The sequence below is a fragment of the Vibrio sp. 99-8-1 genome (assembly GCF_013114595.1).
In the GTDB taxonomy this organism is placed as follows: Bacteria; Pseudomonadota; Gammaproteobacteria; order Enterobacterales; family Vibrionaceae; genus Vibrio.
Genome location: NZ_VTXE01000003.1, coordinates 115,344 through 173,014, shown reverse-complemented (window position 1 = coordinate 173,014; position 57,671 = coordinate 115,344). Strand labels below are relative to the sequence as shown.

Annotated in this window: 55 protein-coding genes and 1 pseudogene (2 of these 56 cut by a window edge); 30 read left to right on the top strand and 26 right to left on the bottom strand. The window is 42.7% G+C overall.

Going from position 1 to position 57,671, the window contains the following annotated elements; translation table 11 throughout:
• Positions 1–329 carry the end of a polysaccharide lyase family 7 protein gene (locus F0227_RS02635; RefSeq protein ID WP_171751604.1) on the top strand. Its footprint begins 733 nt before the window's first position, so the window shows 329 of its 1,062 coding nt (coding positions 734–1,062); its start codon lies off the left edge, out of view; the stop codon is at positions 327–329.
• A gap of 142 nt (positions 330–471) precedes the next feature.
• Here F0227_RS02635 and F0227_RS02630 read toward each other — a convergent pair whose 3' ends face one another.
• Positions 472–1,068 carry a short chain dehydrogenase gene (locus tag F0227_RS02630; RefSeq protein ID WP_171751603.1) on the bottom strand — a complete coding sequence of 199 codons (597 nt, stop codon included), beginning with the start codon at positions 1,066–1,068 and terminating at the stop codon, positions 472–474.
• Positions 1,069–1,364: 296 nt separating this feature from the next.
• Here F0227_RS02630 and F0227_RS02625 point away from each other — a divergent pair, with 296 nt between their 5' ends.
• Positions 1,365–2,318: an NAD(P)H-dependent oxidoreductase gene (locus tag F0227_RS02625; protein ID WP_171751602.1), complete on the top strand. Its 954-nt coding sequence runs from the start codon at positions 1,365–1,367 to the stop codon at positions 2,316–2,318.
• 126 nt (positions 2,319–2,444) lie between these two features.
• Here F0227_RS02625 and F0227_RS02620 read toward each other — a convergent pair whose 3' ends face one another.
• Together F0227_RS02620 and F0227_RS02615 are read right to left on the bottom strand one after the other, a co-directional pair.
• Positions 2,445–3,347 (bottom strand): LysR family transcriptional regulator, encoded by a 903-nt coding sequence (locus F0227_RS02620; RefSeq protein WP_171751601.1) that lies wholly within the window; start codon positions 3,345–3,347, stop codon positions 2,445–2,447.
• A 120-nt stretch (positions 3,348–3,467) separates the two neighbouring features.
• Positions 3,468–4,028 (bottom strand): TetR/AcrR family transcriptional regulator, encoded by a 561-nt coding sequence (locus F0227_RS02615; RefSeq protein ID WP_171751600.1) that lies wholly within the window; start codon positions 4,026–4,028, stop codon positions 3,468–3,470.
• A gap of 83 nt (positions 4,029–4,111) precedes the next feature.
• On the opposite strand from F0227_RS02615, the gene F0227_RS02610 reads away from it, so the two are divergent.
• The 6 genes from F0227_RS02610 to F0227_RS02585 all read left to right on the top strand — a co-directional run bounded on the left by F0227_RS02610 (position 4,112) and on the right by F0227_RS02585 (position 8,259).
• Positions 4,112–4,675 (top strand): dihydrofolate reductase family protein, encoded by a 564-nt coding sequence (locus F0227_RS02610; protein WP_171751599.1) that lies wholly within the window; start codon positions 4,112–4,114, stop codon positions 4,673–4,675.
• 131 nt (positions 4,676–4,806) lie between these two features.
• Entirely contained in the window at positions 4,807–5,367 is a 561-nt protein-coding gene (locus F0227_RS02605) for a hypothetical protein (protein ID WP_171751598.1), read from the top strand.
• Positions 5,364–6,122 carry an ABC transporter permease gene (locus F0227_RS02600; RefSeq protein ID WP_171751597.1) on the top strand — a complete coding sequence of 253 codons (759 nt, stop codon included), beginning with the start codon at positions 5,364–5,366 and terminating at the stop codon, positions 6,120–6,122. The genes F0227_RS02605 and F0227_RS02600 overlap by 4 nt, the downstream gene beginning before the upstream one ends.
• A complete protein-coding gene (locus tag F0227_RS02595) occupies positions 6,122–6,793 on the top strand; it encodes an ATP-binding cassette domain-containing protein (protein WP_171751596.1) in 672 nt (223 codons plus the stop codon). Before F0227_RS02600 ends, F0227_RS02595 begins: the two co-directional genes overlap by 1 nt.
• A 3-nt stretch (positions 6,794–6,796) precedes the next feature.
• Entirely contained in the window at positions 6,797–7,732 is a 936-nt protein-coding gene (locus F0227_RS02590; RefSeq protein ID WP_171751595.1) for an NrtA/SsuA/CpmA family ABC transporter substrate-binding protein, read from the top strand.
• Positions 7,732–8,259, top strand: a complete 528-nt coding sequence (locus F0227_RS02585; protein WP_216613305.1) for a hypothetical protein — start codon at positions 7,732–7,734, stop codon at positions 8,257–8,259. Before F0227_RS02590 ends, F0227_RS02585 begins: the two co-directional genes overlap by 1 nt.
• 77 nt (positions 8,260–8,336) lie before the next feature.
• Here the strand turns inward: F0227_RS02585 and F0227_RS02580 are convergent, their stop codons facing one another.
• On the bottom strand, positions 8,337–8,843 hold the full coding sequence (locus tag F0227_RS02580) for a YgjV family protein (protein ID WP_171751594.1): 507 nt from the start codon (positions 8,841–8,843) through the stop codon (positions 8,337–8,339).
• A 140-nt stretch (positions 8,844–8,983) separates the two neighbouring features.
• On the opposite strand from F0227_RS02580, the gene F0227_RS02575 reads away from it, so the two are divergent.
• Entirely contained in the window at positions 8,984–9,868 is an 885-nt protein-coding gene (locus F0227_RS02575; RefSeq protein WP_171751593.1) for a LysR family transcriptional regulator, read from the top strand.
• Between the two features lie 19 nt (positions 9,869–9,887).
• Here F0227_RS02575 and F0227_RS02570 read toward each other — a convergent pair.
• The 4 genes and pseudogenes from F0227_RS02570 to F0227_RS02555 form a co-directional block, all read right to left on the bottom strand.
• A pseudogene (locus F0227_RS02570) lies at positions 9,888–10,154 on the bottom strand (DUF1801 domain-containing protein); the annotation flags it as partial.
• A 248-nt stretch (positions 10,155–10,402) separates the two neighbouring features.
• Positions 10,403–10,558, bottom strand: a complete 156-nt coding sequence (locus tag F0227_RS02565; protein ID WP_171751592.1) for a hypothetical protein — start codon at positions 10,556–10,558, stop codon at positions 10,403–10,405.
• Between the two features lie 10 nt (positions 10,559–10,568).
• Positions 10,569–11,840: a HAMP domain-containing sensor histidine kinase gene (locus F0227_RS02560; protein WP_345775789.1), complete on the bottom strand. Its 1,272-nt coding sequence runs from the start codon at positions 11,838–11,840 to the stop codon at positions 10,569–10,571.
• Complete coding sequence (locus F0227_RS02555; RefSeq protein ID WP_171751591.1) at positions 11,837–12,520, bottom strand: response regulator transcription factor; 684 nt, start codon at positions 12,518–12,520, stop codon at positions 11,837–11,839. Before F0227_RS02555 ends, F0227_RS02560 begins: the two co-directional genes overlap by 4 nt.
• Positions 12,521–12,681: 161 nt before the next feature.
• Here F0227_RS02555 and F0227_RS02550 point away from each other — a divergent pair, with 161 nt between their 5' ends.
• Together F0227_RS02550 and F0227_RS02545 are read left to right on the top strand one after the other, a co-directional pair.
• Positions 12,682–13,473, top strand: a complete 792-nt coding sequence (locus F0227_RS02550) for an efflux RND transporter periplasmic adaptor subunit (protein WP_171751590.1) — start codon at positions 12,682–12,684, stop codon at positions 13,471–13,473.
• Between the two features lie 12 nt (positions 13,474–13,485).
• Positions 13,486–16,503: an efflux RND transporter permease subunit gene (locus F0227_RS02545; RefSeq protein WP_171751589.1), complete on the top strand. Its 3,018-nt coding sequence runs from the start codon at positions 13,486–13,488 to the stop codon at positions 16,501–16,503.
• 121 nt (positions 16,504–16,624) lie between these two features.
• On the opposite strand, the gene F0227_RS02540 is transcribed toward F0227_RS02545, so the two are convergent.
• From F0227_RS02540 to F0227_RS02525, 4 genes are read right to left on the bottom strand one after another with little or no spacing between them, the layout of a single operon-like run.
• Complete coding sequence (locus F0227_RS02540; protein ID WP_171751588.1) at positions 16,625–18,184, bottom strand: BCCT family transporter; 1,560 nt, start codon at positions 18,182–18,184, stop codon at positions 16,625–16,627.
• 44 nt (positions 18,185–18,228) lie between these two features.
• Positions 18,229–19,350: a mandelate racemase/muconate lactonizing enzyme family protein gene (locus tag F0227_RS02535; RefSeq protein ID WP_171751587.1), complete on the bottom strand. Its 1,122-nt coding sequence runs from the start codon at positions 19,348–19,350 to the stop codon at positions 18,229–18,231.
• 55 nt (positions 19,351–19,405) lie between these two features.
• Complete coding sequence (locus F0227_RS02530) at positions 19,406–20,581, bottom strand: UxaA family hydrolase (protein WP_171751586.1); 1,176 nt, start codon at positions 20,579–20,581, stop codon at positions 19,406–19,408.
• A 2-nt stretch (positions 20,582–20,583) separates the two neighbouring features.
• On the bottom strand, positions 20,584–20,937 hold the full coding sequence (locus F0227_RS02525) for a UxaA family hydrolase (RefSeq protein ID WP_171751585.1): 354 nt from the start codon (positions 20,935–20,937) through the stop codon (positions 20,584–20,586).
• 222 nt (positions 20,938–21,159) lie between these two features.
• Between F0227_RS02525 and F0227_RS02520 the strand changes: the two genes are divergently transcribed.
• Positions 21,160–21,822 carry a GntR family transcriptional regulator gene (locus tag F0227_RS02520; RefSeq protein ID WP_171751584.1) on the top strand — a complete coding sequence of 221 codons (663 nt, stop codon included), beginning with the start codon at positions 21,160–21,162 and terminating at the stop codon, positions 21,820–21,822.
• A 131-nt stretch (positions 21,823–21,953) separates the two neighbouring features.
• Here F0227_RS02520 and F0227_RS02515 read toward each other — a convergent pair whose 3' ends face one another.
• The 8 genes from F0227_RS02515 to F0227_RS02480 all read right to left on the bottom strand — a co-directional run bounded on the left by F0227_RS02515 (position 21,954) and on the right by F0227_RS02480 (position 32,272).
• Positions 21,954–22,127 carry a hypothetical protein gene (locus F0227_RS02515; protein WP_171751583.1) on the bottom strand — a complete coding sequence of 58 codons (174 nt, stop codon included), beginning with the start codon at positions 22,125–22,127 and terminating at the stop codon, positions 21,954–21,956.
• A gap of 141 nt (positions 22,128–22,268) precedes the next feature.
• Positions 22,269–25,184, bottom strand: a complete 2,916-nt coding sequence (locus F0227_RS02510; RefSeq protein WP_171751582.1) for a cytochrome D1 domain-containing protein — start codon at positions 25,182–25,184, stop codon at positions 22,269–22,271.
• Between the two features lie 92 nt (positions 25,185–25,276).
• Positions 25,277–26,758: a hypothetical protein gene (locus F0227_RS02505; protein ID WP_171751581.1), complete on the bottom strand. Its 1,482-nt coding sequence runs from the start codon at positions 26,756–26,758 to the stop codon at positions 25,277–25,279.
• Positions 26,758–27,351 carry a hypothetical protein gene (locus F0227_RS02500; protein WP_216613304.1) on the bottom strand — a complete coding sequence of 198 codons (594 nt, stop codon included), beginning with the start codon at positions 27,349–27,351 and terminating at the stop codon, positions 26,758–26,760. Before F0227_RS02500 ends, F0227_RS02505 begins: the two co-directional genes overlap by 1 nt.
• A gap of 34 nt (positions 27,352–27,385) precedes the next feature.
• The gene (locus F0227_RS02495) at positions 27,386–28,807 is read right to left on the bottom strand and encodes an FAD-dependent oxidoreductase (protein WP_171751580.1); all 1,422 of its coding nucleotides are present in this window, start codon (positions 28,805–28,807) and stop codon (positions 27,386–27,388) included.
• Complete coding sequence (locus F0227_RS02490; RefSeq protein ID WP_171751579.1) at positions 28,804–29,622, bottom strand: FTR1 family protein; 819 nt, start codon at positions 29,620–29,622, stop codon at positions 28,804–28,806. The genes F0227_RS02495 and F0227_RS02490 overlap by 4 nt, the downstream gene beginning before the upstream one ends.
• Positions 29,623–29,653: 31 nt before the next feature.
• Positions 29,654–30,145, bottom strand: coding sequence for a hypothetical protein (locus tag F0227_RS02485; protein WP_171751578.1), 492 nt, complete (start codon positions 30,143–30,145; stop codon positions 29,654–29,656).
• Between the two features lie 111 nt (positions 30,146–30,256).
• Positions 30,257–32,272, bottom strand: coding sequence for a hypothetical protein (locus tag F0227_RS02480; protein WP_171751577.1), 2,016 nt, complete (start codon positions 32,270–32,272; stop codon positions 30,257–30,259).
• Between the two features lie 351 nt (positions 32,273–32,623).
• On the opposite strand from F0227_RS02480, the gene F0227_RS02475 reads away from it, so the two are divergent.
• The 7 genes from F0227_RS02475 to F0227_RS02445 all read left to right on the top strand — a co-directional run bounded on the left by F0227_RS02475 (position 32,624) and on the right by F0227_RS02445 (position 39,747).
• Positions 32,624–33,754, top strand: coding sequence for an S-(hydroxymethyl)glutathione dehydrogenase/class III alcohol dehydrogenase (locus F0227_RS02475; RefSeq protein WP_171751576.1), 1,131 nt, complete (start codon positions 32,624–32,626; stop codon positions 33,752–33,754).
• Positions 33,755–33,862: 108 nt separating this feature from the next.
• Entirely contained in the window at positions 33,863–34,711 is an 849-nt protein-coding gene (gene fghA / locus F0227_RS02470; protein ID WP_171751575.1) for an S-formylglutathione hydrolase, read from the top strand.
• Positions 34,712–34,999: 288 nt separating this feature from the next.
• Complete coding sequence (locus F0227_RS02465) at positions 35,000–36,829, top strand: ABC transporter ATP-binding protein (protein WP_171751626.1); 1,830 nt, start codon at positions 35,000–35,002, stop codon at positions 36,827–36,829.
• Positions 36,830–37,139: 310 nt separating this feature from the next.
• Positions 37,140–37,484: a type II toxin-antitoxin system RelE/ParE family toxin gene (locus F0227_RS02460; protein WP_171751574.1), complete on the top strand. Its 345-nt coding sequence runs from the start codon at positions 37,140–37,142 to the stop codon at positions 37,482–37,484.
• Between the two features lies 1 nt (position 37,485).
• Positions 37,486–37,797 carry a helix-turn-helix transcriptional regulator gene (locus F0227_RS02455; protein WP_171751573.1) on the top strand — a complete coding sequence of 104 codons (312 nt, stop codon included), beginning with the start codon at positions 37,486–37,488 and terminating at the stop codon, positions 37,795–37,797.
• An 82-nt stretch (positions 37,798–37,879) separates the two neighbouring features.
• On the top strand, positions 37,880–38,788 hold the full coding sequence (locus tag F0227_RS02450) for a dienelactone hydrolase family protein (protein ID WP_171751572.1): 909 nt from the start codon (positions 37,880–37,882) through the stop codon (positions 38,786–38,788).
• A gap of 272 nt (positions 38,789–39,060) precedes the next feature.
• Positions 39,061–39,747 (top strand): SDR family oxidoreductase, encoded by a 687-nt coding sequence (locus tag F0227_RS02445; RefSeq protein ID WP_171751571.1) that lies wholly within the window; start codon positions 39,061–39,063, stop codon positions 39,745–39,747.
• A gap of 156 nt (positions 39,748–39,903) precedes the next feature.
• Here F0227_RS02445 and F0227_RS02440 read toward each other — a convergent pair whose 3' ends face one another.
• Genes F0227_RS02440 through F0227_RS02425 form a run of 4 tightly spaced genes read right to left on the bottom strand, consistent with a single transcriptional unit; the run spans position 39,904 to position 42,769 of the window.
• A complete protein-coding gene (locus F0227_RS02440; RefSeq protein WP_171751570.1) occupies positions 39,904–40,113 on the bottom strand; it encodes a hypothetical protein in 210 nt (69 codons plus the stop codon).
• Entirely contained in the window at positions 40,114–40,443 is a 330-nt protein-coding gene (gspS2, locus tag F0227_RS02435; protein ID WP_301338342.1) for a type II secretion system pilot lipoprotein GspS-beta, read from the bottom strand.
• Positions 40,444–40,478: 35 nt separating this feature from the next.
• The gene (locus F0227_RS02430; RefSeq protein ID WP_171751568.1) at positions 40,479–41,573 is read right to left on the bottom strand and encodes an alanine/ornithine racemase family PLP-dependent enzyme; all 1,095 of its coding nucleotides are present in this window, start codon (positions 41,571–41,573) and stop codon (positions 40,479–40,481) included.
• Positions 41,570–42,769, bottom strand: a complete 1,200-nt coding sequence (locus F0227_RS02425) for a DUF1611 domain-containing protein (protein WP_171751567.1) — start codon at positions 42,767–42,769, stop codon at positions 41,570–41,572. The genes F0227_RS02430 and F0227_RS02425 overlap by 4 nt, the downstream gene beginning before the upstream one ends.
• A 371-nt stretch (positions 42,770–43,140) precedes the next feature.
• Between F0227_RS02425 and F0227_RS02420 the strand changes: the two genes are divergently transcribed.
• The 7 genes from F0227_RS02420 (at position 43,141) to F0227_RS02390 (ending at position 49,563) form a co-directional block, all read left to right on the top strand.
• A complete protein-coding gene (locus F0227_RS02420; RefSeq protein ID WP_171751566.1) occupies positions 43,141–43,572 on the top strand; it encodes a GNAT family N-acetyltransferase in 432 nt (143 codons plus the stop codon).
• A 519-nt stretch (positions 43,573–44,091) separates the two neighbouring features.
• Positions 44,092–44,256, top strand: a complete 165-nt coding sequence (locus tag F0227_RS02415) for a hypothetical protein (RefSeq protein ID WP_171751565.1) — start codon at positions 44,092–44,094, stop codon at positions 44,254–44,256.
• Positions 44,257–44,388: 132 nt separating this feature from the next.
• Complete coding sequence (locus F0227_RS02410) at positions 44,389–44,739, top strand: antibiotic biosynthesis monooxygenase (protein ID WP_171751564.1); 351 nt, start codon at positions 44,389–44,391, stop codon at positions 44,737–44,739.
• Positions 44,740–45,165: 426 nt separating this feature from the next.
• Positions 45,166–45,522 (top strand): MerR family transcriptional regulator, encoded by a 357-nt coding sequence (locus F0227_RS02405; protein ID WP_171751563.1) that lies wholly within the window; start codon positions 45,166–45,168, stop codon positions 45,520–45,522.
• A gap of 57 nt (positions 45,523–45,579) precedes the next feature.
• Positions 45,580–45,969: a carboxymuconolactone decarboxylase family protein gene (locus F0227_RS02400; RefSeq protein WP_171751562.1), complete on the top strand. Its 390-nt coding sequence runs from the start codon at positions 45,580–45,582 to the stop codon at positions 45,967–45,969.
• A gap of 423 nt (positions 45,970–46,392) precedes the next feature.
• Positions 46,393–47,124 (top strand): transporter substrate-binding domain-containing protein, encoded by a 732-nt coding sequence (locus F0227_RS02395; protein WP_171751561.1) that lies wholly within the window; start codon positions 46,393–46,395, stop codon positions 47,122–47,124.
• Between the two features lie 24 nt (positions 47,125–47,148).
• The gene (locus F0227_RS02390; RefSeq protein WP_171751560.1) at positions 47,149–49,563 is read left to right on the top strand and encodes an EAL domain-containing protein; all 2,415 of its coding nucleotides are present in this window, start codon (positions 47,149–47,151) and stop codon (positions 49,561–49,563) included.
• A 96-nt stretch (positions 49,564–49,659) separates the two neighbouring features.
• On the opposite strand, the gene F0227_RS02385 is transcribed toward F0227_RS02390, so the two are convergent.
• Positions 49,660–50,502, bottom strand: a complete 843-nt coding sequence (locus F0227_RS02385; RefSeq protein ID WP_171751625.1) for a LysR family transcriptional regulator — start codon at positions 50,500–50,502, stop codon at positions 49,660–49,662.
• Positions 50,503–50,662: 160 nt separating this feature from the next.
• On the opposite strand from F0227_RS02385, the gene F0227_RS02380 reads away from it, so the two are divergent.
• Together F0227_RS02380 and F0227_RS02375 are read left to right on the top strand one after the other, a co-directional pair.
• Positions 50,663–51,310: a glutathione S-transferase family protein gene (locus F0227_RS02380; RefSeq protein WP_171751559.1), complete on the top strand. Its 648-nt coding sequence runs from the start codon at positions 50,663–50,665 to the stop codon at positions 51,308–51,310.
• Between the two features lie 265 nt (positions 51,311–51,575).
• Positions 51,576–52,337: a hypothetical protein gene (locus F0227_RS02375; protein ID WP_171751558.1), complete on the top strand. Its 762-nt coding sequence runs from the start codon at positions 51,576–51,578 to the stop codon at positions 52,335–52,337.
• A gap of 160 nt (positions 52,338–52,497) precedes the next feature.
• Here F0227_RS02375 and F0227_RS02370 read toward each other — a convergent pair whose 3' ends face one another.
• Entirely contained in the window at positions 52,498–53,757 is a 1,260-nt protein-coding gene (locus F0227_RS02370; RefSeq protein ID WP_171751557.1) for an adenylosuccinate synthase, read from the bottom strand.
• A gap of 122 nt (positions 53,758–53,879) precedes the next feature.
• Between F0227_RS02370 and F0227_RS02365 the strand changes: the two genes are divergently transcribed.
• Complete coding sequence (locus F0227_RS02365) at positions 53,880–54,809, top strand: LysR family transcriptional regulator (RefSeq protein ID WP_171751556.1); 930 nt, start codon at positions 53,880–53,882, stop codon at positions 54,807–54,809.
• A gap of 353 nt (positions 54,810–55,162) precedes the next feature.
• On the top strand, positions 55,163–57,671 hold the beginning of the coding sequence (locus F0227_RS02360; RefSeq protein ID WP_171751555.1) for a VCBS domain-containing protein. The gene runs 4,748 nt beyond the window's last position; the window shows 2,509 of its 7,257 coding nt (coding positions 1–2,509); it begins with the start codon at positions 55,163–55,165; the stop codon falls past the right edge of the window.

Genomic DNA, 57,671 nt, shown 5'->3' with positions numbered 1-57,671 from the left:
GAGAAAAAGGAATCGCACTTGGTGAAGAGTTCAGTTATAAAATCCAAGTGGTTGGCACAATGATGAACCTGACTTTTGAAACAAAACGTCATGAACCCGTAACCTACTCAGTAGATCTAAGTAAAGCCGTGGACGAAAAAGACTTTGAACACGGTTATGCTGAAGATATGTTCTACTTTAAAGCTGGCGCCTATGGTCAATGTAGCGCTAGTGACTCTCACCCTGTTTGGGGCACTGGCTGCGCAGGAACTGGCGATTTTTCCATCGACAAGAAAAATGGCGATTACAGCAGTGTCACTTTTAGTAAGCTAACACTAAACGGTGAGTAATTATCCCATTTCATTAGAAGCCCGACATCAATGTCGGGCTTCTAGATATACTCGATGTTCCATTCAAGTTTTCGAATAAAATCACTCACCAAGACCATGGTGACTGTTTTCTATAAACGCGGATTATTACCGTTAGTGAAAACTACTTAGCAGCAACCACTATGTCTCCACTGGTGCTCTCTTCAACTAAGTCTACAAAATACTGAGCAACCTCTTTTGCTGGTAGACCCGGCTCAGGATCCATACCCATCGCAACCATTGTTTCAGCAACCCAACCCGGAGAAACGGCATTTATACGAACACGTTCGATCTCTGTAACAGAGGCTTTAATTGCCGCTTCAACCGCAGCATTTACAGTAGTCAAAATACCACTTCCCGGGAACGGATATTGAGCAAGAACACCGGTAGAAAGCACAATCGCTCCGCCATCATTGACATACTCTTCACCGTAACGAATAGTGTTAATTTGCCCCATCATTTTATTCTCAATGCCAAACTGCCATTTGGCATCATCAGCTTGTTCCCACGGTATAAAGTCCGCCATACCTGCAACACAAACAATTCCATCTACCTTGCCTACTTTAGCAAACAACGCTTTTAATGATTCAGGATTTGCAATATCTACAGGGTTTTCTGGATGGTTAAAAGATGCTTTAACAACCTCAGCACTGCCTTCAAGCAGTTGTGATACTGCGCTACCAATTAAACCCGTCGCGCCAAGAATTAGGACCTTTTTCATGTTTATCTCCGATTGTTCATTATGAGTTGCACTTATTATTCATCGTTTGTTTTTCACCGTGTAGATGGGCAAACGTTGATTTACCTTCAACTTCAAGTTGAAAGCAAAGAACAGCGGACAGACCAAAACCATTATTAAGCTATTACCTTGATACATATCAATCCAACTTCCTGTTATCTACAACCAACGGTTGAATCAGATTTAACCAACATCTGGCTACCTGTAATTGTCGTGAACGCCATAATACTCGCAGATATTTCTAACCGATTTAACAGCATAAAATTAAGGTAACGATTATGAAAAAAGCCACTGTCATTCTGGCTCATCCACGTTTTGAGCAATCATATGCCAATAAAGAGATCATCAGACAAATTGATAGCCAGATACCTAACGCCGATATCCGTGACATCAGTAGAATGTACCCAGATTTTCAGATCGACATTGCTGCTGAGCAAAAAGCATTAGAAGAATCAGATGTTATTGTGTTTCAGTTCCCATGGTGGTATAGCTCCCCTGCGATCCTTAAACATTATCTAGATGAAGTGCTGCAATTTGGTTGGGCTTACGGGCCAAACGGCAATGCTCTGGTTGGAAAACACCTAATTATTTCTACTACTGCTGGTGGCGGTGACTCTTTTTACAAACCGGGCGGTGCTAACCATTTCTACATTGATAGTCTACTTGCTCCATTTGAAGAGACCGCTTTGAAAGCGAGAATGATCTGGCACAGAGCGGTGAGAAGTCACGATATGGCTTATGTTCCGGGAATCTATCACAGTGAAAAATCGGTAACGGCTAGAGCGAAAAAGCACGCAGATGAACTGATAGGTGTTGTAAAAGAAATTGTCGAGTTTTCAGAAGAAGACTGTATTAAAGATTTCCTACTGACGGACTGGTTCCCCGCCTCAGACGATTTGGAAGAAAATGGCCATTTCACTGCGCACTTTACCCTCGACACACATTTCGATATGGACGGTGTAATTTATAAAGCACATGAAGGGTTTGTTGAGTGGATTGAAGGCATTCGTAAAGTTCTTAAGCCGGGAACCATCAAGCATACTGTTACTGATATGGTGATTGAGAAAGGAACGAAATCTGCCCACAAAGTATTAATGACGTTAAACGTTACAGCGGAAACTCTGCAAGGTGGACAAATTGATATAACCACCCGCGAGCAATGGGCTATTGACCTTACGAACGATCATAAAGTGATCATTACAGAACGACTATCCAAAAAGCTAGATAAGTAAAGACAGATAATTAAAGACAGATAATTAAAGACAGATAAATAAAAACATAGAGAGCTAACCCATCACTTTCTCGACAGATTACCAAGGGCCTTGCTGGCCCTTTTAGTCATATTTTGAATCTAGTTCTTAGTTGCGATATTTTGTCTTGATTCGAGCTACAATGAAGTCGATAAATAAACGAATACGTTTAGGTAGATTTTCACGGGACGAGTAATAAATCCAAACAGGTTTAGAAGATACCCACGACTCTTCTAACACTGGCACCACATCACCAAGCTCAACATCTTTTTCAATATGCCAACAGCCCATATAAGCCAGACCAAGGTTTTGTTCTATCGCAATCTTAGCCGCACTGATATTTGAAACACTCAAGTTCCCTTTAGGGATGTATTGAATATGCTCACCATTATCATCTCTCAACGGCCAAGCAAAATTTCGTCCTGATGACAGTGGCTTATAAGCGATACAGTTATGTTGAGATAACTGATCTATTGAGGTCGGTAACCCTATGCTCTCTTTATAATTTTTACTTGCATAGATACCCGTTTGCATAGAATAAAGGGGACGAGCAACCAAACGGCTATCTTCATTTATTTGGTTTCCGATGCCAATATCGAACCCTTCATCAATAATATCCAACACTCTATCTTCAAAAACTAAGTCTAATTGGATATCAGGATACAACCGTAGAAAATCCGAGACATGAGGCATAATAAATTCTCGCCCAAAACTGTCAGGAAGATTAATTCGTATCTTACCTGCTGGGCTGCGGTTTTGTTCTGTTATGCCACCAATGCAGGTCTCTATGTCGGAGAGCAGAGGAGAGAGTTGCTGGCAAAGTGTCGCACCATCTTCCGTCAACGAGAATTGACGAGTATTCCGATGAAATAGACGTACACCAGTCTGTTTCTCTAATACGGCAATGCCTTTACTCACTGCAGCGGCAGATATGCCTAACCGACGTCCAGCAGCGGAAAAGCTGCCTTCCTGCGCAGCAACAATAAATAGGGGGAGCTGAGATGGGATCATATAATCCTCGCGTCCTGAAAATTCTAATTCAATTTTAGCAATTATCAGTATAGCTCTTTCTTAACTTTTGGTTATTACTGATACAATCAAAAGTTACAACAGCACAAGCTCCCCACTCTGTTACGCATTTTCTAAAGCAATGCAGTAGAAATCCAACGGGCCTTTTAACATTTCAATATTCAGCGATAGTGACTCACCATTGCAATTAAGTGCAAGCGCGTAACCGTGCAGATAATCCACGAGTAAATCCAACGCATTTTTTGCCGATGGTTTATCCAGATCTAGAGGCTCAACAACCAAATGAAACCTATCAATAAATACTTCTGCTGGGCTTTCTGAGTTCATAGAGAGGAGCGTTTCTAACAGACCGGGATAGTTGCTTAACAGAGTTAAATAACTGATACACAGTTCATGCAATTCTGCTTTCCACTCTTTGCTCACCTTAGGTTCGTAGATATCTTCGATTAATGAGGTAGTGATAGACTCTAATAGTTTGGACTTATTATCAAAGTAATAATAAATCGCCATAGCATCCACTTGTAAACTGGACGCGAGTTTACGAATGCTGGGGATTTTTCCCTCTTCTTGCATTAATTTCTTCGCCATCATCATGATAGCTTCAGAACTTAACTGACTACCCGATCCTTTAGGGCGACCACGTTTTTTCTCCTTGACAGACATTGACTCTCCTAGCTAGACTAATATCAATTTCTACAGTGTAGAATAGTCTAACTTATATCTCACCTTAAACAAAGAGAAATCATATGAAATGTTCTGTATTTATCGCCACCAGTGTTGATGGATTTATTGCAAAAAATGATGGCAGTGTTGATTGGTTGCATACGGCAGGAAATCCGGAGGCAGAAATGGGGGATCAAGCTGATATGGGTTGGGCGGAATACATGGCCACGGTTGACTGTCTTATCATGGGCCGAAAGTGCATGGAAGTGATTTCAGCCATGAACCTCACTCCTGAACAGTGGCCTTATGGGGATATGAGAATCGTCGTTCTCAGCAATACCCTTACCGAAGCGCCAGACAATATGAAAGAAAAAGTAGAGCTCTACTCTGGTGATCTCAATGACCTCGTCACCATGCTTGAAGGCGATGGACATAAGCATGCCTATATTGACGGTGGTAAAACCGTTCAGGCTTTCATTAATCTAAAACTGGTCAATGAGATCATCATTACTCGTGCCCCTATATTACTAGGAGAAGGTATTCCCTTGTTTGGCAAAGTTGCGCATGACATCAAGCTGGAAAACGCAAAAGCAACTGCATTTGCCAATAACTTTGTTCAAGTTAAGTACACAGTCACCTATCAGTAATAAGGTCATCGCTCACTAAACTCTAGTTCAGAGAAACCGAAAAAGTTCACTTGTATCGCCCGATATACAAGTTGAAACCTGTGAATGCATCTAGTAAGATGATAATGATTATCATTTACAGAAAGAATATAATGCACTCTCTTATTCACCAAGACTTATGGGTTGAACCTGAACTAACGCTTCTTGATGGCACAACACCAGTAACGTTTACTCTACAGGACTGTTTTAATTACCACGGCTATGATGCCGTGGGTGGTGTAGTTCTTGGGTTTCGCTTACTGCAACACTTCCAAAGCCTAATATCCGATGAGCAATTAGTACAAAGACGAGATATTGCATTATTCACCTCTTTTCCGGGGTTAGGTGCACGAGATGTGTTTGAGCTTTGTACCAGAATGTACACTGAGCATCGCTATCACTTGGATGAAAATTATCATCACCCCGACGCCAACGAAGGCGTGACCGGTGATCTCTATTTCAAATTTTATTGCCTAAATACAAACACACCAAACACCAGCTACCAACTGACGGCGTTAGCGGGCAGCCCTAGTACCGATTTTATTCAAACGGGAAGAGCAACTAAAAGGCCGAATACCGACGACGCGGTATTAAAACAGTGGACCGCTCTAAAATATCAATTGGCAAACACACTGCTGCAAAACAGAGCTCAAGATGTGCTCCGCCAGATATGAAAAACAAAGTCAAAATCATAGCTACACCAGTCCTTATCTTAATCTACTGGCAACTGGTTTCTAGTTCAGGGTTGGTCTCATCGTACCTTCTTCCACCGCCTTATATGGTGGTAACAGCTGCTCTAAACATGCTGGAAAAAGGTGTTCTAATAAATCATATTTTGACTTCATTAGAACGAGTATTTCAGGGTTTTCTAATTAGCTGTTTTCTTGCTTTTAATGTTGCATTGTTAACACACTGGTCCAGCACCCTTGAGCATCTGGTATCGGCACCACTAGCACTGCTGCGCATGATTCCACCTTTGGCCATGACACCACTATTAATTTTGTGGTTAGGCATAGGCAATGCTACTCAGCTTTCGATTATTGTTCTCGCGTCTGTATTTCCCATATATCTCAATATACGTGATGGTCTGCAACGGGTGCGCCCTGAATACAGGGAACTTGCTTCATCATTAGGTTTATCACCGCTACGATTTTTTACCTTCATTATGATTCCAAGTGCGGTGCCCTCTATCGTTACAGGTGTAAGGCTAGGGTTTGGTTATAGTTGGCGTGCATTAATTGGTGCTGAACTTATTGCGGCGTCTGCAGGGTTGGGGTTCTTAATTATTGATTCTCAAGAGATGATGAGAACCGATGATGTCATGGTGGGAATTCTAACAATAGGGCTTATCGGTTGGTTGTTAGATACTCTGTTTTACCGTGTTGTTTGTGGTCGAATTACCCACCGATTTCCAGAGGTAGCGAAGTAATGGCTAGCTTAAATAAAATATGTAAACGTCTAGGTAATCAAGATGTTATCAACAACCTTAGCCTTGATCTCTCTACCTACTCCATCACCTCACTTGTCGGTCTTTCCGGTTGCGGAAAATCAACATTACTTCGCATCGTTGCAGGCTTGTTACCTTTAGACAGTGGTTCCGTTGATATAAATGATACCTCTCAAAGCGTCGTTTTTCAGGATCCTCGTTTACTTCCATGGCTTACTGTCGAAGAAAACCTATCCCTTGCTTTACCTTTTCGAGATGCCCAAAAGAAAAAACGTATTTCAGACGCTCTACATAAAGTCCGGCTTGATGGCATCGAACATCAGTTCCCCAGAGAGTTGTCTGGAGGCATGGCACAGCGTGTCGCCATTGCTCGCGCATTGATGCGAGATGCAAAACTGCTGTTAATGGATGAGCCTTTTGCCGCTCTAGACGTTAATACGAGATCAGAATTACAAAAAATGTTGGTCAAGCTAATAAAAGAGAACCAACTTAACTGTCTATTTGTTACCCACGATTTGCGAGAAGCAAAATTGATAAGCGATCAACTTGCCGTCATGCAAGGTGGAAAAATTGTAACGACATTTATTAAAAAACCATCCGGATATCCAGAAAACATGGTTCCGGAAGTCCAAAAATATTTTGAAATGAGGTAAAAAATGAATAAAAAATTGGTCTCTATTGCACTCTGTGCACTGGCATTTAGTTCACAGGCTCTCTCTGAAACATTAAATATCAGTTATGTACGTTCACCATTTAATCTTCAGATGATGGTAATGAAAGAGCACGGAATTCTCGACAAAGAGATGGCGAAACAAAATGTTGATGTGAAGTGGCATGAAATAACATCAGGTGCAAAACAAGCTCAAGCCTTAGCCAGCGGTGATCTGCATATTGCCGGTGTGATGAACACTGCATCGGTACTAATGGCAAATGGCGCAAATAACCCCGTAAGAGTGATTGCGGGTGTATCTCGACCTACGGACACATTTGCTATTGTTGGAGCAAAAGGAGGACCAAAATCAGTAGCGGATTTAAAAGGTAAAAAAATCGCTGGGCCAAAAGGTACTGTGCTACACCAAACTTTGGTGGCCGCGTTGGTGAAAGAAAATATGACCATTCAGGATGTGGAATTTATCCAAATGGGTCTGCCTCAGGCATTTGCAGCGCTTCAGTCTGGACAAATTGATGCGGCTCTTCTAGCCGCAGGTTTTGTAATTAATGCGGAGAAAGATGGAGCCAATGTCATTACCACAGCAACAGGGTTAGTTGTTCCCAAATTAGTTATGGCATCCAGCGAAACTATCATCAACCAACACCCTAATTGGATTGAGGCAGCCCGAAAAGCACACGATGATGCGGCTAAATGGATAAAAAACAATCCACAGGAAGCGATTGAACTTGGTGCTAAGCTTCAACAAATAAGCATTGAGGACGCAAAGAAACTGTATGATTGGGCGCACTTTACTCAACGACTCAATGAAGAAGACATGAAAAGCCTAGCTCTAGATATGCAATTTATGTTGGAAAATGACATGATGCGTCAACCTGTTGATATTAAGAAAATAGTACAAGTCAAAGCGTTGGAGGAGTAATGATGACAACACATTACTTTGAGGTTAGTGATCAAGATGGCGTCATCACTCTGAATAACCAAGACCTTCTTAAATATACCGGGCCTGCCAATGTTATCGCCGCTGCTTTGATGACAAGGCTGTGCAAACATGCATTTGCGCTTTTATCTCCAGATGAACCCGTGATGAGACGGAAACTATACTGGACTTTGGGGTTCCCTGGGCCGGGCATTGTGGATTGCGTTGAAATGATTAGCATGGCAGTAAGAGAAGGCCGATGTTTGCAGAAGCCAATGAGCAACCACCCTGACGCACCGATGTCCATAGGTGGGCAGTTTGTTTTTGATATTCATTACTCCGATAGGGCACTACGTATATGGCCTTCTGCCGATATCTTTGATGATGAGTTTCGTCAACAAGTGTCTAAGTGGCAAGAAGCAGACCATACACACGAACGTCAACATTATCTGCTGTATAAGCAAGCAAAGGTAGAACAAATACTATCAGAGCCAGAGTCTCGCCTGTTTAATACTCAATGGATAAAGTAAAGTCACTAACCAAGGCGCATAATTCTATGCGCCATTTTTATTTGGATTACCAGACATATTGTTCTATTGACTTAGCGCTAACACCCTTCAACTGCGCGCTCTTCTTTGCGAAGGCGGCCAATAGTAATGCACAAAACCGTGGCATTGAAAAAGTCGTTCATAAGCCCGCCATATGAACCAACAATAACAGCATTGATCATCCAGATCAGGGTGCAAATTAAGAAGGCGAATCGCATCCGCTTCCCTTCAGCACAAAACAGCGCATAGCAGCTAAACAAAGATGCAATTGCCGGCAAAACATCTCTAGGTTCACTGTAGAAATAAGCGCTCATAACCAGTTGAATTACAACAAATACAAAAAAGACCTTGGTGCCTTTGAACCTCAAAGAAACAAATGCTCTAAATGAGTTCACAAACAGATTCATCCCCGCCACAAATGCCCCCAATAAGGTGTAGTGGATAGAAAAGGTTAAGCATGACAAGCAGATAATGGCTCTCATGCGATTATCATTTGTGGTTGAAGCGGCAAGAATATTAAAACCGAATGCCAGAAAGCCTAGTGCTTGGATACCATACTCATTCATTACTGCCTGCCTATTTCTGTGATTTTTTATAAGATGTGTCAACAATTTAGATGTAAATGTCCGCAATTCACAAAGCCAGTTTAGTAACTGAAAGTGATTCCGTATAATGAAATAAAATCTCAATCTGAGTCTTAATTGGAATGGAAATAGATCAACTTAGAGCATTTTGCCAACTGGCTCACGACAAAAACTATCGCATTGCATCGGAGCACCTTTGCATTACTCAATCGGCGCTAACTAAGAAAATAAAAAGGTTGGAGCAACAGCTCAATGTGGTTCTTTTTGAACGAGGAAGGCAAGGAACGGACTTGACTCAAGTAGGAAGAACTTTACTGCCTGAAGCTTGGCGTATGATAGAAAACGTTGACTCTTTTCGGACATTATCAAGTTTTGTCGCAGAAGGGACATACGGCTATCTAAATATCGCTTTTGGTATATCTACTTACCACGAAGCACCAAAATACATCGCCATGTTTAAACAACAATACCCTAATGTCCACGTGACTCTTAATGACATGCCTTCTCACAAGCAGATAGATGAACTACTAACCGGCGGCATACAACTGGGCTTTGATAGAATCCCAATAGAATCTTCACTGGCGGCTTTACCTCTTTTTTCAGACCAGCTGGCAATCGCAATAAATTACAGTGAAGATATTGATGAAAATAACCTTTGGGCGTCACTCAGCCAGTTAAATTACTTGAGTTTAAGCACACGAAAAAACCCAACGATAACTCGACAGATACATACTTACCTGCACAATATTCAGCAAAAACCACACACCATACAAGAGACAGATCATATTCTAACTCTACTTGCTCTCGTCTCTGCTCGCCTTGGCTATTCCATTGTTCCTGCAAGTGTAGCTCGTATCAGCCAAGGCCAAATTCGATTTATTCCTTTAAAAGAGCCATACGCTAAATGGAGTATAGGGTTACTATGGAACCCACAAAGGCCGGATCCCGTAAAAGAGAAGTTTATTGAAACTGTTGACGTAACTGTCACCAAAAATGACGTTAGTTAATCACTAAATTTCTTGCTCTTTAGGCTCCTAACAGAGGTAAATGATTCACTCTTTTATAGGTCAAGGCGAGCGTTAAACAGTGACGAAGCTCTTTTTCTGGCAAAGGTTGCGTAATATTCATCACTATGGCTCTGTTGCCTTGAAACTCTAATTCAGATTCATACAGCTGCCGAAACGTATCCACCAGCTTTGTTTGGCAATTAAAGTAGAGATAATAGTGATTAGGCGTCTTCAGCTTCCAATCCATCCGCACAGGGCTACCGGTTTTAACGTGATAACTAGGGTCTGTTGACCTTTCGCGACTATTTTTGCAGCTTTTTGTTGGTGCTTTATACAAGGCAGCACCTGTAAAGTGTAGTCATCTACACAAATCAGGTGATAACGCAGTAGAAAGTGCCAACAAACGCTGCCCGAAGGGTTCATCTGAAAACGCCTTGAGCTGTGTTATGAGTCGTTTACATAGAATAACTATGCTGCTCTCCTCATGCCTTACTCAAACCGCTTTCAGATTGAACAAAATCTGTTCTCGAAAGGTCAACAGACCCTAAGCTCTCCCCATTTTGTCGTCTCGGTAACGTCCCCGAGTGCAAGCTCTGACGCCAATTCAAAAATCAACTCTCTTAATTGCGTCATAACAAGTTGAACATCTTGCGGATAATCGTTAAACCTCTGTTGAACTGCCTTGTCCATTCTCTTCCCCTTATAGCTCACTCTTATCCATGGTGACAATACACCCTTTAGCTTCGGCGTTGTTTTCCAGCTTACATACCCAGCCATAACTCTGGCATATTCGCTCTACAATAAGCAGCCCTAAACCATGTTCTGTTTCTGGTTTATCTGTCAATCCAGTTCCAGTATCAACAACTTGAATTCTGGTAGAACTAATGAAAATATTGATGCGGCCTGTTTTGGTAAAACGAATCGCATTTTCGACCAGATTATTGATCACCATCCGCAATACGCTATCAGGTAAGTTTATCTGCGTGTTCTCTTCAACCGTTAATTGCAGCTCTACATTTTCCGCTAACTTGTTCTGATAACTCGACAGGTCAAATGACTGGTGCGTGACAGGAAAAAGTCCCTGTCTACTGCTGGCATTCTCCTGTTTAACAATATTAAGCAGCACCTCGACTGTCTCATGCATCCCCGTCGCGGCGGTTAATATTCGTTGCCGCTGCTTCTCCTGAAAGTCTTTATCTTGCTTCATCGGTTGCAGATTAGCAGCGCCAAGCACCACGGCAATCGGCGTTTTTAGCTCATGACTGGCGTACTTTGCAAACATTAACTCCTGTTTAGCCACCCGCTCTTTCATCTGTCGATATTGGTTCAAATGAGAGGTTAACTGTTTTAACTCGTCAATAGCACGATCGGATACTGAGAATTCGGCGTCTTGAGAACAAACTAATTGGCCATTCAGTTCTGATACTGGTGACATTAATCCATCAAATACCCGTCGAAGAGAGAATCGCAAGACCAGAATCAAAAACACCATCAATAACATGGATACACCCATCAAATCTGCCCAACTGTCATCCCCAAACTCAATGGCTCTAGAGTCAATCGTTAAGTACATCGGAACCGTTTTATCTCCGAAGTCGAATTCACGATGAAAGACCATATAGCCATCGCTGTTATACGGACGAAATCGGCTTACTTCATCTAAAGCATATGGGTAATGATTCATGAATTTTTCTGGCAATGCCTCTACACCATAATACGCGGTAACATGCGCACTTAATGAGGCTTTCTTCACTGGATTAAGTTGATAATAATCGACAGCAATATCTTGAAATGAGGTTAAATGGCTTTCTATCTGGCTATCTTCAAAGACGACTAATCGAATTGAAAATGCGAAAAATACGATAAATGAAGTCGTTAAAGCGATAAACGAAAAAGTAATCAGCAAGCGAGTCTTAACATCTTTGATGGAGCTGCCCCGATACGCTTTAAACACCTTTTTTAACGCTATCACTGTGCCACCAATTTAAAACCAAATTTAGGCACCGTGATTAACATAGGAAAATCAAAAGGCTTATCCAGCACATTTCTCAGCAAGTAAATATGGCTTCGTAACACATCTTTATCCGGAATCTCTTCTCCCCAGAGCTGGTATGTTAGAGTCTCTCGAGAAACGACCTCTCCCTGTGCTTTCACCAACTCAAGTAAAATCTGATACATCGCAGGCGTCGTTTCTAATAGAACATTAGCCCTTTTTACAGTATGAGTTTTCGCATCAATCAACAGCTCACCATAAGTTAACCGAGTCTGAGCCACTTGCCCTTTGTAACGCTTTATCAAGGAAACCAATCTCACCTCAAGTTCTGGAAACTGAAAAGGCTTGCTTATAAAGTCATCGACACCGGATTCAAACCCAGACAACAGATCTTCCTGCCCATTCAATGCTGTCAACATTAAGATCGGCGTTGTACAACCGTTTTCTCTTAGTTCCTTAGCCACTTGCATACCATCTTTTCTTGGCAGCATCACATCAAGAACAATGGCATCAAAGTCATTTGCTAGCGCTAAATCCAGCCCAAGGACACCATTACCGGCAAAATCTACATCGGCACCTTTCACTTCCAAAAAGTCAGCCAAGATACCTTGTAACTCTTCATTGTCTTCTACTACCAGAATTCGGCTACCTTCAATCATCTTCTACCCCTGTAACGGCCTATCACCCATGCTGAAACAACGCTTGTCGAATAAATGTCAAATTGAGTGTGAGGCAGTTTTTTTCTTCTGTCGAACCCAATTCGACAAAAACTCGACATCCTCCAAGACAAACTTGCTTCATCAGATAAGAGGAAAATGCCATGCAAATAAAAACACTTAGCATCTTTGTTGCAAGTTTGGTCATCACTTTACCCACCTTAGCGATTGATCTTTTGGGACAAGTTGAAAGCAAAAATAAACAGAGCGTCGTAGCAGAAGTTAACGGCGTTATTGATCTTGCCCATATGGAGACAGGAGATGTTGTAAACAAACACGACATACTTGTCAGCATCAAAACCGAGGATTTCGACTTCGATGTTGCAAAAAAACAAGCAAGTTTATCGTTAGCACAAGCGGACTTACAGTTAAAACAAGCTACATATCAACGCTATACAGAGCTTGTTAGCAAAAAAAGCCTATCTGAAAATGACTTAGATATTGCTAAAGCTGAATATCTCAATGCCAAAGCGAGTTTAGAGCTTGCTCAAATTGAACTAAAAGAAGCAAAGAAAAAAAGAAACAATACTCAAGTGGCCGCCAATATTGAAGGGGTCGTTGTGACTCGAAATGCAGAAAATGGAGCATGGGTTAATCAAGGTGACCTTCTCTATCAACTGGTCAATATCGATACCTTAACTATTCGCTTGCTGGCAAGTGAACACGATATCACTAAATTATCCATTAATCAGCCTATCGAACTATGGTCTGAAACGGCGCCAGAAAACAAAATCCAGTCCACCATTAAACGAATTGGTGTTGAGATGGAAAACACCACCCATGCCTATCCTATAGAAGTCGAAATACCCAACGCAGACCATACGTTAAAACCCGGGATGTCTATTTACGCTTCTACTGACGTTAGCCACAACTCGGGTTCTAATCAAAGTCACTAATAGGAACACAATATGTCATCATTCATTGCATATTTCGCCAAACGGCGCTTTTTAGCGCGTATTATTACCGTCATGGTGCTTATTACGGGTATCGCTTCACTATGGACTCTAAAACTGCAAGAGTATCCGGATGTCGCGTTTGAATCTGCCGACATTCAAACCTTCTACCCGGGAGCAACCGCACAAGATATTGAGCTAAACATTACCAACCCGATAGAAAAAGAGCTTCGTAGCGTTCAAGGAATAAACTTTTACTCTTCAGAGTCAAGTGATGGTGCTTCATTCATTTCGCTTGAATTCCTACCGGGAGAAGACTCTGTCAAAGTTATGCGTGATATCCAGCAAGCAGTAGATCGAGTAAGTGGCCTGCCTAAAGATATCACGGCTCCTCCTGTTGTGACTCAACGACAAACATCCTCATTTGAGGTGTTCACATTTGGCGTCAGTCTGATCGATAGCAACGGTGATCAATCCATTTTGCAACAATACGCACGGCAGTTAGAGAAGAAATTACTCAATGTTTCGGGAGTCAGTACGGTCAGTATGAGCGGCTATAACGAACGTGAATTCTGGGTAGAAATTGATCCAGACAAAGCCAGCCGCTACCTTGTCACACTGCAAGATATTAGTTCTGCGATTGAACAACACAGTTTGTCACAATCAGGAGGTGTCGTTGAATCTTGGAGTAATGAGCAAAAAATCGTCACCATGACTCAGGTTCAGTCAACCAGCGATATTGGTAACATTGTAATAAAAGCGCTGGATAACGGCACCATTGTTAAAATCTCTGATGTAGCCAAGATTGAAGACACCTTCGCTAAGGCAACTCAGCAAGGGGTTATTAATGGTCAGTCCGCCATACTATTTTCTGTGACTAACTCTGGAAATGCCGACGTCATTACCACCGTGGACAACATCAAGGCACTAATTAATGAGATGCAAGATGAAACCGATCTCTATCAGTTTGAGCTAGGATTAAACCTTGCTGATGATATGAACAGCAAGTTCTCCATCGTATCTACAAATGGCATGATCGGCCTTGTCTTAGTATTGCTCGTTCTCAGCTTAATTTTAAAGCGCCAAGTTGCATTTTGGGTCTCCCTATCCATCCCTTTCTGTATTTTAGGTGTGATGATTGTATTGCCTTTGGCTGGCCTTAATTTGGACAGTGTTACCCTGGCGGCTTTGTTGTTGGTTATTGGCATTATTGTTGATGACTCGGTGATTGTTGCTGAAAGTATTTACCAGCAAAAAGAGCGAGGAAAAACAGGCGTTGAGGCGGCAATATCTGGCACCAAAAAGGTTATCAAACCGATTCTTGCTAGTTTAACCACAACCGCTCTCGTATTTATCCCAATGATGTTTATTCCCGGTTCTATGGGAAAAGTTGTCATGGTTATCCCTATAACCGTTATTGCCGCTCTGCTCTTCTCTCTAGCGGAGTGTACATTTACCCTGCCTGCGCATTTATCCAGTTCATTAGAAAGCAAAAACAACAGCCATGATGAAGACCGCTTAAAAGTTGTCAGTGAGTGGTATCAGAGAACGTTACGTCTCTGTTTAAAATATAAAAAATCCGTGGTCATGATTGCGCTTATCAGCAGTGCAGCAAGCGTTGGTATGATTACAAACTTAAAGTTAGACATATTTCCAGTTGAAGCCGCAAAATACATAGAGATAGTTAGCGAAGTGAAACCGGGGACACCATTATCTCATGTAAGAGAAGCTCACAGTAAGATCGAAGAAGCGATAAAAGCATTACCAGACAATGAACTGGTCAGCTATCAAATGGCCTACTCTTCTCCTATCAGTTCGGGACAAATAAACCTTACCGATTATCAACAGAGAGAACGCACAGCAGAAGAGATAATTGCTCAGCTGAATAGCCAAATTGGCCAGTTAAGTGATGATATGTTTGTTCGATTCTCAGTGGATGCAGGTGGACCTCCTCCCGGTGACCCTATTGCAATCCGAGTATTGGGTGGAACGACGGCAGAGCGAGACAGCGCTGTCATGTTAGTCACACAATGGCTTGAACAACAAGATGGCATTAGTGATATTACAAATAACGAAGCACTTAAAGACCCACAGCTCAATGTCGTGCCTCAATATGATTGGCTAGCAAAATATGGGTTATCTGTTTCTGACTTAGCCTCTACTCTACGAATTGCTTTTGATGGTAATAGCGTGAGTTCCACTTGGTTAGGTGATCAAGAAGTCGATATTCGTGTTATTTTGGATGAACCATTCCGAGAGATAAATAAGCTTAAAGTTACCAAAATTTACACCAGTGATGGTCGTCAGGTTCCATTAAGTCGCTTAGCAAAAGTGGAACAGATCGAAGCACCTCGATTAATAAAACATTACAACGGCGAAAGAGAAGTGACGGTGACGGCACAGATAACAGATGACGCCATCTCTTCCGTGACTTTGTCAAACGACTTAATTGACAGTATCAAAGGTAAATACGCACAAAACGTCACCATTGATATTGGCGGAGAAGCAGAAAGCACAAATGAAACTATGAGTGGTTTCTTGGTGGCGTTCCCTTCCGCTATGGTCGCCATCTATTTCGTATTGGCAATAATGTTTAACTCACTGCTGCAACCATTACTTGTTATGGCGGTTATTCCATTTGCTGTCATTGCGGCGCTAATGTCTCTGGTTGTTCACATGCAAGCGCTATCTATGTTTGCTCTTATTGGCGTTCTTGGTATGACCGGGGTAGTTGTGAATAACTCGCTGGTTCTCATCAACCGAATAAATGAGCTACGAGCAAATGGTATTGCCCCGTTAGAGGCGGTTATTGAAGCGTCAGTAAGCCGGTTAAGGCCAATTCTTCTTACTTCCATTACTACAGTAGTAGGGTTGCTACCTTTAGCTTATGGCTTTGGTGGAACCGATGTCTATATGGGTCCTATGTCGTTAACGTTGGGCTATGGGTTACTCTTTTCATTACCTGTGGTGCTCTTGGTTATACCTGCGCTGTACGCATTGTGCTTTGCTCGTAAACAGACACCAACGAGCTAGCGTCATAGTAATATTAGCGCCATAGTAATAAATGGCATACCATAAAAATAAGCCCTCAATAGTGCATTTAACTATTGAGGGCTTTTTAGGTTGCCTTAAAGTGTTTTAAGGTGACCTGTTATTAGTTTTCTTCTTGTAGCGTTAATACTTCTTCTTGCTCAGCCGTTTGCTCATGTACATCATCAGGGTTATTAATCCACTTGAAGAAACCATAAAGCATGATAAAAATAACCACCATCAGCGGAAGCGAAGTCACAATCGCCAGTGTTTGAATCGTACTTAACGGCGCATCAATGAACATCATGGTTAATGGAACCGCAGCCAAGATCACACACCAGAACAGACGTAGGAATGTCGGTGGGTTAGCATCTTCATCAAGCTGGTTTGCCGCCGTGGCCGCCAACGTAAACGAGGCAGAATCCAATGTTGTGGCGAGGAACAGCGTTGACATCACAGCAAATATTACAATAAACAGTGAACTCATTGGTAAGGTACGAAGTACCTCTATTACTGTTGCGGCGCCCCCAGATTCGGACAACATCCCGGTGACATCCACCAGATCATTTAGGTGAGTACTCATGCTGTAGCTACCCAAAACACCGAAGAAGATAAAGCAACCCGCACTTCCACCAAGAACCATACTGATGATCACTTCTTTCAGCGTACGTCCTTTAGATACTTTTGTTACAAACAGAGCCATAAACGGAACGTATGTCATCCAGTAAGCCCAGTAGAATACTGTCCATGAAGTCGGGAAAGAACCACCTTCAATAGGGTCAGTCCACAAGCTCATGCGAATGAAGTTTTGTAGCATCAGTCCGTAGCCATTGGTCATTTGGTCAATAATAAATGACGTAGGACCAACAATCAGAACCAGAAGAACAAACACAACAGCCAGCTTGGTGTTCATATCACTTAGCTTAGCCATTCCTTTTTCAATACCAACATAAGAACTGACAGTAAATAGCGCTGTAATTGCCAGCATTAAACCTACATTCATACCAAAGCTGCTTTCGACACCAAGAAGTGAAGCAATCCCGGCAGAAACCATAGGAACACTTAAACCAAGTGTAATTCCCATCGCGCCAACACAGCTGAAGATAAAGATGGTATCGATCAGTTTACCAATGGCATTGTTGTAAAAACGCCCCATTATGCTTTCACATACTGCACTCAATTTAAGCTGAGGGTTTTTGCGAACATGGAATGAGTAAGCAACAGGTAATGATGCAATGCAATATAGCGACCAAGCAGAAATACCCCAGTGGAACATGTTGTAGCTTGTCGCCCACTCCGCAGCAGTAGCACTGTATGGTTCAATACCCATTGGTGGACCCATATAGTAGTAAGCCCACTCTACAAATGCCCAGTAAACTGTGGCAGAACCTAAACCAGCGCAGATCATCATGGCAAGATAGTTAAAAAATGAGTATTGAGGTGCGCCTTCACCAAATTTTATGCTGCCATGTTTTCCAAAGCCTAACCAGGCAAGAATGATGACGCTAAAGAAACCAAACAGAAGGAAAAGTTCTCCAAACTGCTCCGTTAAAATGGTGAATAGTGTTTTAGCTATCGCATTCCCCTGTTCAGGAAATAACGACAACCCAGCAACAATACCGAAGATAGTAGATAAACTTATTACCATCAACGGCTTGTCTATTTGTCGATTATTTTGTTTCATGTTAATTATTCTCTGTGTAATTATACGCGAAGGGTCATCAGACCCTAAGCATCAACGCGGAACTGCTCAATGATGGAGTCGCTAAGTTCTATCCCCAGTCCAGGTTTATCCGGAACAGGCACAAAACCGTTATCAAATAGCAGTCGATTAGTGACAAGGTCAGTAAATAGAGGGCTTTGGCTTTGCGAATACTCCATAAGAGTGCCGTGCTCACAAGCAGCCAAAAAGTGAACGGAAGCAGCCAATAAAATACCCGTGCTGAAACCGTGGGGAACAAGTTGGACACCGTGAAGCTGGGCCAAATCGTAGATTTTTTTCATCTCAGTGATACCACCGCAACGTGTAATATCCGGTTGTACGATATCCACCTGAGAATGTTCCAAGAAGGATTGGAACTCATAACGAGTGGTTAATGACTCACCACCAGCCAGTTTTGCATCCACCTTATTTGATAGTTTTGCGTAGCCGGATAAGTCATCAGCTAGTACAGGCTCTTCTACCCAATTGAGGTTAAACTCAGCCAGTTCTTTACACATGTAAGCAGAGTGACCAGACGTACGCCACTTGGATGCAAGGTCAATTTGGACTTCAATATCATTGCCCACCGCTTCGCGAACATGCTTAACGATTTGATAATCCGTTTCAGGGTCATCCCCAAAAACACCGCCACCAAACTTAATACTGGTAAAGCCTTGCTCAACCAAGCCTTTAGCAATTTGACGGTTATCTTCTGGTTTACTGGCAGGAATAAAGGTGCCGTATGCACGAATCTTATCGCGATACTTTCCACCCAGTAGTGTGTGGACAGGAACACCATAATACTGACCGGCGATATCCCACAAGGCGATATCAATAGCACTGATGGCGTGAATGCCCGCGCCACGGCGACCAAAGTAGTTTGATGCCCAATACATTTTGTTCCATAGCTTTTCAATTTCTAATGGGTTCTCACCCATAATCAGTTGCTTTAGGCCATAGCAATATAAATTTGAATTGGTCGTTTCAATACATGCTCTTACTACTTCTGGTGAACTGTCCGCTTCACCAATTCCAATAATTCCTTGGTCGGTATGAACCTTAACAATAACGGCGTCTTCGCCCCATTCACACTCTTCATTTGCCGCCGGAACTCGAAGACAAATCACTTCTACATCGGTAATACGCATATCTTTATCTCTCACGATACAACGGTGAGAGCTCCATAGAGTTAGGAAATAAAATTTATAATGATTCTTTACAGATCAACTGCTCTAAACGTTGGTCTTTTTGATACAGGGAACAGAAGGCATAACCGATATCTTCAATAACGGTTTTTTCGCCTTGGATAATGGTGTCTAAACAACGTAATACTGCTTTGCCACCATCAACAACACTCAGTTCTGCCGACATAATGCCGCTTACATCAACATCAATGTCTTCAGTGATTTGGCTAGCATTACCGCTAACACGAATGACAGGAACAATTGGGTTGTTGAAGCCAGCACCGCCTGTTGTCCACAAGATAATATGTGCACCTAAAGCGGCGAAATGCATTCCTGAACCGCCACATAGGTGGGTAACTTCAGACAGATAAAAACCAGTTGCTGAGGGCTTTTGAATACCTTGAGGATTAATTTCCAGCACATCTTGAATGTCTCGAGTACCGGTTTTATGAAGGGCCCCAAGCGCTTTTTCTTCTAGCGTGGTTAGGCCACCGATACTGTTGCCGATACTCATTGTTTCGACATCAGTGCCTTCGATATGCCAACGGCGCTCTTCTTCCATAATGAGTCGCTCAATTTTTTCAGCAACATCACTATTCACCGCTCGTTTCTTTAATATCTCTTCGCAGGTAATTAACTCGATCAACTCTCCGGCGATACAGGTCGCACCTAAGTCAACCAGTTGATCTGCGGCATAGCCAACCGCCGGATTTGACGCGATACCAGAACTGGTGTCAGACCCGCCACACTTAATACCAACAACCAATTCGCTGATAGGGGTTGGTTCTGGGGTGGTTTGTTCAGCAATGCTCACCAACTCGTTTGCCAGTTGCACCCCTTCGTTTATGGTTAATCGAGTCCCTTTTGACTTAATGATGGAAAGATTAAAAACTGGCTTTTTAGCCACTTTTATCGGGGCAATAATTAGCTCAGGGTCAATACTTCCACAGCCCATATTAAGCACCAACACCCCTGCAATATTCGGGTTTGTAGCAGCGCCAACCATGACATTAACCATCTCTTCATTTCCACCATACATACAGGTGTAATGGTTAGTTACAATGACTGTTTCTGGCACTTTTTGCTTAATTGCCTGAGCAATGCCTTCCGCACACTCATCAATAGCCAAAATCAAAATGTGGTTGCGGATACCCACTTGTCCATCCGCACGCCTATAACCTTGAAAAACCTTCATACTTAACACTCTATCTGCATCTGCTGAATGATTTGTTGAATGATTGGTTCAGGAATATCAACCCGCGTACTTCTCACATTTTGTACGTGGACTAAATTACCAATCGCAATGAGTTCAATCGCAACACCGATGGAATAATTGGCTTTTGTTACTTCTTGCCCTTTATTTATCTCTGTTAACGCAATTTTGTTGCCCATCGAAATGACTTGCAGCGCCTCTAGCTCAGCAACAAATTTGTTGTTCTCATCAATGACATCCACCTTGTCACCCTTTGCGACGTCCGCCAGCAATGTTGCAACGTTGTCGCATGACGCTAGACGAATCGCTTTAACTTTATTGTTTGTTTTTTTATCCATTGAGGATTGTCCGACAATCTACAGTGGGGCAATTATACGAAAAAAGGACTTTAGAAATGAGAAATAGATCATATTTATTTCATTTCTGGCTTTTATTGATAAATTGTTGGACAATCGTCACAATAAATTCTGTGACAACAAACAGAATGAATTTCTATAATTCCAGTAGAAATATGTTTATTAATAGATAGTTAGTAATAAAAATAACGATGGTTTGGTGTAATGGCGAAATTTAATAAAAGCAGTCTTGAAGAACAGGCAGCCGGGTATTTACGAGATCTAATCCTTACTGGCAGCTACAAAATGGGTGAAAAAATCGTGGAAAGTACGCTTGCCAAAGAGCTTGAGCTATCCAGAAGTACCACCCGAATGGCGCTCAACACCTTGTCTCATGAAGGTTTAGTGGTACAGATCCCATATGTTGGCTGGCAAGTCATAGAGATCGATGAGCATGATATTTGGGAGATTTACCATTTAAGGATTGCCATTGAATCACGTGCCGCTTGGTTGGCCGCGACAAAAGTAGATGATGAAGACAAAGCGAAACTGACAACATTAATGCAAGAGTTTGCACAAGATGTTGAAAAAAATCAGATAACCACGCAGCGTAAAAGTCGTTTCGAACTGGATTTCCATTCACTCATAGTGTCATTAAGTGGAAATAGTCGCCTGATCAACATCTACCGAAACTTATCCAATCAGATGTTACTGTTCTTTTCTATCGACTTAGAAACCTATGATCCAAGAACAATAATAAAAGCACATCAACCTTTGGTGGATGCTATTTGCGCCAATGACCCACAAACTGCCGCCTATCATGCCGAAGAGCACATATCCACATTCAAGGATGTAGGCAAAAAACTTCCCAATAGAACACAGCAGTAATAGAGAAAATATAAAGCAGCCAGATCATCAATAGTGAAGATGTTGGCTGCTACATCTCTTATTTATCCGCCTAATAGCGACCGCCAGTTTTCCTTAATACTTTCGCCATACACCGAGCGAGATCATTACAACTATTTATCCCAATACTCTCTATCCCAGTACCCAGATCCACCGCCCAACTTTTGCTTAATAAACTGAATAAACACTTTTACTTTTTCAGGCAGATGCCGTCTTTCAGGGTAAACAACGTAAATGGCATACTCAGGTAAAGAGTAATCCTCTAGCAACCTTTCTTGCGCCAGCAATAATGAATGCCGAGCGTAGTCTGAACAAATAAACTAAAGCACAAAGCGGCTCATAGTGGATGAAACTCTTTCAACTCCATATAAAAAAATAAGGGATGGAGCAGAACAGCGCCATCCCTATTTCCGGTATTTGTATTTTCGCTATTTTTGGTAGGTAGTGACGACTTTTTCTAACTCAATCACCTCTGGGTCAGGAATGATTTCATCAGGAAATTCCGCTTTAACTTTTTCAGTCAGCGCTTTGGCGAACACTTGATACAGCACTCTTGTTTGTATCGTAATTGGGTAATCGATATTGTCAGGCAATATAAATTGTTCATTGCGAGTCTGTCCCGATTTAATTCGAGTATCTTTGCCAATTTTTACATAACGCCAAAATAGTTGCCCAACGGGTTTACCATTCTTATCGACTCCAATTTTGACAAATTTACGTGAGTCTTTAGGAATGTAGCCGTCTTTCATTACACCAGATTCAAAAACACGCGCCCCACTAACATCCGTCGCAATCACCTCTAACCAGACCTGACGACGCGCTCCCCCGGGCATATCATGCCCAGAATTAACATTCGTCACTTTTGCGGTAAATAACGAACCTTGCTTTTCAACGTCCAGTTCCAAGGCCGTTTTTAGAATATCTGTACTTAGCTTTTTGTGCTCTGGGTTACGCATTCCAGTAAAGTAATAGTTGCCTCCGACAAAATGGTGCGAGCGCATATTGGATTTCATTGGCCCATCATCGGTGGACTGCCCTGCGACCTTGTTATCGAAATCCGTCACATCTTGGGTCATGTGGCAATCTATACAGGTTTTGTTTTTGGCAGGATCATTAGGTGCATTAAATGGAGAGGCTAACCACTCACCAAAGTTATCATTGATGTTTGCCCCCTGACCGGTAGTAAATTCATTGTGGCAGGTCGCACAATACAACGAGCTTTGATACAACTCCGGATTTGAGTAGGATGCCTTGTGTTCTTCAGGTGACGCATTGATCTGTTTTTCCGACAACCACTTAAGCAATGTATTGTTTGCATCTTCAAAAACATAGCTTTGACGATCCTTAATGTTTACCGTCATGTCGGTATTACCACCAGCATCTTCGGCTTTAGTCACACGGTGACAGAACACGCAACCTGTCCCTCTTTCACTCACCGATTGACCATGTGCAAGCGCCAACTTAAGAGAGTCCCCTCCTTTTTCATACATGTCACCAAACTCTTCTAGGGGGCCATTATCGTCATTAATCACCATTTGTGGTGCGTGGCATCCGCGGCAAAGAACCCGAAATTCCTCTCCTTCTTCCCGAGCAGCAAAGTTCTCATGTTGGCGATAATACGGATGATCCATGTTCATGCCATGGTTAGAGTCCGCCCACTGATCATAAATAGTGGTATGACATTGCGCGCACTCAGCCGAGTTGATCCACTCATCTGGATGGGTGTATCGCTTAGAGTCATCCAAACGCAGCCATGTTGACAAGTAGGGTAAGTTTTCTTGAGAGCGAACATATTCATTTAGCGCACTCATTAATATCGCCGCTTCTACCGGAGGATTCTCAACGCTTATAGGTTCTGGCGCATCATCCCGCGGATCGCCTCCCATACCACCTTGCGTTTTTTGGATGATATCAATGTAGGCTCCGACCGGGTCACCCGCAATCATCTTCCTTACATCAACATGTCCAGTTAAGGCGTTTTCAAAACGGTCTTTTTTACCGTCTTCCATTAACTGCTTATTGGTAAAATTAAATCCATCAAAATGGCAGGAGTTACAGCTCATCCAAAAATCACCCGCCATTGGCATATCTGCATTTTCAGCACTGTTTGCGCTATTAAAAAGCGTTTTACCTAACCTTAACTGCTTGGTCAGAGGATCATTCGTCACCAACTTCGCAAACTCTGCCTGAGTGAGTTTCAATTTCGCAAATGGGCCTACTGCTCCAGTATCAAACTTAGCAACATCTAGAGACATCGCATTTTGTACATAGAGCTCTCTGCCAACAATGACGATGCCTTTAGGGTTATTACCCGGAACATTTCGGTAGATCTGTGTGGCCTTTGCGCCACCTTGGAATTTTTTACGGCGGTGGCGATTTTTGTTCTTCTTACCTTGGCGAGAAAGGTCAAACAGCATTAAGTCTTCTGAGCCCGCTAAAGTAAAGATGACTTTTTTTCCATCTTCAGTAAACGCTCCATCGTGTGGATTGGAGACAATACGAATACGGTTGCCGCTTTCAACGATATTAATCTGCTTGAACAGTTGTTTTCTCTGGTCTATCAGCTCTTGCTCGTTATCTTTTTCTAAATCAAGAATGGAAATCGTTGGAAATACCGTCGACTGAAACTGAAAGTCATGGCCAAAGGACCACAGTACATGGGGAAGCCATGCGGTTTTTCCATCTGGCGAGATAACGATGTTATCCAATAATCTCGGTTTGCCCTGTGGAACCGTTTTGGATTTATTTTCTTTACTATCCACCAACTGAATAACTTTATTCAACTGAGGAATGGCATTATTGACATTGAAAATAGAGACCTGCCCTGACAACGAGTGCGTCACTAGCAGACGGCCATCATCGGTTAATGCCAATCCTCTTGGGGTCGACTCAGTGGTAATTGTTCTAACTATTTCACCTGAACGATTAATTACCAGTAATTTACTGCGCTCAAAACTGGTGACATAAAACACCTGATGGCGGGCGCTAAAAACCACACCGAACGGACGGGATGGCACGGTTGTTTTCTGCACCACTTTTAATGTTTTGGCATCAAGCAACAGCACTCGGTCATTTAAATAGTCCGTCACCATCAACAACTTTTCATCATCACTTATGGCAATACGACGAATATCTCTCCCTACCGTGGCCTCTTTGAGTAAAGAACCATCAGACCTTGAGAGAATACTGACGCTACCAGTATCAAAGTTTGCACTGTAGATCTTGTTGTTATCCTGACTAAGCCGAAAAGAGCTGCTTTTGTCCGCAGCGACCGCTAACTGAGTCACACACGCGAGCATAAACAAAACTAACCATCGCGCCATTTGATACTGATTATTAACCATTATTTGCCTTTCACATTTACTCTGAGCCAGAGCAGATCTGACTCATGTTATAGATATCCCACCTAACGCTATTCACGTCAGGCAGATACACCTTACTCTTTGTTCTTATTCAGCCGATAAAGATAGAGTGATCGTTCTCCACTAAACCGGGCAGGAAACAGACCTTCTAACGTCTGATCAGCTAATTTTGTTGCGCTCAGTCGCCACGCACTATCCGCTTGATTAAGCGCCAACTGACTACTGGCGTAATACATGTCAAATATCGACCGATCCGCTAACTGATCCCGTAACAAATTAACACTGTAATTCGTGCCTATGACTTGTATTTCATTCCGCGCAGATATCCATTCAATCGCCTGCTGTGAAGGGGATTTTGTTACACTCAAGGTGATATTTTGTAGCCCTGCCAATGCAAAATAAGCCAGTATGCTGATGGCCAACAATGGCATATAAACCGAAGACGGAGAGGAAGTAGACACCACTGATTTGCAGAGAAGTGGCCCCATTGCGTACTGAGACGAAGGCTGACTCACTCGACACAACTGCAATGCGATCAATAGGGAAAACAGCACCACAATAGGTAACCAATGACGCAAGTTGTCTGGGTTTTGCGCCACAAACACCCAGATTAGATAGCTGACCGTAATACAAGTGACCACGCTAACTTGTGACGATTGGCGACAATATTCCGTGTTTACAGCGACGGTTGATGCGCTCTTTACAGCAGATAGATACTTAAAAGTCGATAGGTATTTAAAGGTAGAGACAACAGCAATGCACAGAGAAGCGAACATCACGCCCAAACCGACAGCACCATATTGAGGTAGCAAAGAGTGCAACCATTGAATCGGCAAAGCCAAATCACTTGCTTTAGTATTACCCCAAATTGAAAAGTGTCCCTGAGTAAACCGAATACCTTCGTCAATATAGGTTGCGCCATCCGTTAACCAAATGAAGATAAAACTCAGCAAGCCAACCAAGGTTATGCCGGCTATAGACGATAGATAATTGTTCAATACTGAACGACCATTTCTCACTATCAACGGCGCAATAATAAACCCTATCGCTAACGGAAAATAAGAGGGACGAGTTGACAACATTAGCCCTACACACAATCCCGCCAGCCCATATCGACCACGAAACAACGCCACTAAACTCAGTAATAAGCAGGCCACTCCTAGTGAGTCAGTTAATCCACTAAGAGCAACGGATGCCATTAAAGGTTGAAGCAAAATAATCAGCGCAGCAAAGCCCGACCAGAAATAGTCCCCACAACAACGATAAACCACAGCAAACACCAGCGCAGGAATCGCAATCGCAGAGAGATAAGAGATCCATACATTGGACACCTCTCCGTCCACCAGCAAAGCAGCGATACGACTCACCGATACAAATGCAGGATACCCTGGGAAATGAGGTCGAAACTCCAGTACAGAAAATCGCTCTACCGCACGAGAAAAGTTAACAGCATCATCACTGGTCAGGTCAAAAGGATAATGACCAAGCCAACTTAGCCAGATTAGATACAGTAACGACAGTACAAGTAGATAGCTGCGACCGAACATAGCATTCATTAATGAAGTTTCATCTCATCAAGTGCCAGCAATAGCTGTGCTTTATGCCGAGCAAACTGCTCTGGGTCCGCTGGCGCCTGACCGACACCAAATACCCCAGGGTTACCGATTGACGCTAACACTCCTTGAATAGCCGTCGTCGCAACGTCTCGGTTGTTGTCTGACAGCTTTGGCAGTAGCAGATCAAGGAAAAGCTTACTTTTCACCACCAACACTTTGGCCACTTGATAATCAGCAAGATTTTTCTCCGCTCCCTCTAAGCGACGGATGATCTCCTCGACCAATGCTTGATCAATCACGGCGATAATTTGCTGCTCATTTTTAACATCAATGGCGCTTTTCATCGGTGTGTAGAGATCAACATTATGATCAGTTAATAAGTAATCAAACTCCTCTTTTAAATTAACCACTGCGCTATTTATCGAGTCATAATCACCACGACTTAACGCCGTTAAAATTGCTTCTCTTCCTTCAATTAATGGCTCTTTACCCGCAGCGGCATATGAATAAGCTGACGCCGTAGCGTGAAACATTAGTCCGATCATAATAGCGATAACCGCGACAACATATCGGCTGTAACTGGCTGTTTTCATTTGTCATTCCTACTTATTTAAATCGGTGTTTGGCTTACGCCACACTTTGCACTTCAATGACGATATTCTCGTTTCGATAATCAAAGATTTCTCTACGCCTATCTTTCCCGTCAATAATGGACTCCGCCGCCATTAATCCCATTTCCATGGCGGTATCAGTAAATATGTAACGGAATGTACCTTGGCGGCCGGTCATGATCAGGTTATCGAACTGGCATAAGTGGCTAATGGCTTTCTCCCGCTTATCTTGATAGTCCATATCCATCAGCGGATAGGCATGTTCGCTGTATTCGGTAAAGTACTCTCCGGTCGCCAATGTCGAGTTGACTCCTAAGTTATCTAGGTCACTCAGCACTCTTTTTTGTAACTCCTCACCCGGCATCGTCCACACGTCGTCCCCCTTGTTACAAGGGATTTCGATCATGACTGAGGTTTTGCCTTGAGGTGACATATAACTGGAGCGCCGTTTTGGTTCTTGCAGTCGGGTGCCAATAATTTCGGGATCAGATAAGTATTGCCATGTGTTGTCGGAAATATTGTCGGTGTCCATCGGCATATTCAAAAAACGCAGTGAACGGAAAGAGAGGCCACTTTCAAAATCGGTAAAGCCACACATCAACGGCAATGGCAGTGTTGAAATTACCTTATCGCTGTTAACAACGAATAACTTGCCGTCTTTTTGGTAGGTAACCGCACTGATCTGCTTAGATTCATTAATCGTTAACTGGGTAACCTCACTGGATAAATGAATCGTTACCCCCTTCTTTTGCAGCTCTTCAGCAAGTCGGGAATAGAGTTGGCCAAAGCCCCATTTGGGATAACGATATTGTCTCGCATAGGTTCTAACATTGGACTTTTTACCGGGAAGCAACCGTCGGGCGATATCTTTTAAATCGATGAGGCTGATCCGTTGTGATGCCCAATCCCCTGACAAGAATTTAGGGTCGATACCCCATAATTTTTCGGTGTAGCCTTCAAAGAAATGCTTGTACAACGTTTTGCCAAAGCGACTTTCAATCCACTCAGCAAAACTGACTTTTGAACGCTGTTTTGGTTTTGTAACGAAAAGCTGTTTAACCAGATCCAACCCTCCTCCAACAAGCAGAGATAGCGGAGCATTCTTAATAAGGTCGGTAAGAACTAATGGGTATTGATACACTCTTCCCCGGTAGCGAATGACACTTTTTCGTTGGGCAAATAACAGCTCTTCTCCCATCAGTTCATCGACAAACTTCAGTAGTTTGGAGTTCTTCGTTATAAAGCGGTGTCCACCAAAATCAAAACGATACTCGCCCTGTTTTCCGGTAAATGTCTGTGTGGCACACATTCCTCCGGCATAGGACTCTTTCTCTACAATAGTAACCGAATAACCCGCTTCAACCAGTTCCCATGCTGCCATCAACCCAGCTGGGCCGGCGCCGAGAATAACGACCTGTTCTTTTTTTATCTGATTCATGCTGTTTTATATCCTTTTTCCCAGAATAGAGTGAATATCAGCATGTATCCCAACCACACCATAAGTTGAACCAAACCCGGTGACGAGTTATAACCAAATAGCGCACGCAGGAAGGTTCCAAAAACGCCTCTGTCATCAAGAATATGCGAAATATCAAAAACTTGAGCATACACAATCGGCACTAGATTCGCCGCTTGTAACATATTGATGGCTGACGACAGTAGACCCGCGGCAATAATGATAATCAGCAAACTGGTCCATTTAAAAAACTGAGCAAGCGGGACTTTTTTGGCACTCTTCATCATTGCCCACACCATCACATACGCCAGCACTAACCCCAAAACCGCGCCAATTAACGCATCTTGAGTTGATAATTCTCCATAGCTTGAATACATCAAAGCAGAGAAGAACAGAATGGTTTCAAACCCTTCTCTCAATATCGCCAACATGGACAAAAAAACCAATCCCATCAAATTACCCGTGCTTACCATTTCGGTAATGTCTTGTTGAACCTGCGCCACTTGACTCTTGGCCTGTTTTTGCATCCAAATCGCCATATAGGTCAAGACCACGGTTGCAAACAGCAAAATGCCCGCCATGAGATAATTTTGGTATAGCGCATTGCTAAACTGATCAATAACCACTTGAAAAACAAAGGCCACAGCTAACGACAGCACCAGCCCCACGGCCACACCTAGATAGATATACTTGTTATAATGACGTGCATTTAACTTAGCTAGATAAGAGAGTGCGATTCCCACCAATAGAAAGGCTTCCAATCCTTCACGTAGGGTAATTAAAAAACTTGCAAACATAATTCCTCACAGGCTCGTTATGAGCTCACTATTACGACTTTGTTTTTGATTTTATTATTTTAAGAATGCTCCAGCGCATTGCGTGTCGAAACACTAATGGAGCCAATAACCAAGATGAGTAAAAATGAATATCTGAAATAATGACGCCAAGCGTGTTACCCGGCGTACCATAGAAAAACAGGTAAAAACCCGTTAATGAACAGACAATCAACAGCCACTCAATAGCCGTACCTGTTTGACGCAAAAAGGGTTTCTTGCTTGATACGATTAATCGACGATGAGATGCCCAAAACGCCCCCACAATCACGCTGAATAAAGAGACACCCACCAGCATATGAACCAACAAAATCCAGCGTTCCGCCATCCAGCTGACTTCAATACGAGACCAGAGCAAAATGCCGCTGATAAACATCAGATATAAGGTGGCTTCTGCCCACTGGTGATGATAAGCAAGGCGCTTCCACCAGTGACTCAATCGACTTTCGTCCGCCTGAGATTGTGACGACATTAAATGACTAGACATTTTTATTACCTACAACAGTCAATAAACCCGTTTTTTGAAACGACAAAAGCAGCGATGATATATCGCTGCTTGTTTTGTCAAATTAGGTGTCATACTTCCATAAAAGAAGTATTACTTAACGCTGACTTTGTTCGCCATTGTCATTGCAGTCCCAAACTGACCACCAGCAGCGATGACTTGATGAACGCCATCTTCGTCTGTATCCGTAGAATCACTGCCTTTGATCTGGTTTTCACCTGAATCGCCCATCCACTCAGACAACTGCATACCACCATTGATCACGCCTCGGAACCAGCTCACATAACGATCCGTTAATGCGGTTAGTTCTAGCGCTGGCTCATTTTCACCCTCTTCATTTTTAAGGTGTAAAATCGCTTCGCGCAAGCCAGCAGAAATAGCGGCTGAGGTGTAAGGCGTATGTATTGTCGCTTGGCCCGGTTTCGCTGCCCATGTATTAATGCTGCTATCAAACATGTTCTTCTCTACCGCTAGGTAAATAGAACGCGCTGCTTGCTTATATTTCACATCATCAGTGGCCAAGAAAGCCGCAACCAGTCCGCGAATAGCCGCAAACTGAGCGTCTAGTGATTGGCTACTATCCGCTTTGCTTCCCAATGTCATGCCGTCTGCAACCAATCCATTTTTCGCGACTAAGTTGGCGAGGATAAAGTCCGCTTGCGCTTTTATCATTGCCAGTGCTTTCTTACCTGATGCCGACTTAAGGTTCACATCTGTGGTTTCAGCAGAGGCATAACCAACAGGCAGTGCATCTTTTGCACGCTGGTAAATTGAAAGAGCGACCATAGAGTAAGCGGCGTCATACAGATCAACGCGGTTACCTTGTTTGCCGTTTTTATATTCCGTCACAAAGCTGCCACTCTCTTCGTTAAAGTGAAGCGCCGCCATGTTTTGGAAAAGTAAGTTTGAAATATTGTTTGCTAATGAGAATGCATCTGTTGCAGTAACATCATTACTCTCATTTGAATCGATGTTCGCAGCAGGAGCCGCGGCAAAAGGTTTGCCATCAAATACCGCTTTAAACGCTGGGTTTTGCACACTGTTCGCGGTACGTTGATCAGTAAAGGCAAAGAACTCCGCAGTCGGCCACAGCATCAACCATGTGTCACGTAGTTGAGATGAACCATCACTCACGGTTAGGCCTTTAATAGACTTAACCCCATTTTTAGTTCCCTCTTCTACGGCAACTTTATGAGCAAACCAAATCGGGCCATTTTTAGGGTTATAGTCAGGAGTAAATTTCACTCCTAATGTCTTACCATCAAAACCTAACTGCTGTTGCATAATTTGCAGCTTATCGATAGACATTTCCGTTAGCATCATGCCATTAAAGCCGTCAGCTGCTGACACCCCTAAGCTATGCTTACCGTCTTGATCCATTGTCGCTGAATCAGCTTCAACTTCTTCATCACTTTCTGTTACGTGCATTCCACCAAGGAAGTCTTGTGACCACATCACTTCTTTCAGGAAAATACCGCCAGTTGCCGCCGGGTTAAATGACGTATCAAACGAAGCCGGATTCCATGCCAGAGTTTTGTAGTCACGGAAATAGGCAGGCACAACCACCTGAACGGTTTTGCTGTTACCCTTTGCCGTTGTGATCTCAACTTCGTCACCGTTTACGGTCGTGGTATCAGGTGCTTGAGCGAACTCAGGGCTACCAGATACATAAGGAACAGAAATTGGGTACATGTTCTGAGGCACTTCACTTGGCGAGAAGCCAACTGCATTTGCCATTTCAATCACGCGTTTACCCAGATCAGCCATGGTGCCACCACGCGCCATGTTAACGGGACCATTAACCAGATGAGGTCCCATTTGTGATTGGTAGTTTAGAGCGTACATCGCTTCTTCAGAATACTCATAACTTTCAATACCAGCAGCGAAGTCAAAAGGGGTTGGATCATTGGCTACATTCGGATCTAGTACATCAAGGTCGAGTCCTAAAGACTCCGCTAAAGGTTCTCCAGATAATTCAAATTCGGTATAAGCAAGGAAGCTACCTGCTGGCTGGTGAGTCTTATCCAACACGGTAACTTGAGGTGCGGCTTGAACTGCGGCGGCAAATACGGCGGCAGAAACAGCTAGGCTAATTGAAGACTTTTTCACGACTAATCCTTTGTTTTCTTGGGCATTTATTAACGTTATGATATCAATTCGCACATGCTATTGATATTCATTATCATTTACAATACCACTTTAGGGGTAGAGTATGCAATGCATTGTCCCAGATCAATAAAATGCGAATTATTTGCATTCTCAATAGTTAACATGGAGCAATTACAGACTTTTCTGAATAGCCTGGCTCTGTCCGATTGTTACCACTGAGTAAAAATAATTTACCATTTAGGCCGATTATCATTCTTTCGCAAAGAAATATACTGTATTCACCGTTGAGTGAGTCGAGAAAAATCGACTACGCTTAAGTTTTCATTCCAAAGATTTTAAAAAGGACAAAAAATGGCTGACCAATTTATTAAATCTCGTGCGGCAATTGCTTGGGGTCCAAACCAACCTTTAAGCGTTGAAGAAGTCGATGTCATGCTGCCAAGAGCGGGAGAAGTTCTGGTAAGAATCGTGGCAACTGGTGTTTGTCACACAGACGCTTTTACTCTCTCTGGCGAAGATCCGGAAGGCATATTTCCGTCCATTTTAGGTCATGAAGGTGGCGGTATTGTTGAACAAGTTGGTGAAGGTGTAACCAGCGTAAGCGTTGGTGACCATGTTATTCCGCTTTACACTGCCGAGTGTGGCAAATGCAAATTCTGTCTCTCTGGTAAAACCAACCTTTGTCAGGCTGTTCGCGAAACACAAGGCAAAGGCTTAATGCCAGATGGAACCACCCGTTTTTATAAAGATGGTCAACCTATTTACCACTACATGGGCTGTTCAACCTTCTCTGAATATACTGTCCTGCCGGAAATTTCTCTTGCTAAAGTCAACAAAGATGCACCGCTTGAAGAAGTGTGCTTGTTAGGCTGTGGCGTTACCACCGGAATGGGTGCGGTACTGAATACCGCTAAAGTAGAGAAAGGCGATACCGTCGCTATCTTTGGTTTGGGTGGCATAGGTTTGTCTGCCATTATCGGCGCAAGAATGGCGGGTGCGAGCCGTATCATTGGCATTGATATTAATGAAAGCAAGTTTGATTTAGCAGGCCAATTAGGCGCGACCGATTGTATTAATCCACAAAAAATTGATAAACCCATACAAGATTACATTGTTGAGTTAACTGATGGTGGCGTTGACTACTCATTTGAATGTATTGGTAACGTTAATGTGATGCGCCAAGCATTAGAGTGCTGCCATAAAGGTTGGGGCGAGTCCGTCATCATCGGTGTTGCGGGTGCAGGGCAAGAGATCTCTACTCGACCTTTCCAACTGGTAACCGGAAGAGTATGGCGTGGTAGTGCGTTTGGTGGCGTGAAAGGCCGTTCAGAACTGCCTGAAATTGTTAACCGCTATATGGATGGTGAGTTTGGTTTGCAAGAATTCATCACGCACACAATGAGCCTAGAAGAGATCAACGACTCTTTTGATCTGATGCATAAAGGCGAAAGCATTCGTACTGTCATTCATTTTGATAAGTAGTCGCTTTGAAAGGCAGTACTACTAAAAGTAAGCTTGCAAGCATCTTGCACCTCTAACCTAGACGCCTTGGTTTAATCTAAGGCGTCTCTATTTATTTAGGTGAACTAAATGAGCATTGAAAACATCAGCCAAGCTAAAGTTGCTGGCGGTTGGCACAAACAATATACCTTTCACTCCAAGTCATTAAATGGCACCACTCGTTTCGCTATTTTTTTACCGGAGAATGCAAGCCAAGAGACTCCCGTTCCCGTTATGTACTGGCTATCAGGACTCACTTGTAGCGATGAGAACTTTATGCAAAAGGCTGGCGCATTTAAATCGGCCGCAGAGCACGGCATTGCTATCGTCGCCGCAGATACTAGCCCAAGAGGTGATGATGTTCCCGATGATGCGGAAGGCGCATACGATTTTGGCCTAGGAGCAGGGTTTTATGTTAATGCCACGGAATCGCCGTGGAACAAACATTACCATATGTACGACTTTATCGTTAATGAACTCCCAGACGTGATCGAAGCGAACTTTCCGGTTTCTGATCAGCGTGCTATTAGTGGTCATTCTATGGGGGGTCATGGTGCGCTGATGATTGCGCTACGAAACCCTCAGCGATACTCATCGGTTTCTGCGTTTAGTCCAATCGTCAACCCTATCGCTGTTCCGTGGGGACAAAAAGCCTTTAGCCACTATTTAGGCAACAATCGCCAAGAGTGGGAAAACTACGACAGTTGTAAGTTAATGGCGTCGTTTCAAGACACTGCCGTTCCTGCACTGGTTGATCAAGGTGATAAAGATGACTTCTTACAGAACCAACTAAAAACCGAGCTATTGGCCGCAGTTGTTAAAAAAACCGCCTACCCAATGACGATAAGAATGCAGCCCGGTTACGATCATAGCTATTTCTTTATCTCTACCTTTATCGCGGATCATATTCAGTTTCATGCTCAACATTGGAAAAAATAACCTTCCAATAGGCTGTTCAATATCTGCTATAAACAACAAACGCTCTTAACACTAAAGAAGGGCGTTTATTGTTAACATTCACGGCTATCCCCTGCTGTTGTTATCCGGTTCTGCTTGTTCTGTTCGCATTCTCTTTTCTGCACCACTAATATGTGAATCTCATCACTAAATAGTGTTATTTTATTGTTATATGCGGTAAGTTATTATCCCCTCCTAATCACTCTTTTTCATATTCAACCTTAATTAGCAAATGCGCTAATCGTGGAGGGAAAACAAAGGATAATAATGATGTACAAATTCTTTGAAGGCTTAACAAAAGCTTTCCCACAACAAGAACCCGAACAACCGCCAACAGGGATCTACGCCTTTTGTCGACATTACACAAAAGGGTTTGAGAAGCCATTACTGTTGATGGCACTGCTTAGCACCATTGTCGCCATTATTGAGGTTTCTCTCTTTGGGTTTATGGGGCAATTGGTAGATTGGCTCTCCAGCAGTAACCCCGACACTTTCTTAGAAGAGAACAGCAGCACACTTTGGGGCGTAGGAATTGTGCTTTTGGTTGTGATGCCGATATTGATTACTGTCTATTCCCTGTTGATCCACCAAAGTTTATTAGGCAACTACCCAATGTCGATTCGTTGGTTAGCGCATCGTTACCTGTTGAAACAGAGCTTGTCATTCTACCAAGATGATTTTGCAGGTAGGGTTGCGACCAAAGTAATGCAAACATCATTAGCCGTACGTGAAACGGTTATGAAAACTGCCGATGTGTTTGTTTATGTCATTGTCTATTTCACCGCAATTGTCGTGATGCTGGCGCAGGCCGACTGGCGCTTAATGATGCCTATGCTGGTTTGGCTGGCCGCTTATGTCGCCATTCAGATATATTTTGTTCCAAGATTGAAAGCGGTCTCTTCTGAACAGGCAGATGCCCGCTCATTGATGACTGGGCGTATTGTTGACAGCTACACCAACATCACCACTGTAAAACTCTTCTCCCACAGCAAAAGAGAGACCGAGTACGCCGAAGAAGGGATGGATGGTTTTCTCGATACCGTACATAGACAAATGCGTCTGGTGACGGGTTTTAATATCAGCGTAGAAATTACCAACTATGTCTTGGTGTTCTCTATTGCTTCTATTTCCATCTACTTATGGATGCAAAGCGCAATCACCATAGGCGCGATCGCGATTGCTATCAGCTTGGCGTTGCGTCTTAACGGCATGTCGATGTGGATCATGTGGGAAGTCGGAGCCCTGTTTGAGAACATGGGCACCGTGGTTGATGGTATGTCTACCCTATCAAAACCTATTGATATTAAAGATAAAACCAACGCGCAACCTCTGAATGTAGAAAAAGGGGCGATTGAGTTTGACAATGTAAGCTTCCACTACGGTGAAAAAGATAAAGGTGTCATTAGCAACCTTAACCTAAACATCAAACCGGGCGAAAAAGTCGGTTTGGTTGGTCGCTCAGGTGCCGGCAAATCCACTCTGGTGAATCTGCTGTTGCGTTTTCATGATGTGGAGAGCGGTAATATTAAGATAGACGGGCAAGTTATCTCGGATGTCACTCAAGATTCGCTACGCAGTAACATAGGTATGGTCACGCAAGATACGTCATTGCTGCACCGCTCCATACGCGAGAACATTTTGTATGGTAACCCTGACGCAACTGAGCAGCAGTTGATAAAAGCGACCACACAGGCACAAGCCCATGAGTTTATCGAAACCTTGACTGATCCGCATGGTAACCGTGGCTATGATGCTCAAGTGGGAGAACGAGGGGTTAAGCTATCCGGCGGACAGCGTCAGCGTGTCGCTATTTCTCGTGTTCTGTTAAAAGATGCACCACTGTTGATTCTGGATGAGGCAACCTCTGCCCTAGATTCCGAAGTTGAGTCTGCTATCCAAGAGAGTCTTAACGAGCTTATGGAAGGCAAAACCGTTATCGCCATTGCCCACCGTTTGTCTACCATTGCCGCGATGGACAGATTAATTGTGCTGGATAAAGGTCAAGTGGTTGAGCAAGGCACACACCAAGAGCTGATCCATGGCGACGGTATTTATGCTCAGTTATGGGCGCACCAAACCGGTGGTTTCATCTCGGATTAGTGGCGTTGAACGGCTAACCGCCGATAAAAGCCCAAAAAGGTGACAACACCGATAACTATCGAGTTTTGTCACCTCTTTTTTATACTCAAGAATACGTTGAAATCACTACCGTTTCATAAGCTTATTTAAAAACGTCTATCACCACTTGGATTCCGTCTGCACTGAAATGCTTACCGGAGTTCCTTTCAAATTCTTTTTAACCATGAGTTTCCTGCTTTTTGTGCAAAAAAACAAATGCCAGATGATATAGGTTGCAGTCTATATAGACTGTAATCTATACTCAGTTCACGCAAAGAGTTAATAACTTACTATGTTTAACATATCAACGAGAACACCCTTCACTGAGTGGTTCAGAGAGTTAGATGAAACGGATAAAATAGAAGTCCGCGCTTACCTCGAAGTATTGAAATTAGAAGGCCCTAACTTAGGAAGACCACGGGTGGATAGCCTGTATGGTTCCAAGTATCGCAATATGAAGGAACTTCGAGTGCAAAGCAAAGGCAGACCATTACGCATTTTTTTTGCATTTGATCCTCAACGAACTGGCATCATTCTCTGTGCAGGTGACAAAACAGGAATTAATGATAAACAGTTTTATAAACAACAAATTAAGATTGCCGATCAAGAATTCGGCAATCACTTGAAAGGAGAATAACATGACTAGCAAAAGCCGACCTCTAGACGAGTTGGATTCGTTGATGTCTCCTGAGGCTTTAGTTCAAGCCAAACACAAAGCGAGAGCGATAGTGGCGAGTATTCGCTTGTCAGAGCTTCGCGACAACCAAAAACTAACTCAAGCGGATATGGCAAAATTGATGCACGTTAAGCAGCCCACTATCTCGAATCTAGAGAACTCAAGCGCAAAGGCAAAACTTGAGACCATTCAGCGATATGTTGCTGCGATGGGAGGTGAAATGAGCATCGATGTTAGAATGCCGGATGGTACTCATTTTGAGTTGGAGATATAAGTAATAAAATTGATTGATCGTTCAAATTCGTTCTTTTTCTACTATAGTTAATTTGCTCAACAACTCACAACAAGGAAAAGTTATGAATAAAAACACCGAGTCTCAATCAACATCAACTAGGCTTATCCCTCAAGAAGCATTTGATTGGTATGACGAATATGCGCACGGCCTAATTGATCGAAGAGAGTTTATGGCTCGACTATCAGGCCTGACTGTACTTGGCTTAACCATGACAACATTAACTTCTGCTCTGATTCCTAATTATGCAAAAGCAGAACAGATCTCTTTCAATGACCCTTCCATCAAAGCAACTTACCAGAACTTTCCGTCTCCTAAAGGGCACGGAGAGGGGCGTGGTTACTTAGTCGTACCAAAAGAGCTAGAAGGGAATGCACCGGTTGTATTAGTTATTCATGAAAATAGAGGCCTAAATCCGTATATAAAGGATGTGGCACGACGACTCGCGTCGGCTGGGTTTATTGCGTTTGCACCGGATGCACTTCATTCACTTGGAGGATATCCTGGCAATGATGATGAAGGTCGAGCGATGCAGAAGTCTCTATCAAAAGAGCGCATTGAAGAGGACTTTATAGCCGCCGCGAACTTTTTGAAATCTCATGAGAAAAGTAACGGAAAACTAGGCGCGGTTGGGTTTTGCTTTGGTGGCTATATCGTGAATATGTTGGCTGCGGTAATGCCAGAGCAGCTAGATGCAGGTGTTCCATTTTATGGCACTCCGGCAGCACCTGACTTAAGAAAGAATGTGAAAGGACCACTGCTTATCCAATTTGCTGGGCTGGATAAACGTGTTAATGCAACTTGGCCCGACTATGAGACAGAACTCAAAGAGATTGGTGCTGAATATACCGCTTACACCTATGATGGTGTGAATCATGGCTTTCACAACGATTCAACTGGCCGATACGCTGAAGAAGAAGCAGAGTTAGCATGGACACGTACGATTGAGTTCTTTACTAAGCAACTTTCTTAAAGGGTAATGCTACCGAACTTAGCTCTATCCAGAACCTTCACCATGGGCACTTCGTAACTCCGAAGTGCCCAAAAACATTTTAAAATAAATAAGTTACCTCACTTATGCTGCTAAAAGACCTTTTTAAAGGTTTCATCTTGAGTGTCGTCATTCTACGGCTCTATTGTGCAGTCATACTTTTTATAGCAATGTCGCTGAGTAGCGAGTTGGTCATTGCTCTTTTCATACTAAGTGATCAAAATTAAGCAGTATCACCACACTAAGGAACGACTATGAGCGTCATATTTATTACAGGAGCTAACCGAGGAATAGGTTTGAGCTTAACTCAACTCTATTTACAGGCTGGACACACCGTCTACGCTACATACCGGAATGCCGACTCTTCAAAATCACTTTTGGAACTACAAACAAAGCACTGCAATTTATCCTGTGTGGAACTTGATGTGACAGATTACCCTTCTGTTCAAAAGATAGCAGCCTCCATCGACAGCATTGATTTGTTGATTAATAACGCGGGCTACTACGGCCCAAAAGGCTACGACTTGGGAAACACCGATGTAGATGAGTGGCGTCGAGTTTTTGAAATCAACACTATCGCGCCTTTAAAGTTGGTGGAAGCATTTTTAAGTGCGCTCAGACAGGGTCAAACAAAGAAAATTGCCTGTCTGTCATCGAAAGTTGGTAGCATAGCTGAGAACACATCAGGTGGCGGGTACATCTATCGTTCCTCAAAAGCCGCGTTAAACTCGGTGGTAAAAAGCTTGAGCAACGACTTAACTTCTCAAGGCTTTACCGTTCTCGCACTTCACCCCGGCTGGGTACAAACAGAGATGGGTGGGCCAAACGCACTGATTGATACCCTTACATCTGCTGAGGGCCTCATGAAAGTAATCGAGGCTAGCGAGTCGTCAATGAGCGGTCATTTCATTAACTATGACGGTTCTGCTATTCCATGGTAACGTTCTGTTAAATGATGAAACAAACCTTCTGCGCTTCATTTCATCTTCAACACCTGAAATGAAGCGCTGTGTAGCTCACTTTTGTCCCATTATAAGCTGCGATGCAATGGAAAAAGGAAAATATAAACTTAGCTAATATAATTACTAGATACATTATTACCTTTTTAATCTATTGGCTTTCTTCAATATTTGTAAAACAAGCTGTTCTTGTTTATTTGAAATAGGTTGCCTTGCTATTGATTTGTGCTGTAAATCCGAAATGAAAGTTTGCTCCCAAGGAGTCAGTTTTTCAAAACTGAATAAAACAATGTCATTTAGGACTTTAAATAATTCATATTGGTTTTCATTCATCTTATTATCAATCATTTAGCTAGAACACTTATCTAGAGATATTACCCCGATGAACTCTATTTTATTCTCAGGATCTAACATGACGATTTGATAGATGAGACCGTTATTAAGTAAATGTCGGGTTTCTAGCCTGCTGCAATAATCCGTGGTGACCCCTTCTAACAATTTACTCATATCTACGTATGTCTCTTTTGTGAAAACCAATATTACGTTATTTAATTCTGCTTTTGCTTTTACCAATGTTATGGGTCCCAGCTTTTTTGGGAGCATGCTGGAAATAATAGTCGCTCTATAGTCAGCTAACTTATTTGACTGAACCGCGTTTGACTGGCAGCCGTTAAGCATTAAGGTGACTAGAATTATGAGAAGGTTTGACTTTGTCATTTGTCTTTTTGTGAAACTCCTGAAACGTTATCCCCATTAAAAAATTTATGGACACAGCTTGAGGCCATACAAGACAAGAGAGCGCTATAATCTAAATTGAACTCGACCTTTTGCCCAACGACTAACGGTTTGCCTAACGTTTCAACGATTAGATGATCACTGGTTGCTGACATTATTTTCATGCCCTTTGGGGCATTGAGGCCAGAAATTGATACGTCTTGGCGACCTAATGCGAGAATGTTATGTGATACAAGCCCTTTATTTAAAATGCTTTTGCTTTCTCCAAATGCATTTAAACCTCGCGAACCCCAAGGCAAAGATGGCTTAATCTTAGATTCGATCACTTCGGCGGTTAAAATAATCGCATCGGTATATAAACCTTTGATTTTTTCTTGCTTTAAAGGGTCGCAACCTAAGTAAATAGCTTCCCCTACTCGAATGTTATTCACCCGAGTCCGGCCTGTGTGGTTCAGTGCCCAATGAATTGAAGCTGAGTTGCCTCCTGAAATGATGTCTAAACTTAGTCCAAATTTAGATTCAATTTCATCGGCTAAGTCTGATAGAAGCTCCATTTTTTGATCATCAGGGGCGATACCATATCGACAAGCTAGATTAGTACCAATCCCTTTTATTTTTATGTTGGGTAAGGCGATTATTTTATGGATAAAATCAAAGACGCAGCTAGGCATGACTCCTTCTCTAAGATCACCAAGCTCAACCATGATAATAATGCCATGGTTGATATTTAATTGTTTTGCTTCTGCAGATAGTCTTTGAACTGTATGAATCTCTGTATTCATACTGATCTCACAATATCTTACGACACTAGCAGCTTGACTAAGCATTGGTGTGCGTATCAACATCTTCGGAACAGAAATTCCAGCTTGCATCATTTTTTTAATATTTTCTAACCTAGAATCCGCAAGCATTTTTGCACCAGCGTCAATCATAACCTGAGCGATTACGGGGTGACCTTGAAAAGCCTTTGTAACTGGTGTGACTGATATTTTTTTCAAAGACAACTGGTTAAAGAGGAAATTAGTATTGTGATAAATTTTAGTGCAATCAATGTCTAACCTGGGGTAACTCACTCTTTATCAACCAGTTTACTGGCTATCGTAGGATACGCTGATAACACTATGTGCAGCAGTTGTTCTACTGGCTGCGACAACACATCTGTAACTGGAATACCCAAATCATTAGAGTATCCACTCATTGCAGTTAATACCTCATCTGACGACATATCTTCATGATTAAGTGTTAACCCAATGACAGATGTATTTGAAAACGTCTCAATAAGATTAATCTCAGATGCAACTGAAGGCATCGGCATATTAGGAAAATCGATTCGATTTATACGGTTAGGGGCGTGTTGCAAAATAACACTGGTTGGGCAACTACCTCGTAAAATAAAGGAACTAGTTGAGAATGCGGGGTGACTCAGTGCTCCTTGCCCCTCGATAATGATAATGTCTGGTTTTTCTGTTTCATATGCTTTCACTATGACAGATTCTAACTCGCCAGCACAAAACTGAGATGGTACAGCATCGAGTGCAACGCAATAACGAGCACCTTGTATAATACCCGTTTGCCCGGTCGCGATCATGACAACGTTGAGGCCCTTTTTACTCAATTCATTAGCCAATATTGTTGCTGTTGTGCGTTTTCCTAACGCGCAATCCGTACCCATAACCGCGATTCTTGGGCACTTCACGCTGTGTATTTTCCCGCTAAACGTTTGTAGATCTTCTTTATTTTTAGGTTTGCGAATATCTAATATTTTAACGCTATTTTTTTTACATGCTGCCATAAATATTGGATCGTCAGTTAGAAACTCGTGCAGTCCATTAACAATATTCATTTTCTGCTCCATGGCATTAAGAATGACTGTCTTATCTATGTCAGATAAAAGCCCATCGGATGGAGCAACACCAAAAATAAAGTAATCAGGAATGAGTTCTGCTTGAGTTATAGCTTGTTCGATATTTGCAACAATAGGGATGCCATTTTTATTATTATCAAGTACTTCTCCAGAATCTAAACCTGAAAGCTCACTATCAATAACAGACAAAATGCGATAATTCTGAGAATGTCTAACGAGCCCATTTGCCGTCTTACCATCAATTTTCCCAAAGTTACCTTCGCAATATACAAATGCAGAGGGAATAACGGACTCTTGTTTATCAGCAAGTGGTAACCAAGGAGTGATATTTGATGAAGAGTTATTAATTTCGGTATTTTCAACCAGCTTGAAGATATTTCTTAACTTTTGTTTTGAAATTGACATTATTAAAGCCTTGTTATAAGGCTTAGGAGGGCGACTAAGGAGTGCCGATACGATCTCGGAAAAGAAAAGAAGTCCCTACTAAGCGGTAGGGAGAGAAGACAAGGTAACACAATTACTCTATTTTTGTTGGTTATTCGCAATTATTTGCATTTATTGCTCAAATGGGTGCAGTTGCAATGCTAACTTGGTTTTGTCAAAAAAACTTTAATGTCTTTAATGGCTAGTCATACCGCCTAACCATCAAAACTGTCTGCCCTTTAACATCTCCAAACAAAAGTAACGTCAATGCTAATTGGACGGACATATACTTTGTCGGTAAAATACGCTTTCGCGGCTGCACATGAATTTCAGTCAACCTTAGAGAAAACCCAATGATTGTAGAAAATGTGCTTCCTGAAAATTATGCCGAAATGCTTAATGTTTGGGAAAATTCAGTCCGAGCAACTCATGACTTCATTACAGAAGAAGATATCGAGTTTTTTAAACCCATTATCATTGAGCAGGCTTTTCCTGCTGTCACGTTAAAATGTGTGAAAAATGAAAGTGGTTCAATTCTAGGTTTCGTGGGTATTCACGACTCAAAAATTGAAATGCTGTTCATCTTAAACGAGACAAGAAGACAAGGCGTTGGTAAATGTTTGCTGCAATACGCAATAGAGCAGTTAGGCGCAACCAAAGTCGATGTAAACGAACAAAACCCACAGGCAGTAGGCTTCTATCAGCATATGGGATTCAAAGTCGTTTCACGCTCGCCACTTGATGATATGGGAAAACCTTTTCCAATTCTGCATATGACACTTTAAAGCTCCGTTTGTCGTAACCAAGTTTGTTAGAAGAAACGCCCAAAGCTAATAACTTTGGGCGTTTCCGTATATGCGATTGTTCCGAGTTCTATCATTAATTAAGTTCTGGCTAGTTATCTGATTTAATTTACTCGCATTCTGTTTCGCAGAGTGGAGTCGGAGCAATGGCTCTTTCAAATTACCCAGCCTAAACGCCCATCAACATAACCCATTGACACTAAACGAATGACAACATAACCTACAAACGCACTGGCAAAATCCAGTGACAGGATTAGTACCCTGCCCCAAGACTCAAAGGCGCATTGACGCCAGCTTTTGCTGGTTTTTTATGTGCGGCTTCGGCACACCTAAACATAGCGAATTTGTCTAACTAATTGACAATAAACTAGATTATGGTGAGCTGAGCGGGGGCGCTTCGGCGCGCCGTATCCTTTGAGGCGGTAGTACTAACCCTGTTCAGTTCACCACCCATAGATTAGTACCTCTGAGTGGTGAGTTTAAAACTCAAAGGAGACTACTATGGCCGAAAATAAAGACATCCCATTACCGCTAATAGCACGCGAATACCTGATAACCCTTCTCAGCACCAGTACCGATTCAGACCAACATGAATTACAAGAAGTGTTACTTTATCTAAATAATCTCATCACACTCGATGAGATAAACGAGCAAAAACTTCAGTAGCAGAAGGCGACAGTCAAAACTGTCGCCTTCTTTTCAATAGCGTTAATTCGTCATTTCAGCACGAAATAGCTCTGGCGTTTTCATTTTTGCTAGGTATATTTGCCGCCTCAATACCAGTAGGAAAGAAAAATAATGACTAGCCGTGTTTATGTTTTAGCACAATTTAAGCCAAAAGAAGGAAAGGAACTGGAGCTGTTTGAGGTGTTAAAAGCACTTGAACCAGATTCGTACCGCGAAGAGGGTTGCATTCAATACATGCTAACTCGCCAAATAGACCATCCAAGTGCCACAAGAAATGATTACCCTATCGTCTTCAATGAGATCTGGGAAAATGCGCAAGCATGGGCAGCACATGGCCGAAGAAAACAGATTCAATCGTTTTTTGAAACTCAGGTAAAAGCCGAAACAGGTTTAGTGGCAGATGCCATTGTAACGGCTTATACCGATGAAGGGCACGATTACGACGCGCCAATATTTGAGTAACAGCAGCGATTAAAACGCACGTATTTAACTGAGCTCCATCGTTTAAATACGTGCGGAAAAAAGATGAAAAGTACTTCTAAGACATTGCCCTGATTTCACTAACCGCATCGACCTGTTGTTAAGTAGTCAACCCAATCAGTTCGTCCTCTCACTCTGGCTTTATCTACCGCCCCTGTTACATCGTAACTCACCCGATTAAAGGAAATATCCCAACTGCTATCCGAATGCTTTTGTAAAATTACATAAGACGCCCGAGGGGTAAAGTTCTGGGCAGGAAGGCCAACACTACGGGGGTATTGTCACTTACACGTTAGACAACTCGACTAAAACAGACCTCAGCTTTAGCGAGCCCAAACAATACAGGTAACCACTAAGCTCTTTTAAATGTAAAATACCAGCAATTAGGATTTCATTAGGCAACAGATAATGAACATAACAACATTCTCAAACATAGTCGGTGTATCAGCGTACACGCTTCGATATTACGAAAAAATCGGTCTGTTAAAAAACATACATCGTTCCACTAGCGGCCATCGATTCTATACACAAAATGATGTTGAATGGGTTGGGTTTATTGTCCGTTTAAAAAATACCGGAATGGATCTTGAAAGAATTCAGCGATATGCAGATTTAAGAGAATTGGGAGACCGTACTTTGCAGCAAAGGAAAGATCTTTTGGAGCAGCATCGTATAAAACTAAAATCAAACATCGAATCACAGCTCACTCACCTAACAGCACTTGAAGAAAAGATTGTCTTCTATGAAGAAAAAATATCCTCTTGACTTAGAGTTAACTCTAACTAGTAACCTTCTGTAACCAAAAATACAAAGGGTTAGAAAATGAGCAATACAAGATACGAAAGAGGCCTCAAGAAACTAGGTCAAATTGATGGCGAAGCCGGACACAAAGTAATAGAAAGTCTTAAAGATGTTTGCCCTGATTTGGCAAAGTTTACCGTTGAATACCCATTTGGGGATATCTACAGCCGTGCTGGACTAGATTTAAAATCTCGTGAAATCGCGACAGTAGCGGCATTGACCGCTTTAGCAAACTGCCAACCACAACTTAAAGTACACTTACATGCAGCACTAAATGTTGGTTGTACCGAAGAGGAGATAAAAGAGATAGTTCTTCAAATGTCTGTTTACGCTGGTTTTCCCGCTGCGTTAAACGGTATGTTCGCAGTAAAAGAAGTATTAGCAGAGCGCGCAAACAACCAAGAGTCTTAATTTCAATACCTCTAGTCATTAGAACAATGAGTTAGGCAACCTGCTCCTAGCTCATTACTCTAAATTTGGAAACTATCTACAGAGACTATCTATAAACGCCTTAACCCTACTTCCATCAAAGCCATCCATAAACATCTGTTTTCTCTATTATGAGTGAATCACCTAAAACTATCGGCTATGTCGATAGGAAGAATTGAAGTCAAAGAGCTCCAGAATTCCGACTTAAGCGTCGTTTAGAACAGATTGCCATTAAAGCAATGTAAACATTTAACATTGCGACTACACTATAAAGGTCCATTAATTCATGGAGTTTCGGGCTTAATAAGCTCATAAATGTAACGTTATTGTGATAAAACTCAGTTGCCTTTCATCGTTTAAAAGGTTAGTTTTATTAGCATTCACTAAGGCTATATGGTGAGCTATATGGTACGAACACTTAATATATTGTTTACACTCTTTTTTAGCAGTTTGGTGTTTTCTGAAGAGTCTTTGACCTTATACGTTGTAAATTATCCTCCTTATATGATTGTTAATGCTGACAATGAAATATCAGGAATGGATGTTGACGTTGTCTCTGCGGCCTTTCAAGAAAGCGGACAGTCTGTGGTATTTGAGGTTCTGCCTTGGAAACGTCAAATGAAACTGATGCAAGTCGGCGAGATAGTTGGCGGCCTGTCATGCAGTAAACGAGAGGGACGTGAAAAATACATGCTCTTTAGTGATTCTATCAGTACGACTCAGCAAACGGTGATCAGCCGAAAAGGCACCAATACCGATCAAATTACCAAACTCTCCGACTTAAAAAACTATAGCGTCACCACCATTTCTGGTTGGGGAACAGAAAATCAATTAAATGACAACGGTATTGCCTATGTCCCTTCTAAAGATATGCGTTCTGCATTGGTGAGTGTGCTTCATCGTGGCGTAGACGTTTTTTACAGCTCAGAGATCCCAACGATGCACATTGCAAAAAAAATGAATGCACAAGATGAGCTGAAGGTTACCTACTTAGACGATGTACCCGCCAATAAACTTCATTTATGTCTTAGTCAGTTTTACCCCAATAATGATGAGGTTGTCGCCTCGTTCAATCGTGGACTAAACATAATCATACAGAATGGAAAATACCAAGAAATACAAAGAAAATATTTTTAGAATGCAGTAAATAAGTAGGCGTATATGAAACTGAGTATTTCCATAAAACAGACTGTGTATATTTTTATCGCATCGATGCTTTGTGGTGGTATATCTTCTCTGGTTAACGTTTATCTTCTGTTACAAAAAGATAGAGTTGAACAAGCGAAAAGTATTGCTCGTTCCGTTGACTTACATAGAGATACACTCAGTAGTGCGGTTTATACCTTAGACGAAAAACAAACAGATGGAATATTAACCTCACTGATACGGCAACCATTGATAAAACGAGCAGCGTTTTATGATGATTTCGATGATGTTCTAGGGGATAAAACTCGCCCAGAAACCTTTACCATGTCCACCCACCTTCAAGTCGCCTCCTATTTTGCTGATATACCTTCACAACAGTCTTTTGAGATCGGTGTCAACTCAAGAGATCGGCACGCCACTTTAGACATTTATATTGATGAATCGGTATTAGCCAAAGAACTGGTTGGGGCATTGCAGACCAACATTACTATCTCGCTGGCTTTCACATTGTTGCTGGCAACGATTCTCGTGATGTTGAGTTACGTTTACGTCTCTAAACCGGTGATGAGAATTGCTCAATGGGTGACAAATTTAGGCACCAGTAAAAACATCTTCCCACTGCCCTACACCAAAGAAGATGAACTAGGGGTTTTGGTTGAACAGTTCAGCAAAGAGTGGCAAGCAAATCAAACAGCGTCAAAAGAACTGACCAAAATGTTGGAGAGCCTTAAACAGAGTGAACGCTTTTCTCGTCTATTGATGGAGAACTCCAGTGACGCAATGTTCCTTTGCCACCCGGGGACGCATGTTCATCTCGTCAATAATTTAGCAGAACAACTGGTTGGAGAGAGCTTCGACCAGCTCAAAGGGAGAAGCTTAGCTGAATTTAGTTTGAACTATACCGTTAGCGATATGGAAGAACTGTTTCAAAAAATCGCCGTTCATACAGTCTATAGCTTTGATGATGCCTTTGAAAAAATCGTGGAAGGAGAACGCATCAATGTGCACTTAGATTGCCGAGCGACCCACATTGACGTCGACGGGAACGAGTTTGCGATGGTCAATGCTAGGGATGTAACTGAAAGAGTGAATGCACAAAGGAAGATTCATGAGCTAGCCTACTATGATGCGCTAACACACTTAGCCAATCGCAGTCTTTTCTCTCAACAGATCGAAGAGTTAATCATAGAACATAATACCAATCACCAATATGGCGCATTGATTTACTTTGATTTAGACCAGTTTAAAAAGATCAATGACTCTCTTGGGCACTTTGTCGGTGACCGCGTATTAATAGAGGTAGCATCGCGCACCAGAGAAGTATTTTCCACCAAGGCGGTGTGTGGCCGATTGGGCGGCGATGAGTTTGTTATTGCCCTACCAAATCTCGCCGATAATCTTGATTATGCAGCAGAGAAAGCGATGTTGCTGTCAAACTCCCTGTTGTCTTGTCTCTCTGAACCTTTAGAGGTTGATGATATTACTCTGCATGCCACCGCCAGTATTGGCATTGCCTTTTTCCCTGATGAGAATGTCGATGCTAACGAGCTAATTCGACGAGCAGATACCGCGATGTACAAAGCCAAGTCACTGGGCAGAAACGGCGTACAGTTCTTTGAGCGAGAAATGCAATACGCCGCCCAGCATTTGCTTGAACTCGAAGAAGGCATTTATGAAGCACTGGCTCAAAACCAGTTTGAAGTTTGGGTTCAACCTCAAATAGGCAATAACAACAACCTGTTGAGAGGGGAAATACTTGTTCGATGGAATAACCCTAAGCATGGCTTGGTCATGCCCGGTTTTTTCATTCCTCATGCTGAAGAGAGTGGGCTCATTATCGATATCGATAAATGGGTGCTTGAAGAGAGTATGACTCTCTTAACCAAATGGCGCGAAGAGGGTTGTTTAAGTCAGTTTGGAAATCTGGCTGTGAATGTTAGCCCCGCGTTTTTTCTGCAAGTAGATTTTGTCGCCTACATTACCAACTTACTCAATAAGTATGATATTCCCGGCCACTTTATTGTTCTGGAGATAACAGAAAACCTGTTGTTAAATAATTTTGAACTCGCTAAAAACAAGATGCTTCAGTTAAAAGCAAAAGGGATAGCATTCTCTATCGACGATTTTGGTACCGGTTATTCCTCGCTAAAATACCTAAAAGAGCTTCCTCTTGATGAGCTAAAAATTGACCGTTCTTTTGTGGAAGGCCTCACCGACGGCTCGGATACGACGCCACTGATAAAAGTCATACTGACGATGGCCAAAAGCTTAGACTTGGATGTCATTGCCGAAGGGGTTGAGACTCGCGCTCAACTGGATTCACTTATTAACCTAGGTTGCGAGAACTTTCAAGGCTACTATCTTGGCTACCCCGTTCCTAGCGATGATTTTATAAAAGAGAGGGTTTTACCTCTGGATCAAAAACGTTAAATAAAACGTTCAAGCGCCAACCTACGCTCTGATGCTCTTTTTTTGTCAAGAAGCCTTGTTGGCTTAACCACCTTTTACTATTTCACTTCGTCATTATCAATCCGTCGGCGATGACATAACTTCAACCAATTGGGAGAGACACTTTTTATCTAATACTGGATGAGGCTCAATACCGGTAACCAGCACTATTTCGACTGCAGGCAGCGGTGGCATATTATCGAGAATTTTAAGGTCATCGCTTACACTAATGCTGCCCATTGCACCTACGGACAATTTCGAACGCACAATAGCGCGTTGCGCTGAAGCAGTATTACAGCAGGCCAACAACTGAAACGATATTCCTCGTTTTGTTAATCCATCAACAGCTGCGGCATGGTACTTACAGTCGGTTTGAAACAGGGTGATAGGCAGAGGTTGAGAATTGTCTATTTCAAATTCAGGATGACTAATCCATACACCTTGGTCATTGGCTAACCAGTGACCTTCTTCGCTACCCGGTGCGCGTGTAATAATAGCGGCATCCAATTTACCGTGGTCCAGCATATCTCTTAGATTAATGCTTGGCTCACTGATCACTTGAATAGAACAGGTAGGGTTAGCTTGCTGAAGGACGGAAATAACTTTGGCTAAGATGTTGTCGTTGTAATCTTCAGGGCAACCTAAACGTAAAGGGCGTTTGTTCTCATATCGTTTCACTTGATTAACAGCATGATTGTGCAAGCCGATTAACTGCTCGGCATGAGAACGTAGCGCTAATCCTGCTTCACTTAGGACAAGATTTCGCCCCTCTTTTTCAAACAAACTGACACAAAGTTCATCTTCAAGTTTTCGCATCTGGGCGCTAAACGCAGACTGAGTTCGATTAATTTGCTTGGAGGCACGAGTAAAACTGCCTGTTTCAACAAAAGCCAGAAAGCTACGTAGCGCTTCGATATCCATATCCAATTCCATCCATCGTTTTTGTTGAAGTAATCCATCAAAACTATCCATTAGTCGAACAGAAAACTATCAGATATTGTGAATTCACAATTTAATGACTTTTAAGCTAATGACTTACTCTTAAATAACTTACTACTATTTAAACCGCATGGAGGCTTCAATGCAATTGTTTATCGGCAACCAAAACTACTCAAGCTGGTCACTTCGCGCTTGGTTAATTTTTTCTCAATTTGATTTAGATATCGAAGTGATCAAGCTAAAGCTATTCACTAAAAATTTCTACCAAACATTAGAGAAGATAACACCCACCGCAAAAGTACCCACCCTAGTGGATGATGATGTCACCGTGTGGGATTCACTAGCAATTTTGGAATACGTAAATGAGCAACACTTGCAAGGAAAAGCATGGCCCGTGAGTGCCGCGGAAAGAGCGAAAGCTCGTGCCATTGCCGCCGAAATGCACTCAGGCTTTTTCGATTTAAGAAATGAGTTGCCAATGAACATTCGTGCTCGCAGAAAAATTGAACTTAGCGACGGAGCGCTAAAGGATATAGCCCGTATCGATACCATTTGGTCAGAGCAAATGAAACAGTACCAAGATGGCTGGTTGTTCGGTCAATGGTCCATCGCCGATGCCATGTTTGCACCTGTTGCGCTACGATTTCAAACCTACGGAATTAAACTGTCTGATGGCGCAAAAGCGTATCAACAAAAGGTCTTGGCCAGCACGTCATTGCAACAATGGCTAATAGAGGCTAGCCAAGAAACGGATATTGTTGAAGAGGATGAAGCTGGGGAAACGGTGTAAATGCTCGGCTGAAATCTTGTATAGGGTCATCCAGTAAAAGAGAAACCTCGTAGGCTCAATTTCATCAGACACAGCGCCCAAGTTGATAAAGCTTGGGCATTTCTATGCTAAAGCTAAACTAGAATTTCCACGAGAGGTTGTACCTGTCCCACATCCGCACATTCACATCTTGTAACAATCTTAACGATTTGCGCAAACTCCTTTGAATGCCCTCTGACATTGCGCAGATACAATGCCGCTATTGATGTTATGAGGAAAACCAAAAATGAAAAAATTTAAACGTATTGCTATTGCTGCTGCTGTCTCTTTGCCAGTATTAGTCGGCTGTGTAAACCCAAATACCAGCGACGATCCAAATGCTGCGACGAAACAGGGAGCCGCGGGTGGAGCCTTACTTGGACTGACTATGGGAGCATTAACTGGTGATGCTGAACTGGCAATGAAAGGAGCGATTGCCGGTGGTGTTGCTGGGGGCGTTGCAGGCGCGGGAGCGGATATCAATAATAACAGAGAAAATATTCGCCATGACAGCCGAAACGTTGCTATTTCTGGTGTAGGAAGCTCTTCTGCCGAAGCTTCTCCCCAAGTATGGGCAGAGATTGACCGATTCATTGGCAACTGGAATGTGAATATTCAAAACGTCGACATTGAGTCCGAGTTTACTGAGCTACAGGCAACAGGCTCTCTTACCTCTATTTCTGATGCCGAAGTGACCATTACCACCGCAGAAAACAAACTATTGGATGCTAAGTTCTCTTATGATGCAAAAGATGGATACGGCTTAAAGGTCACTAACGAAGCGACCGCCACATCTATCTCTTTCTCTGGTGAAAAACAGGGTGACTCTCAACGTTACCACTTCTACCCAAACAGCACAGATAATGAAGTTTATGCTGGTATCCCTGCTTCAGATACACGAATTGAACTTGGACTGATTAGCGCCAACATCTGGGTTATTGATTCTTATGCCTTTATTAATGGCGAAGAAAAGAAGGTGCAAACGTTCCGATTCACCAAACAGTCTTAGCCACACGGCAAGCTAGGATGAACTCATAAATGGTTAATGAATGTCATAAACTTGTATTTATGTCCTTTCATTAACCATCTTTCTAGCCAGAATCTGACTACAATCCGCCCGACACAACGTTTGTCAGCGCTTTGTCATGGTCGATAAATGCTCGATCTAACTATTTACGAATGATCATTTGGTCACGTTCTGGGCCTACCGATACCATGATAACTGGCACACCCATTAGCTCTTCGATACGAGTCACATAGTCTTGAGCTGCTTTAGGCAAGCTTTCAAAAGTCCGGCAGTTGGTGATGTCTTCATCCCACCCTTTCATATTTTCATAAACAGGTTTTAGCCCTTCAGTCTGCGGCCATATTGGATTTTCACTGTGTTCACCAGCATATGAGACACAAATCTTCAGCTCGGACAAACCCGACAGGCAATCAATTTTAGTCAGAGCAATCTCCGTTGCCGCCTGAAGTTCAACACCATTTCGGGTTGCGACCGCATCAAAATATCCCATATCCCGTGGGCGCCCCGTCACGGCACCATACTCATTAGCGCTTTCGCGGAAGTTGTCTTGTTCTTCCATCGCCGTAACTAAGGTGCCTGTCCCAACAGAAGAGCTAAATGATTTTGCAACTGCAATAATGCGCTCTGGACGAAGAGCCGGTAAACCAGAACCGATTCCCGCATAAGCCGCCGTCACATTAGAGGATGTTGTCCAAGGATACTCACCATATACAAGGTCACGTCCTGCGCCTAATTGAGCTTCAAAGAGCAAACTTGCATCTTGTGATTGCAGCGCCTTAAGTGGCTGTGTCACGTTACAGATAAATGGACGCCACGCTTTTGTCACCTCTAACAGCCATTCCGTCATTTCTGCGGCACTCTGGTTAAAGTCGCACTCTGGATATAAGGCTTTTAGCTGCGGCATTTTCCAATCTAACAAGAACTGTATACGCTGCTCTAAAATCTCAGGTTGGTTCAACCAACCAACTAGAATGCCTTTTTTCATAACGCGGTCGCCGTAAGCAGGCGCAATACCTTGTCGTGTTGAGCCATAAGCGGCATCACCCAAACGTGTTTCTTCTAAGGTATCTTCAAGAGCATGCAGAGGTAGACATAATGTTGCACGATCAGAAATAGACAGCTTAATATCTACATTGGCCGCTTGTAGTTCCGCTATCTCTTCGGTAAGAGCGGCTGGGCTGATCACCATGCCAGGGCCAAGAACTGCAAGACAATCTGGATTAAAAATGCCACTTGGTAACTGGTGCAGTTTAAAAGTGCCAAAATCATTGACTACTGTGTGACCGGCGTTATTTCCGCCTTGAAAACGAATACTTGCAGATGCATCAGAGGCCAAAAAATCCACGATTCGACCCTTACCTTCATCACCCCAATTAGCTCCCACAACAACAATAGACGACATAATTTTTCTCCTGATTAGTGAAGAACACATGCTATTCTCATCGACCAAATAAGAGAAATTAATTATAATTATTGTTCCGATAAGAAACTCATATCAAACTATCGAACGCTAAGTGAGCCCCCATGCTTGATATTCATTGGTTAAAAACCTTCGTAACATTGGCTGAATGTAAACATTTTGGAAAAGCCGCCAACGCGCTGCATATGACTCAACCTAATGTCAGCTTGCACTTAAAACAGTTAGAGCAAGCCACAAAAGCAAAGTTAGTTGAGAGAAGTCCTTTTCGGTTAACTCAAGCGGGTGAACGGTTGTTAGAAAGCAGTAAAACAACTTTGCTAGAGTTACAGATCTGTCAGGCTGACATTAATGCCATCAGTGATCTTAGCCGCGGCACATTAACCATTGCGGTTAGCGACATCATCTCCCGTGTCTTGTTGATTCGGCCATTTCAGCTATTCAAGGCGCAATATCCGGGAATAGATTTCACTTTATTAAATACCACCTCTTCTCAGGCTTCAGGTTTAGTGAAAAGCGCTCAGGCGGATCTTGGTTTTGTTATCTCTCAAAAACAGAGTGAACCTCTGCACTTTACAGAGCTACAAAAAATTACTTGGTGTGCGCTGGGAGATGACTTTGGCGCATGGCAGAACGATAGCCAAATAGAAGGAGATACCCCCTTAGATAGAGAAACTGAACAAGAGCTCACCCTTATCTTACTCGGACACGATACACGAACTCGCGACTTTATTGATGATGCCTTGCCAAGCCTTAACTTACCCAATTATAGAGTGATGGAAGTTGGCAGTGTGGATGCTCAAATCGACTGGGCTGAAGCTGGGTTTGGCGTTGCCATCATTCCTGAATTTGCTATCTCAACCAAGCGACATTTACATTCTAAGGTCACTCCATTAACCGATTTCTCTACCACTAGCCTTGGTTATGTCGTGCGACAAAACCAGATTTTGTCTAAAGCGACAAAGCAGTTGCTACATTGGGTTAACGACGAAATCACTCGGGTTCAGCAAAGGAGTAATGAGTCAAAGTTGAGCTGACGGCGGCTTGATTTCTGAGACCTTCAAAAAACTAGCCGCATACATCTGTATCAAATCAGCGTGGGATTAGTCAGGGTCTGCGCCGTGTAGTCATCGATACCAACAGGCGATAACGTAGTAGAAAATGCCAACAAACGCAGCCCGAAGGGCTCATCTAAAAGCGTCCTGAGCAGTGTTATGAGTCGCTGACATTGAATAACTATGTTACTCGCCTCATGCTTTGTTCAAACGTTATTTGATTGAACAGAATTTATATTTGAAAGATCAACCGGCCCAGTTAGTTAAAGTGGCAAAATATTGAATTCTATAGTTTACTGAAAGGGTGATTGTGTAAATCTAGACAAGGAACGTCAATGGCTACTAAAGATAAAAAAGACCATAAATCAATTACTACTGTAAAAGGTAACTCAGAACCTAAAATACACTCTAAATCAATAAAAAAGGTTCGCTTGTTTTCTCAGGTCAACCTTAAGGTTCCAATGCCTAGTGAACTTGTCATGATTCTGCCATCATTATCCTTCGATAAACCCAGCGAAGAACTCATCATCAATGAAGATAATAGTGATGCAGTAGTACATAACAATATAGCTGCATCCAGTACAAACAACAATCAACTAAAGAGAAGAAGCCCTGTCGTGGGGAATATAATAACTCCGTCAAATGCCAACCTTCAGTCTCACACCGCTTCACAAATTGATGACAACAATGAGAAGCAGAGTACAGACCTTCATTCCTCTCACCATTTATCGACAAAGCTTCATCCTATTATCCACTACTTTTGGGGACAGAGCTCAGAAACATCTGCTCTTCTACCAGCAAAGACTGTATCAAAAACAGTCTCCCCCCAAAGCCAAGTCACAGCTCAACCTACTGTTACTTATATTGACGAAACATTCAAAGGGAAATATGGCTCGCTTCATGTTGATGTTACGGGTAAATATACCTTCACCCTAGATCCTAAAGCTCCAGCGTATATTTTATTGAAAAAACAAGAACCTGGGACCGATACATTCATACTGCATCTCTCTAATGGCTCGAGTGTCATCATTCAAATCCCAGTGCAAGGTAAACAAGAATCACCAACCATTAGCGGCGATCTACATGGTCAAGTCACCGAAGACCATAACATTGACTCTCATGGTTTGATTAGTACATCCGGAAAAATCGATGTTGTCGATCCAGATCATGGTGAAAGTGGGCTACAAGCCGAAACCATAACTGGTCAATACGGTACTTTAACAATAAACGCTGACGGCCATTGGCAATACCAAGTCAACAACTCGCAAAGCAATATCCAAGCATTAACCAACCATAACGCACTGCACGAATCCTTTACCGTCCATACCAAAGATGGCACTGCGCAAGTGCTGAATATGTCGATTGGCGGCAGTGATGATAATGCGATCATTACTGGTGGTACTGGCAACGTGGTAGAAGATCATCAAGTTAGCGTCAGCGGCCAGCTTTCCATCAATGATCCTGATGCCAACCAAGACCACTTTATCGCTGATCAAATCACTGGTCAGTTTGGTCACCTCGACTTTGATAAAGACGGTTCATGGCATTATATTTTGGACAATAACAGCCCTCATGTTCAGCAACTTAACGTCTCCGAACACCCTCAAGACGTGTTCACCATTCAATCAGCCGATGGCACTACGCATTCCATCAAGATTACTGTGTCAGGTACCAATGATGGACCAACGCTTCAAGTACAGAGCCAAACAGTCAATGAAGATGGAGCAAAACTAACAGGGCAAATGGTTGGGCATGACATTGATCATGGCGCAGTACTGACGTACTCAATCCCTAATGCCGTCGATGGGTTAACCTTTAATACTGATGGTAGCTACAGTTTTGACCCCTCCCACGCAAGCTATCAGGCACTTGCACAAGGTCAAACTCAAACCCTGACTATTCCTGTGACGGTGACCGATGAACATGGTGTCAGTGCAACACAGAACCTAGAGATTGTGATTACCGGCACTAATGATGCCGCTAAGGTTGCAGGCGTTGATACTGGCGATGTAGCAGAGAACCAAGCAGGGCAAAATATGTCACCTGACTATGCTCAACCGGGCATGGCGAAAATTAGCCATGATGCACTAACGACTTCAGGTCAGTTATCTATTGTGGACCCAGATACGAATGAAGCAACGTTCGATACCAAGGGTGGTGTCTACTCTTATCATGGTCAATATGGGCATTTATTACTGCGAAGTGATGGGCACTGGGAATACGCTGTCGCTGCTGGTCAAACGGATTGGCAACAGAAAGGGGCTAGCACAACCGTGGGCTCTACGATTGACAAGCTAGGTGCGGGTGAAACCCTAACCGACACCATCACAATACATACTAAAGATGGGACATCTCATGATATTGTGATCACGATTCATGGCGACAATGACGTGCCTTACGTCTCTGGTGACGTTCAACTCAACACAGGCAAAGAAGACTTACCACAAACCCTTACTCAAGAGGAATTGCTCGTCAATAGTGTTGATGTTGACCACAATGATTTAGGCAAGCTGAGCATTGCTAATCTGCATGCCGACCATGGTTCAATCCTTGATAATAAAGATGGCACTTATACCTTCACACCAGACAAAGACTACAACGGCCAAGTGCACTTCACTTATGATGTTAAAGATGCTCATGGAGGGACGACTCATAGCAGCGCTTCACTTACTCTCACTCCAACTCCAGATAATGCACAGATTAGCTATGCCAGCACAGATAATCATCAAGGTGGTGTCACCGAAGACCGTTATTATATTGACACCCATGACAATCTTCACTTTGACGGCAAATTAGCTATCGTTGATCCAGACAAAGGGGAAGCTCAGTTTGATATCAATTTAG

Bases quoted from the DNA above. Each gene is read 5' to 3' on its own strand.
- F0227_RS02630 (WP_171751603.1), bottom strand. From the start codon at position 1,068: ATGAAAAAGGTCCTAATTCTTGGCGCGACGGGTTTAATTGGTAGCGCA.
- F0227_RS02625 (WP_171751602.1), top strand. From the start codon at position 1,365: ATGAAAAAAGCCACTGTCATTCTGGCTCATCCACGTTTTGAGCAATCA.
- F0227_RS02620 (WP_171751601.1), bottom strand. From the start codon at position 3,347: ATGATCCCATCTCAGCTCCCCCTATTTATTGTTGCTGCGCAGGAAGGC.
- F0227_RS02615 (WP_171751600.1), bottom strand. From the start codon at position 4,028: ATGTCTGTCAAGGAGAAAAAACGTGGTCGCCCTAAAGGATCGGGTAGT.
- F0227_RS02610 (WP_171751599.1), top strand. From the start codon at position 4,112: ATGAAATGTTCTGTATTTATCGCCACCAGTGTTGATGGATTTATTGCA.
- F0227_RS02605 (WP_171751598.1), top strand. From the start codon at position 4,807: ATGCACTCTCTTATTCACCAAGACTTATGGGTTGAACCTGAACTAACG.
- F0227_RS02600 (WP_171751597.1), top strand. From the start codon at position 5,364: ATGAAAAACAAAGTCAAAATCATAGCTACACCAGTCCTTATCTTAATC.
- F0227_RS02595 (WP_171751596.1), top strand. From the start codon at position 6,122: ATGGCTAGCTTAAATAAAATATGTAAACGTCTAGGTAATCAAGATGTT.
- F0227_RS02590 (WP_171751595.1), top strand. From the start codon at position 6,797: ATGAATAAAAAATTGGTCTCTATTGCACTCTGTGCACTGGCATTTAGT.
- F0227_RS02585 (WP_216613305.1), top strand. From the start codon at position 7,732: ATGATGACAACACATTACTTTGAGGTTAGTGATCAAGATGGCGTCATC.
- F0227_RS02580 (WP_171751594.1), bottom strand. From the start codon at position 8,843: ATGAATGAGTATGGTATCCAAGCACTAGGCTTTCTGGCATTCGGTTTT.
- F0227_RS02575 (WP_171751593.1), top strand. From the start codon at position 8,984: ATGGAAATAGATCAACTTAGAGCATTTTGCCAACTGGCTCACGACAAA.
- F0227_RS02565 (WP_171751592.1), bottom strand. From the start codon at position 10,558: ATGGACAAGGCAGTTCAACAGAGGTTTAACGATTATCCGCAAGATGTT.
- F0227_RS02555 (WP_171751591.1), bottom strand. From the start codon at position 12,520: ATGATTGAAGGTAGCCGAATTCTGGTAGTAGAAGACAATGAAGAGTTA.
- F0227_RS02550 (WP_171751590.1), top strand. From the start codon at position 12,682: ATGCAAATAAAAACACTTAGCATCTTTGTTGCAAGTTTGGTCATCACT.
- F0227_RS02545 (WP_171751589.1), top strand. From the start codon at position 13,486: ATGTCATCATTCATTGCATATTTCGCCAAACGGCGCTTTTTAGCGCGT.
- F0227_RS02540 (WP_171751588.1), bottom strand. From the start codon at position 18,184: ATGAAACAAAATAATCGACAAATAGACAAGCCGTTGATGGTAATAAGT.
- F0227_RS02535 (WP_171751587.1), bottom strand. From the start codon at position 19,350: ATGCGTATTACCGATGTAGAAGTGATTTGTCTTCGAGTTCCGGCGGCA.
- F0227_RS02530 (WP_171751586.1), bottom strand. From the start codon at position 20,581: ATGAAGGTTTTTCAAGGTTATAGGCGTGCGGATGGACAAGTGGGTATC.
- F0227_RS02525 (WP_171751585.1), bottom strand. From the start codon at position 20,937: ATGGATAAAAAAACAAACAATAAAGTTAAAGCGATTCGTCTAGCGTCA.
- F0227_RS02520 (WP_171751584.1), top strand. From the start codon at position 21,160: ATGGCGAAATTTAATAAAAGCAGTCTTGAAGAACAGGCAGCCGGGTAT.
- F0227_RS02510 (WP_171751582.1), bottom strand. From the start codon at position 25,184: ATGGTTAATAATCAGTATCAAATGGCGCGATGGTTAGTTTTGTTTATG.
- F0227_RS02505 (WP_171751581.1), bottom strand. From the start codon at position 26,758: ATGAATGCTATGTTCGGTCGCAGCTATCTACTTGTACTGTCGTTACTG.
- F0227_RS02500 (WP_216613304.1), bottom strand. From the start codon at position 27,351: ATGAAAACAGCCAGTTACAGCCGATATGTTGTCGCGGTTATCGCTATT.
- F0227_RS02495 (WP_171751580.1), bottom strand. From the start codon at position 28,807: ATGAATCAGATAAAAAAAGAACAGGTCGTTATTCTCGGCGCCGGCCCA.
- F0227_RS02490 (WP_171751579.1), bottom strand. From the start codon at position 29,622: ATGTTTGCAAGTTTTTTAATTACCCTACGTGAAGGATTGGAAGCCTTT.
- F0227_RS02485 (WP_171751578.1), bottom strand. From the start codon at position 30,145: ATGTCTAGTCATTTAATGTCGTCACAATCTCAGGCGGACGAAAGTCGA.
- F0227_RS02475 (WP_171751576.1), top strand. From the start codon at position 32,624: ATGGCTGACCAATTTATTAAATCTCGTGCGGCAATTGCTTGGGGTCCA.
- fghA (WP_171751575.1), top strand. From the start codon at position 33,863: ATGAGCATTGAAAACATCAGCCAAGCTAAAGTTGCTGGCGGTTGGCAC.
- F0227_RS02465 (WP_171751626.1), top strand. From the start codon at position 35,000: ATGTACAAATTCTTTGAAGGCTTAACAAAAGCTTTCCCACAACAAGAA.
- F0227_RS02460 (WP_171751574.1), top strand. From the start codon at position 37,140: ATGTTTAACATATCAACGAGAACACCCTTCACTGAGTGGTTCAGAGAG.
- F0227_RS02455 (WP_171751573.1), top strand. From the start codon at position 37,486: ATGACTAGCAAAAGCCGACCTCTAGACGAGTTGGATTCGTTGATGTCT.
- F0227_RS02450 (WP_171751572.1), top strand. From the start codon at position 37,880: ATGAATAAAAACACCGAGTCTCAATCAACATCAACTAGGCTTATCCCT.
- F0227_RS02445 (WP_171751571.1), top strand. From the start codon at position 39,061: ATGAGCGTCATATTTATTACAGGAGCTAACCGAGGAATAGGTTTGAGC.
- F0227_RS02440 (WP_171751570.1), bottom strand. From the start codon at position 40,113: ATGATTGATAATAAGATGAATGAAAACCAATATGAATTATTTAAAGTC.
- gspS2 (WP_301338342.1), bottom strand. From the start codon at position 40,443: ATGCTTAACGGCTGCCAGTCAAACGCGGTTCAGTCAAATAAGTTAGCT.
- F0227_RS02425 (WP_171751567.1), bottom strand. From the start codon at position 42,769: ATGTCAATTTCAAAACAAAAGTTAAGAAATATCTTCAAGCTGGTTGAA.
- F0227_RS02420 (WP_171751566.1), top strand. From the start codon at position 43,141: ATGATTGTAGAAAATGTGCTTCCTGAAAATTATGCCGAAATGCTTAAT.
- F0227_RS02415 (WP_171751565.1), top strand. From the start codon at position 44,092: ATGGCCGAAAATAAAGACATCCCATTACCGCTAATAGCACGCGAATAC.
- F0227_RS02410 (WP_171751564.1), top strand. From the start codon at position 44,389: ATGACTAGCCGTGTTTATGTTTTAGCACAATTTAAGCCAAAAGAAGGA.
- F0227_RS02405 (WP_171751563.1), top strand. From the start codon at position 45,166: ATGAACATAACAACATTCTCAAACATAGTCGGTGTATCAGCGTACACG.
- F0227_RS02400 (WP_171751562.1), top strand. From the start codon at position 45,580: ATGAGCAATACAAGATACGAAAGAGGCCTCAAGAAACTAGGTCAAATT.
- F0227_RS02395 (WP_171751561.1), top strand. From the start codon at position 46,393: ATGGTACGAACACTTAATATATTGTTTACACTCTTTTTTAGCAGTTTG.
- F0227_RS02390 (WP_171751560.1), top strand. From the start codon at position 47,149: ATGAAACTGAGTATTTCCATAAAACAGACTGTGTATATTTTTATCGCA.
- F0227_RS02385 (WP_171751625.1), bottom strand. From the start codon at position 50,502: ATGGATATCGAAGCGCTACGTAGCTTTCTGGCTTTTGTTGAAACAGGC.
- F0227_RS02380 (WP_171751559.1), top strand. From the start codon at position 50,663: ATGCAATTGTTTATCGGCAACCAAAACTACTCAAGCTGGTCACTTCGC.
- F0227_RS02375 (WP_171751558.1), top strand. From the start codon at position 51,576: ATGAAAAAATTTAAACGTATTGCTATTGCTGCTGCTGTCTCTTTGCCA.
- F0227_RS02370 (WP_171751557.1), bottom strand. From the start codon at position 53,757: ATGTCGTCTATTGTTGTTGTGGGAGCTAATTGGGGTGATGAAGGTAAG.
- F0227_RS02365 (WP_171751556.1), top strand. From the start codon at position 53,880: ATGCTTGATATTCATTGGTTAAAAACCTTCGTAACATTGGCTGAATGT.